We start from the raw sequence: 57,671 nt of genomic DNA, 5'->3' as shown, positions 1-57,671 counted from the left end.
CCCGAATTATAATCAACAATTGTGATGTTCATTAAACTTATAGCGAGCCTTTAGTGGATGGAATACTTTTCTTATTTCTTGGGTCCATCTCTAATGCTTCTCTTAATGATCTTGCTAAAGCCTTATAACAAGACTCGATAATGTGGTGGCTATTGTCTCCATAAATATTTTCAACATGCATTGTAATACCTGCTGACTGAGAAAATGCTTGGAACCACTCCTTGAATAATTCAGTATCCATCTCGCCAAGTTTCTCAACTTTTAATTTTACTTTCCAAATTAAATAAGGTCTGTTTGAAACATCTATTGCAACCCTAGTTAAAGTTTCATCCATCGGAATTACTCTATGCGCATAACGTTTAATCCCAACAAATTTTTTAGCAGCTTTTTTCAAGGCCTCTCCTATTGCAATTCCTGTGTCTTCTGTTGTGTGATGGAGATCAATATGAGTATCTCCTTTTGCTTTTACTTTTAAATCAATAAGTGAATGCTTTGATAATTGCTCAAGCATATGATCTAAAAAACCAATTCCGGTATCAATTTTATATTGACCTTTCCCATCAATATTAACTTCTACATTAATACTGGTTTCTTTAGTTTTTCTGGATACTTTTCCTTTTCTAGCCATATATTCAAGAGGTATACATACATAATCCCTCTATATCAATATCAGTATAAACACTTGAAGTATCAAAAATAATTACCATTTATTAAGAATGACAACAATTGTACTAGTTAGAAAAAATAATGAAGTAGTAGTAGCTGGAGATGGACAGGTAAGTATGGGAAATACTGTAGTTAAAAGCACTGCTTCAAAAATTAGAAAAATTGAAAAAAGAGATGTAGTAGCAGGGTTTGCTGGATCAACAGCAGATGCATTGACTTTATTTGAAAGATTAGAGGCTAAAATTGAAAAACACGCCGGCAATTTATCTAGAGCTGCAGTTGAGCTGGCTAAAGATTGGCGCACAGATAAATATTTAAGAAGACTAGAGGCATTAATGGCTATTGGTGACAAAGATAATAGTTATATAATTTCAGGAACTGGGGATGTTTTAGAGCCAGAAGGTGATGTTATTGGAATTGGTTCTGGCGGTAATTATGCATTAGCAGCTGGAAAAGTTTTAATGGAAACAGATAAAAGCGCAGAGGAAATTGCAAAAAAAGCTATTAAAGTTGCCTCAGAAATTTGCGTATTTACAAATGATAATATCAAGGTTTTAAAAATATAATGGAAAACTCAAACGTAACTCCTTTGGTTCCTAAAGATAAAAACACTAAAGAAGAAAGTTCTTTAGTGAGTTCCCTCTCTCCAAGAGAAATAGTTTCTGAATTGGATAGATTCGTAGTCGGCCAAAACAAAGCCAAAAAAGCAGTTGCTGTTGCATTAAGAAATAGATGGAGAAGACAGGCACTTAAGGGTGAGATGAAAAACGAAGTTTTGCCTAAAAATATTTTGATGATTGGTCCAACTGGTGTTGGTAAAACTGAAATTTCTAGAAGACTATCAAAATTAGCGGAAGCACCATTTGTAAAAGTTGAAGCCACAAGATTTACTGAAGTTGGATACGTTGGAAGAGATGTTGAACAAATAGTAAGGGATTTGATTGAAATAGCTATTGGTATGGAAAAAATAAAAATGAGAAAAGAGGTTCATGCTCAAGCGCAAAAATCTGCTGAGGAAAAAGTTTTAGATGCCTTGGTTGGTAAAAAAGCGAGTTTAGCAACAAGGGAAAGTTTTAGAAAAAGACTGAGAAATGGTGATTTAGATGACAATGAAATTGAGATTTCTGTAAGTGATATAGGATCAAACAATACATCTTTTGAAATTCCTGGAATGCCAGGAGCAAATGTTGGCATGATCAATATTGGGGAGATGATTGGTAAATCAATGGGCAACAAAGAAAAAAAGAAAAAAATGACTGTCAAAGAGTCCCATGAAATTTTAATTAATGATGAGTCTGATAAACTCATCGAACAGGATAAAATTGTTAAGGCTGCAAAATTATCTACTGAAAATAATGGAATAGTATTTTTAGATGAAATTGATAAAATATCCGCACGAACTGATAGAGTTGGTGGAGATGTATCCCGTGAAGGTGTCCAAAGAGATTTATTGCCGTTGATAGAAGGTACAACTGTAAATACTAAACATGGTCCAATTAAAACTGATCATATATTGTTCATTGCTTCAGGAGCTTTTCAACTTGCCAAACCATCTGATTTACTTCCTGAACTTCAGGGTAGATTGCCCATAAGAGTAGAGTTAGAAGCGTTAAGTAGCGATGATTTTAAAAGAATTTTAAGAGAACCAGATTTTAGCTTAATTAAACAATACGTTGCTCTTCTAAAAACAGAAAATGTAGACCTTGAATTTTCAGATGATGGAATTGATGCAATAGCAAATATTGCTTCTGAGGTAAATACAACAGTAGAAAATATTGGCGCAAGAAGATTGCACACGATTATTGAAAAAATTTTAGATGATATTAGTTTTACTGCTACTGATCGTTCGGGTGAAAAAATTATTATAAATAAAGAATATATTAATAATAACTTAGATAATTTAGTTAAAGATACCGATCTATCAAAATTTATTCTCTAAAAATTATTTACAAATAACCAAGCTCTTCCATTTCTTTTTTAAAAGCTTTTTCTAATCTATATCTAATTTTTGAGTCTAGAGATTTTTTCCAGTTATTTTTAGGACCTAAGTTAAAGAAAGGTATTCTTTCTCCAGTTTTATCATCAATGGTAGCCTCGCCAAAACCTATTTTTTTTTCTAATTTTTGCATAACATCAAAACTTGTTGTTTTGATTACATTGTCAAATTTTTTTTTATCTAATTCAAACTTTGTATTATTTAATTTATAAATAAATTTTAATACATTTAAAAATATTAGTTTAGGATTTTCTATTAAATCTTCATATTTTATTAGCATATATCTTTTATATTCTCTAAATATTTTCCAGCTATTAAAATTATCAGACCAAGTATTTGTCCAGGTAAAACCATCGCCTGATGATTTAATCATAAATTCAGCAGCATTTTCAATCGTAGTATTACGAAACTTAGAAAATGAGCTGACAACATTTCTAGGATCTCTAACAATATAAATCACTCCCAAAGAATTATTAAAATTTGTAAAAGGATGTTGTTTATTAAAATTAAAAAGATAGCTATGTGTTTTTAAAAATTGTACTGCATTTTTCTTATTAAAAGTTTCTTGGACCTTTATATAATTCTTAATTGTTTCATTATGATTTTTTATGTCAATTCCTAATTTCATAAATAAACCACCGTGTGGAAATTGTTTTATATTTTTTATTAAACCAAAAAAGTAATTTCCATCATTTGAGAATAAATATGCTGCTAACATTGATCTCAATAATGTATTTCCACTTTTAGGATATGACGCGAGCCAAACAATCATTTTTTTTTTAGATAAATATAAAATGCTCCACTACCACCATCTTCTATTTTTGCATCTTGTATATCATTAATAATATTCATTAAATTTTTATTTTTTGAAATAAATTCTGGTACTGAATATTTTAAAATACTTAAATCTTTTGAAACATAAGGATCTTTCTCATTTTGAGAATGGATTCCTTTTCCAGTAACTATAATTAATTTGTTAGTTTTATCTTCATAAGATTTAATAATGAAATCCTCAATAGCTATATTTGCTTGCTCAAGAGTATATCCATGTAAATCTAGAGACTTTATCTTTAAAGGTATTTTTTTTTTAATTTTTAAATCTTTGTTGGGTAATGGTTCTTTATTAGAGAGAAAATTTTCCCAATCTTTCTTATCTTTATCTGAAATATTATTATTCAATTAAGTTAGAATATTAACTAGTTTCCAATTCGGGTTAATTGAGGTAACATCTCTTGAAAAAACCCAGGTATCATAAATTTTTTTTATTTTTTCAGGGTCACCAGATATAATTTTTTTATCCTTATCCTTGATACAAGTGATTACTTCAGCAATAAAATCTACTGTAACATTTAAAATTTTATCTATTTTTTTGTGTTCTTTAATAACTGCAGAATTTATACCTATAAAAGTAATTTCAGCATAATGACCTCTATCACTTCTTTTTTTTAGAGCCTCACTAAACTGATCATAGATTTCTTTGTTAAGAAGCGGCTTACTTGTTGTTATTTTGTTATCATTGTCGCTAAAATCTGTAATTATCGTTTCATACGCAATCTTAGCACCGTTTAAAAATTCTTTTTGGGATTCGTCATCAAATTTCTCATTTACTTTTGGTGTTTGATTTAAATTGATATCTTTTAAAACTTCTTTGAATTGTGGCGGAGCTTTTCCCTCAAAACCTGTTCTTTTACCAAGTATCCCTCTCAATCGTAAGAAGATAAACCCAGCGATCATTGCAAGTAGGATTATATCAATGTACTCAAAACTATAGTTCATACTTATATACTAATTACTATGTTGATTAATTTCAACCAGCAATTTAGATTAAGGACAAATGAACTCAATTTTATTATCAATAATTTTAATTCCAATTATTGAAATTTATCTGTTGATTAAAATAGGATCACAAATTGGAGCAATTACAACAATTTTACTTATATTTACAACAGCAATAGTTGGAATTTACTACGCTAAATACGAGGGTCTCAATACTCTGAGATCAGGTTTTATACAGCTAAGTAAAAATGAAGCCCCAACTTACGAAATGTTATCTGGAGCTGCAATTGCATTCGCTGCATTACTTTTAATAATTCCCGGATTTGCTACTGATATATTTGGTTTTTTAATAATTTTTCCAATAACCAGAAAATTAATTTTTACAAGTTTTGCTAAAAAATATAGTAAAAAACAAACTAGAAAAAATAATTTCATAGATGGAGATTTTGAAGATATAGAGGATGATGATGAGCGAAAATTATAAGATTTTAGGCAGATATATAAAAGATATGTCAAGTGAAACCCCTGACATCGAAACTTATGTCTTTGTTAGAGACCATATCTCTAAATATCAACTAGGTATAGATATTAGCTCCAAGGCATTGAAAGATAAGATGATAGAAATTAATACGATGATGAAATTTGAAGATAAAGAAGAAAATAAAAAGAAATCTTACTTTGAAATAAATTTCTCAACAATAATTAAAGTAGGCGAAGAAATTAAGGAAAAGAAAGATCTAGAAAAAATTATATTGTGCGATGTACAAATTAAAATTTATCCTGATTTAGAAAAATCTCTGTTAGATCTTCTTCATAATTCTGGTTATCCAGGAATAAAATTCGAAAAAAGGGTTGATTTTGAAAAGCTTTATAATCAAAGATTTAATTAAAATAATTTTTTTTTAAATTATTTTTTAAATAATCTTTGTGTTTTTTAAGTTCTTCTGGGCTAGGTTTAATAACTTTTTTAAAATAAGAGACATTAAGATTAGTTTTTTCTTCGTTTTCTTGATCATAATTTTGAAAATTTAAACTAGGTTCTTTTTGATCAATTAAATTAATATAAACTTTTGCTAATAAATCGCAGTCAATTAATGCAGTATGTTGTGTTCTTTTTGAGTTGTCGACTCTATATCTTTTACACAGCGCATCTAAGCTAACCGGAGATCCAGGAAATTTATCCCTAGCTAAAGTTAAAGTATCAATTATCTCATTAGATATTTTTTTTTTACCGAATAAAGATAATTCATTGTTTAAATGAGCCAAATCAAATTCTGCATTATGAATTACAAGTCTTTTATGTTTAATAAAATTTAAAAATTCATTTCCAATTTCACTAAATTTTTTTTGGTTAGATAAAAATTCATCTGTATAACCATGTACTTTTAGAGCTTTTTCTGACACTTTTCTCTCTGGATTTAGATAACAATGAAATCTATTTTTAGTTGGAATTAAATTCTCTAATTCGATACAACCAATTTCAACAATTCTATGTCCATCCTTGACTGAGATACCAGTTGTTTCCGTGTCTAATACTATTTCTTTCATTTATCTAATCTGTCTTAATATAGTTTTTATACCATTTTTAACTGATTTTTTTGTAAAATTATTCTTGATTATAAAATGTGATTTTTCCTTTTTATAACTAATTGGTAACTGTACAGCTTTAAATTTTTTCATTAATTCTTTATTGAAGTTTTTTCTTTTTTTTAATCTTTTTAAAATATTAAACTTAGAAGCCTGTACATACACTAATATATCGTTTTTGTTATTAATTTTATTTTCTAATAATAATGGAATATCTAAAATAACAATTTTTGAATTTTTATTTTTTTTTAAAAATAAATTCATTTTTTTTCTTATTTCGGTATGAACAATTTTAATAATCTTGTTTAAATTATTTTTATTAGCTAAAATTGCATTAGTAATTTCTATTTTATTTATAGGAAATGAATGGATATATCTTGGTAATTTTATTTTTAAATTATTAAAAACATTCTTATTTTGTTGATATAATTTTGAGACCTCGTAATCAGCATTGAAAACTGGATAACCAAAATTTTCAGACACGTAACTCTTGCCAGAACCTATATCGCCTAAAATTCCAATTTTAATCATTGGTCTAAAAGTTTAATTATATTTTCATCAACATCGGGTTTTAGTCCGTGCCAAATGTTGAAAGCTGAAAGTGCTTGATAAATGAACATTGATTTACCGTTCAAAGTTATGTTGCCTAAGCTTTTTCCAATTTTTAAAAAATTTGTCTCTATAGGATTATAAATAACATCGTAAAAAAATTTATTTTTAGAAGTTGATGATAAATCAAGATCTATTTTATCCTCTTTTTTTAAACCTAAACTTGTTGCATTAATAATCATATCAAAATTTGGAGCTTCACCCCATTCTATTATTTCTATATTCTTAAAGATTGTTTTTAAATTCTCTGCTTTATCTTTTGTTCTATTGCTTATTTTAATTTTAGAAATTTTCATTTTATTTAATGCAAAAATAATTGATGGAACAACCCCCCCAGCCCCCAATATTAAAACTTCTTTATCTTTAAGATTATATTTTGATTTTTGAATACTCATTTCGAAACCAAATATATCTGTATTGTGTCCCATTACTTTGTTGTTTCTTAAATAGATAGTGTTAACTGATTGTGTGCTCTCGGCTTCAATGCTTAATTCGTCTAGAAATGGAATAATAGCTTTTTTAAATGGTACAGTAACATTAATACCGCTTATTTTTTTTTCTTTAATTTGTAAAATATATTGCTCCAATTCATCTTCATTTAATTTCTGCTTATCATAAATTGCATCAATATTATTTTTCTTAATCCAGTAATTGTGTAATAGCGGAGATAATGAATGTTCTATGGGATTTCCTATGACTATAAATTTTTTCATTGTTGAGTTTTTAAATATTCTTTAATTTTTAATACGGGCAATCCCATTATAGTGTTTTCGTCTCCGGAAATATTTGAAAATAAATTTCTTCCTTCTCCTTCAATTTGATAAACATTATAAGCATATAACGCTTCGTCTGTTATTTTTGACAAATAATCTTTTAAATCTTCGTTTGAGAAATTTTTCATTGTAAGCTGAGCTTTATCAGTATAATTCCAAATCATTGAGCCGTTTTTTGAAATACAAACAGAGCTTATTAAGTGGTGTTTTTTCCCGTTAAGTTTTTTTAAGATTATAAAAGCGTCTTCTCTATTTTCGGGTTTTGATATCAATTCGTTGTCTAAATCTATTACACTGTCAGCACCCAAAACTAGTTGATCTTTCTGGGTTAAACTAACCTTATTAGCTTTAAGTTCAGCTAAATTTTTTGAAATAAGTTCTGGTGAAGCTAATTCTTTGATGAGGCTTTCTTTTACAACATCTTCATCAACATTTGATGGTTTAACTTCACAAGGTAAATTGTGTTTATCTAATATTTCTTTCCTGACCTTGCTTTTAGAAGCAAGAATAAGCTTATCTGACATTATTTAAATATATTTCGTGTATTTTTATTATTGAAGCAGCAGTTTCCTCTACTGATTTTCTAGTAACATCAATTGATGGCCATTTATATTTTTGAAAAGTCCTTTTTGCATCAATAATTTCTTTCTTGATATTTTCTATATTTGTATACTTTATGTTTTCAGTTTCTTTCAAAGAGGTCATTCTATTTTTTCTTAAATCAACTAAGCGTTCTGGTTCTGTGTTTAGACCTACAACACAAGTTAACTGTGGATTATCTCTAAGTTTTTTGGGTAAAGAATTTTCATTTACAAGTGGTATATTTGAAGTTTTAAATCCTTTGTTTGCAAGATAAATTGATGTGGGTGTTTTGCTCGTTCTGCTTACACCAACTAATACGATGTCTGATTTTTCTATATCACCCACTAGGTTTCCATCATCATGATTCATTGTAAATTGTATTGCTTCTATTCTCTCATAGTATTCGTCATTAAGTGCATGTTGGCCACTAGGTTCATGAGATGCCTTTTGATTAAGAATTTTTGAAAAATTTAAGATTAAATTTCCAAGGACACCAAAACAAGGGATTTTTTTTTCATCACTTACATTCGCTAAATATTTGGCTAAATTATTGTCTACGATTGTGTAAAGAATTACAGAATTTTCATTCTTTTTTGCATCTTCTAGAATTTTGAGGATTTGGTTTTGGGTTCTAGTGAAAGAATAAGAATGCACTTTATAATCAATATTTTTAAATTGAGCTTTTAAAGCTAAGAAAATTCTATCAAGCGTCTCACCAGTTGAATCAGATATAAGATAAATTTGATATGTATTACTCATGAATAAATTATTAATAAATTTGTATTATTTTAATAAAATTACTCAATTTAAATAATGGTTAATAATCATTGTAAAATAAGGGTTTTATTCACATTAACAAACATATGAATAAAATTATACAATTTATTGAATAAATATTTAAAAAGCTTCAATTTAAACAATTTAAACAATTAATAATTGTTATTAAATTGTTAATAAAATGTTAAAAAATACTTATCATCAATATTCACAATACATAATACTAATACAATAATTATATATATTATTTTAATATGACGCCACTTCACGAAGTAATAGTAAATAAAAACACTAAAATTAATCCTATATGGATTATGAGGCAAGCCGGAAGATATCTTCCTGAATTCCGAGAAATAAGAAAATTAAATCCAAATTTCATAAATTTATGCTTAAATGAAAATTTATCATCAGAAATTACACTACAACCTTTAAAAAGATTTAATTTGGATGCTGCAATAATTTTTTCAGATATTTTAATGCTTCCATATGGTTTAAATCAGAAAGTTGAATTTGAAAAAGGTTTTGGCCCTAAACTTGGCGAAGTAAATATTGATGAAATGTCTAGATTAGATGAAGTTGATTTTATTCAAAAGGTTTATCCAGTATACAAAGCAATTAAAAAAGTAAGTACCGATGATATAGTAAAAGGTAAAAATACAATAGGCTTTGTGGGTGCACCATGGACTTTACTTGTTTATATAATTAATCAACAATCTCCTAAAAAAAAATTAAAAGAAGATTTTTTCAAAAATGATTTTTTAATTAATAGAATTCTATTGATTCTAGAAAAATTTTTAAAAATACATATTAAAAATCAGATTGATAATGGAGCAAATGTAATACAAATATTTGATAGTTGGGCAGGTTTATTAGAAGAAAAAGATTTACCTAATTATATATATTCGCCCACTCTTAACTTGGTTAACTATGTAAAATCCTTAAACACTCCTGTTATTTGTTTTCCTAGAGAAATTAAAAATTATAAAGAATTTTGTGAAATTGTTAAACCAGATGCTGTTGGTATTGACTATAATATTAATCCAAAAAAAATTTTAAATGATATAAAAATTCCTATTCAAGGTGGGCTTGATCCTAAAATATTACTTACAGATAAAGAAAAATTAAAAAAAGAAACAACTAAATATCTAGATGTATTTAAAGATCATCCATATATCTTTAATTTAGGACATGGAGTTTTGCCTGAAACTGACCCTAATATGTTCGAATATTTAGTTAATACTGTAAAAGATTATCAATGAAAAAAGCAGTAATCCTTTTTAATTTAGGAGGTCCAGATAAATTAGAAAATGTGGAACCATTTTTATTTAATTTATTTAATGATCCAGCAATATTAAATTTGCCCACTATTTTAAGGTATCCTTTAGCCAAGTTAATTTCAAACAGAAGAGCCCCTACTGCAAAAAAAATATACCAAGAACTTGGTGGATCATCTCCTATTTTAAAATTAACAGAGGAACAATCGAAAGCTCTTGAATTAAAGTTGAATATTGATGATGAAAACTCAGAGTATAAGTGTTTCGTTGTTATGAGATGTTGGCATCCAAGAGCAGAGGAAGTTTTAAAAAATGTAAAAAATTTTAATCCAGACGAAATTATATTAATGCCACTATATCCTCAATACTCGGCAGCAACATCAGGTTCATCAATAAAAGAATGGAATTATATATGTAAAAAAAATAATTTTAAAATTAAAACAAGTACAATTTGTTGTTACCCCACAGATGAGAATTTCATTTTAGCTCATAAAGAAGAGATAATAAAAAAAATTGATAAACTAAAAAATTTTAAATTAATTTTTTCTGCGCATGGCTTGCCAGAAAAAAATATAAAAAAAGGTGATCCCTATCAATGGCAAGTAGAACAATCTGTGAATAAAATTGTCAAATCTCTTAATATTAAAAATCTAGATTGGATTTTAAGTTATCAAAGTCGTGTTGGACCTTTAAAATGGATTGGTCCATCCACAGAAGATATTATTATTAAAAATTCAAAATTAGGGAAACATATTATTTTAGTCCCTATAGCATTTGTATCTGAACATTCAGAAACTCTAGTTGAATTAGACATAGAATATAAAGAGTTAGCTGATAAAAATGGATGTAAAAATTATACAAGAGTTCCAGCACTGGGTACTAATGAAAATTATATAAAAGCAATGTCTGATCTAATTATTAAGAAACAAGATTATAATTTTAATGAAGAGCTTTTTCCTCCAAAAATACAATGTCCAAACAAATTTATTAAATGCCCATGTTTAAATTATGAATAGTTATCTGTTATTTAAAAGTTTACACCTGATAGCTGTTGTTTCGTGGATGGCTGGTCTTTTATATCTTCCAAGAATTTTTGTTTATCATGTTGAGAACAAAGAAAAAAAAGAAGCTACTGATATTTTTGAAGTAATGGAAAAGAAACTTTTTAATTACATAATGCGCCCTGCAATGATTTTCACCTGGATCTTTGGTTTGGTTCTTATCTATTTAAATGGGATAGAAATATTTTCTCAACTCTGGATGCAAATAAAAATTGTTCTAGTCATTCTGTTGTCAGCTTATAATGATTACCTTGGAAAATGCCTTGTATCTTTAAAAAATAATTCTAATACCAGATCATCAAAATTCTTTAGAATAATTAATGAAGTTCCTACAATAATGCTCATTTTTATAGTTTTTTTAGTTATTTTTAAGCCAATCTAGGGTTGAAATAACAATTGTAGCATATATATTAGTATCATCTTTAAAGTCCTTAAAAATTCAAATCATGAACATCCAAGAGTTAAAATTAAAATCGTCTGAACAACTTATAACTCAAGCGGAAGAGCTAGGTATTGAAAATGCTAGTACACTAAGAAAACAGGAAATTCTTTTTGCTATTTTGAAAAAAGTTGCAGAAAAAGAGGAAATTACTGGTGCTGGTGTTTTGCAACTATTGCAAGACGGATTTGGTTTTTTAAGAGCAATGGAGTCAAACTATTTACCTGGACCAGATGATATTTATGTTAGCCCAAGTCAAATTAGAAAATTTGGTTTAAGAACAGGAGATACTGTTGAAGGACCAGTTAGAGCTCCTAAAGAAGGTGAGAGATATTTTGCGCTACTCCAAGTTAGTAAAATAAATTTTGAAGAACCAGAAAAAGCAAGACATAAAATTGCGTTTGATAACTTAACACCTCTTTATCCAGATCAACAAATGGTCATGGAGGTAGAGACAACAAAAATTGAAAAAAAACCAGATTTAACGCCTAGATTAATTGATTTAGTAAGCCCAATTGGAAAAGGGCAAAGATCTATTATTATCTCACCACCAAAGGCTGGTAAAACAATGATCTTACAAAGTATTGCAAACTCAATTGCTAAGAATTATCCAAAAAGTTATTTGATGGTTTTATTAATCGATGAACGTCCTGAGGAAGTTACAGATATGCAAAGAACTGTTAAGGGTGAAGTTATTAGCTCTACTTTTGATGAGCCAGCACAACGCCATGTTGCTGTTGCCGAGATGGTTATTGAAAAAGCAAAAAGATTAACAGAACATAAAAAGGATGTTGTTATATTATTGGATTCGATAACAAGATTGGGAAGAGCTTATAATGCAGTGATACCTAGCTCAGGAAAAGTTTTAACTGGTGGTGTAGATGCGAATGCTCTTCAAAGACCAAAAAGGTTTTTTGGTGCAGCAAGAAATATTGAAGAAGGTGGATCTTTAACAATTATCTCAACCGCTTTAATTGATACTGGTAGTAGAATGGATGAGGTAATTTTTGAAGAATTTAAAGGAACAGGAAATAGCGAGACTGTTTTAGATAGAAAAATTGCTGACAAGAGAATTTATCCTGCAATCGATATCACTAAATCTGGAACCAGAAGAGAAGAATTATTATTTGATAAAAATGATCTTCAAAAAATGAATGTTTTAAGAAGAATAATTGCCCCAATGGGAACAATGGATGCTATCGAGTTTATTAGTTCTAAACTCAAAGATACAAAAAATAATGCTGAGTTTTTCAATTCAATGAACAAACCTGCCTAAAAGAACTATATTTTTTTACTCTTACTTCTTTTATAATAAATAAACTAATTAGTTATGGATGAAAAACTTTTAAAGTTATCAAGTTTATTTAAAGAAAAAAAATATGATGAGTTAATTTTTTTTATACAATCTTCATTTCAAAATAAATCATCACAAATATTAAACCTTTTAGGAGTTGCTAGGTTATTTAATAATAAAGATAAAAGCTCTTTAATTTTAGCACTTTCTGATTTTAAACAGGCTTATTTAAAGGAAAAAACAACAAATTTTGCTCTAGAAGCATTAATTAATTTTATTAATACATCAGTTGATTTGTATACTTTACAAAGCCCCCTGGAAGATACATTTAATGATTCATCAATTTTTTTAAATCAAACCAATGATTTATTTGAAGAAGCAGAAATTACTTTTGGATATAATGAAAAATTAGTTTCATCAATTTTAAGAGTTTATCAATACCAAGGAAATTTAAATAAAACATTGTTTTATTTAAAAAAACAATTTGAAAAAGGTGATTTAGATTTAAGTAGATTTGCTTTGTGGATCTTTTTTAACAATTATAAGAAGAGTTGGACACAAGTAGAATTTTTAAAATATTCAAAATTATTTTCAGATAAAATTGAAAATTTTAACCCAAGTAACTTGATAGAATTAAACAAAAAAAAAAATAGTAAAATTAGGATAGGCTTTTTATCTTCTGAAATTTTAAAGAAACATTCAATTACTTATTTTTTAGAAACAATATTCAATAATTATAATAAAGATAAATTTGAAATTTATTTATATTTAGATAATTCAATAGAAGATGCGAATACCAATGAATTTAAAAGTCTAGCAAAAAAATCTATAAATATTTCTAATTTAGAAGATATTGAAGCTTTCAATTTAATTAGAAGGGATAGTATTGATATAATGTTTGATATTACTGGTGTGACTTCATTTAATAGAGTTTCTTTATTTAAAAATAGATTGGCACCAAAACAAATCTCTTGGCTGGGATATTGCAATACATCGGGTTTAGATAATATGGATTATTTAATTGCTGATAAAAATTTAATTTATGAAGAAGAGAGAAAATGTTATTCTGAGAAAATAATATATCTGCCAAATATTTGGAATTGTCATTCTGGGCTTAATTCAGTTAGATCTCAGTCAGATACCCCATGTATAAAAGAAAAAAATATAACCTTTGGTTCATTCAATAATTTTAACAAAATAAATGATAGAGTTATTTACGTATGGTCTCAAATTTTATTGAAAGTTAAAAATTCTAAATTAATTTTAAAATCTTCATTAAAAATCGATAAGAGTTTTTTAAAAAAAGAATTTAAAAAATATGGGGTAATTGACTCCATTATATTTCTAGAAAAAAGAAAATTAGAAAGTCACTATAATTTATATAAAAAGATAGATATTGCCTTAGATACATTTCCATATAATGGTGTAACAACAACATTTGAAGCACTTTCTATGGGTGTTCCCGTTATAACCATGAAAGGATATAATTTTAATTCACGATGCGGAGAATCAATTATTAAAAATTTAGGTATAGAAAATCTAATAGGTAACAATGAAGAGGATTATATCTTAAAGGCGCAAAATATTGCAGATGATCAGGAAGAATTATCAAAATTGAGAAAAAAAATATTTAGCACATCATATGAGACACCTTTATTTAATACTAAAAAATTTTCTCAAGATTTTTTTAGTATTTTAGAAAAAATTTAATTTTATAAATATTAAAAAAATTACTTAATTTGTTAAGTAAGTTATTTTAATTATTAAATTTAAAGATATAATTTAGAAATGAGTATCTACGCTTTATCAACTGGACCAGGAATTTCAGGAATAGCTGTTGTAAGAGTTTCAGGAAAAGAAACCTCAAGAGTTATAGAATTATTAACTGGTAAAAACGTTCCAAAACCAAGAGTGGCAACGTTAAGAAAAATAAGTAAAATCAATACTTCTGAGCTAATTGATGAAGGTATAATACTATGGTTTCCTGGGCCAGAGAGCTACACAGGTGAAGATATGGCTGAAATACAAGTACATGGAAGTAAGGCTGTAATTGATGCTTTACACCACTCTATCTCAAATATTGAAAATTGCCGTTTAGCTGAACCAGGTGAATTTACGAAACTAGCATTTCAAAATGGAAAAATAAATTTACTTAAAGCCGAGAGCGTTGCAGATTTAATTTCTTCTGAAACTGAAATTCAAAGACAGCAAGCGATTAAAATTATGAATGGAAAATCTGCTGATCAATTTAATTTATTAAGAGAAAAACTTTTAAAAATTTTATCTCATGTTGAAGCAAAAATAGATTTTCCAGATGAAGATTTACCAGATGATATTTTGAAAAAAATTAAAAAAAGTTCAAATGAAGTTTTAATAAATATTGAAAAAATTTTAGATGATCAAAAAGTTGGAGAAAGAATAAGAGAAGGTTTTAAGATTGCAATACTTGGACCAACCAATGCAGGTAAGTCTAGTCTCTTAAATCATTTATCAAATAGAGATGTTGCCATAGTTTCAGAGATTGCGGGAACAACAAGAGATGTAATTGAAACTCATCTTAATATAGATGGTTATCCAGTAATTGTTTCTGATACTGCCGGGATAAGAGAATCTAAAAATGAAATTGAAAAGAAAGGTATTAAATTATCTTTAAATAGAGCAGAAGAAGCTGATTTAAAGTTGGTAGTTATTGATGCCAAAAACCTTGATTTTACTGATGTTTTGAAGGGTTTGTTAGATCAAAATGCTATTTTAGTAATAAATAAATCAGATCTTTTGGAGGGTGATATTGATCCTGAAGTTAAAAAATTTAATCATGTATTAATTTCAATTAAAGAAAATCTAAACATCGATGAATTAATTTCAAAAATAAAATATAATTTAAAAAATACATTTATAACAACTGATGATATTTTAATTACCAGAGAACGACACAGACAACATCTTGAACAATGTTTAGAGCATCTTAAAAATTTTCATAAAAAAAATGAAGTTGAAGATTTTGATAAAGCCGCAGAAGATTTAAGGTTAGCTACTAGACATCTTGGTATGATTGTTGGAAAAGTTGATGTTGAAGAGATATTGGGCAGTATTTTCAACGATTTTTGTATAGGTAAATAATGCTTTGTTTTCGTGGTTTTTAAGTACTTTTTAACTCAAAAACATTAATAATTAAAGCTTATTTAAGCAAAACTATACGCACCTTGTAAATATAATAATCAGTTATAAATTTAGCTTATGAAAAATGATTTATCATTTGATGTTGTGGTAATAGGTGGTGGCCATGCAGGTTGTGAAGCCGCTGCAGCATCTGCACGACTGGGTGTAAATACTGCTCTTTTTACTCATAAGATAGAAACAATTGGAGAGATGTCTTGTAACCCAGCAATTGGTGGTTTGGGCAAAGGACATTTAGTAAGAGAGATAGATGCTCTTGATGGTGTCATGGCTGAAGTTGCAGATAAATCAGGCATTCAATTTAGATTATTAAATAGAAGTAGAGGCCCAGCTGTAAGAGGACCGAGAACTCAATCAGACAGATCATTATATCGTAAATATATGCAAGAAAAACTTGCAAACTACTGTAATTTAAGCATTTTTTCAGATCCATTAATAAAGTTTATTTTTAATAAAAATACAATAACCGGCTTTATAACTAAAAAAGGTAAAAAAGTTTTATGTTCTAAGCTAATACTAACAACGGGCACTTTTTTAAATGGTCTGATACATATAGGTGATGAAAGAACACCAGCTGGAAGGTATGATGAGAAACCTTCAACAGGATTAAGTGAACAATTAGAAAAATACAATTTTAAAATAGGAAGATTAAAAACAGGAACCCCTCCCCGACTTGACTCAAGAACAATTAATTATGAAAATTTAGAAGAACAGTTTGCAGATGATGATCCTTATTTTTTTTCTTTCTTAACAAAAAAAAATATTAACAAACAAGTTTCATGTCGTATGACTTATACTAACAATAAGGTTCATAAAATTATTGAAAAAAATTTATCTAAGAGTGCCATGTACTCTGGCAGTATTCAAGGTGTTGGACCAAGATACTGTCCATCTATTGAAGACAAGATAGTAAAATTTGCTGATAAGGGCCGGCACCAAATATTTTTAGAGCCTGAAGGGCTAAATGACCATACAATTTACCCAAATGGCATTTCTACATCACTACCAGCTCATGTTCAGCAAGAAATATGTAATAATATCAATGGTTTAGAAAATGTTTCTATTATTAGACCAGGATATGCTATAGAATATGACTATATAGACCCTAGAGAGTTATTTTTAACACTCGAAACAAAGAAGATTAGCAATTTATACCTTGCTGGACAAATTAATGGAACAACAGGATATGAAGAAGCGGCAGCACAAGGTCTCATAGCTGGAATAAATGCTGCTCTATCTTTTAAAAAATTAGAACCTTTCATTCTTGATAGATCTGATGCTTATATAGGAGTAATGATAGATGATTTAGTAACTAAAGGTGTAGCTGAACCATATAGAATGTTTACATCAAGAGCTGAATATAGATTAAGTCTTAGATCTGATAATGCGGATCAAAGATTAACCTCTATGGGAATTGAAATAGGATTAATCGGCGATGTAAGAAAAGCTCTTTATTTAGATAAATTTGACAAAATTAAGCAAATTAACGTAAAAATGACTAAATCTACTATATCACCTAATAAAGCCCACAAATTTGGTATTAAAATAGCAATGGATGGAGTTCTAAGATATTCTGATGAAATATTAACTCAAAAAGGAGTTGATATGAGTAAAATTAGAGAAATATGGTCTGATATACCTTATTTTAGTAAAGAAATAGATGAACAAGTTGAAATTAATGCTCACTATAGAGGTTATCTAAAAAAGCAAAAAGCTGATATTCTTGCTTTTAAAAGAGATGAAAACCTCATAATACCAGATAAAATCAATTATGATGGCCTTTCAGGGCTATCAAATGAGGTAAAAGCTAAATTTAAAGAGATAAAACCAAAAACAATGGGTCAAGCGCTAAGAATTGATGGAATTACCCCAGCTGCTGTATATATTTTGTTGTCACATGTTAAAAGAAAGTCTATTAAGCATATAGCTTAATGGATCAAGAAATTTTAAATTCATATTCTAAACTTAATGACTTAAATGTTTCACGTGAAACATTTTTAGACTTTGAAAACTATATATCGATGATAATTGAAAAAAATGAAAAAATTAACATAATCAGCCAAAATACATCATCAAAAAAGTCTATAATTGAGCGCCATATTATTGATTCTGCACAAATTATTGATTTTGTTGACTTTAATTGTAATACAACCATAGATTTAGGATCAGGAGCGGGTTTACCGGGGATTGTAGTAGCAATTATATTGAAGAATATGAAAAATAATATGGAAGTTCATCTTTATGAAAAAAGCTACCATAAAAGCTGTTTTTTAAAAGAAGTTTCAGAAAAACTAAATTTAAATACAAAAATTTTTCAAAAAAATATTTTTGAAATAAAAAATTTAGAAACAGGTACAATTATGTCAAGAGCATTCAAGCCAATGCCAGTGGTTCTAGATTTAGTTTATGAAAATTTTTCCAAATATAAAAATTTAATTCTATTTATGGGTAAGAGTGGAAAAAAAATATTTGAAAAATCTAAAAATGATTGGGACTTAGAGTTCATAGAAAAAAAAAGTTTAACTAATGAGGATTCATTTTTATTAGACATAAAAAAAATTAAAAAGAAAGATAAAAACAGATATAAGAAAAATTAAATGCAAATTATTTCAGTTATAAATCAAAAGGGTGGGGTAGGAAAAACAACAACCGTTATAAATTTGGCAGCAGGATTAACTCATCTAAATAAAAAAATTTTAGTAATTGATTTAGATCCTCAAGGTAATGCAACAACAGGTCTTGGATTATCTAATGTAAATAACTCAAGTGACACAATTTATGGTCTACTCAATGGAACCAGAGAGATTAATGAGATAATCAAAAGGACACAGTTTGAAAATTTAGATATTATCACTTCTAATGTAGACTTGTCTGGACTTGAAGTTGAAACAGCTGATGACAGTAATAGAGCCTTCATATTAAAGGTTAAATTAAGCGCTTATTTAAACAATTCTAGAAGATCGTACGATTACGTGCTAATTGATTGTCCACCTTCCTTAAGTCTTCTTACAGTTATGGCGCTTGTCTGTTCCAACTCACTTTTAGTGCCTTTGCAAACAGAATTCTTTGCTCTTGAGGGACTTACTCAATTAATGAAAACTATTGAGAGAATAAAAGTAAGTCTAAATCCTGATTTAAAAATCCGAGGGATCCTTTTAACCATGTATGACAAAAGAAATAAGCTTTCTTCGCAAGTTGAAAAAGAAGCTAGAGACTATTTTAATGAAAAAGTTTACTCAACAGTAATTCCAAGGAATGTGAGATTATCAGAAGCACCCTCTCATGGAATGCCAGTTTTGATTTATGACAAATCCTGTCCTGGCAGTAAATCTTATTTTAGTTTTACTGATGAATTTATAAATCAAGAGTCAACAATAGGGAGTGCTGCTTAATGGATAAAATTAAAAAGGGTTTAGGAAGGGGTTTATCATCACTAATTGGCGAAACTAAAGTAGAGGTCCAAAAAAATCAACTACCAATAAGTGACTTAATACCAAATAAATATCAACCAAGAAAAAATTTCAATGAGGTAAACTTAGAAGATTTAACAAATTCAATAAAAGAAAGAGGAATGATACAGCCAATCATTGTTAGAAAATCAAAAAATGAAAATTCAAAATTTGAAATAATTGCAGGTGAGAGAAGGTGGCTAGCTGCACAGAGAGCAGGCATTCACAATGTTCCAGTGGTAATCACAGAGGCAGATGATTTAAAATCTTTAGAATTTGCAATAGTTGAAAATGTTCAAAGACATGATTTAAATCCGTTGGAAGAAGCCCAAGGTTATAAAAGATTGATAGATGAATTTTCTTATGATCAAGAGAAAGTATCAAAATTTATAGGTAAAAGCAGAAGCTACATAACTAATTCATTAAGAATATTAACTCTACCGGACGAAGTTATAGAACTAATAGAGACGCAAAAATTAACCACTGGTCATGCAAAAATTTTAGTTGGATTAGAGAATGCTTCTTTTGTTGCAAATAAGATTATTGAAAAAAAATTATCGGTAAGACAAGCAGAAAATTTTGTTCAATTGTTTAAAAAAAAAAGACAAAAGTCAAAGATCACAAAAGATACTAATATTATAGCTCTTGAACTTTCAGTATCAAATAAAATAGGATTAAATGTGGAAATACAAAATAATAAAAGGAATAAAGGAAAAATTTCGTTTGAGTATAAAGACCTAGACCAGTTAAATAAAATTATAGATATAATTAAATCTAATTATTAGTTTTAGCTGATGAATGACTTAAAATAAAATCCGTAATTAAATTAATTGAATTAATAATATTCTTCTTTATTTGCAATTCAATTTCATTTAGTGCGTAGATAAGTTGTTTAATATTTTTTGATTTCCACTTTTGAATTTGTTGTTTTGTTATGTCTTTTTCTTTCCAAAAAATTGGTGGTTTTGCTGATGAGATGGTCAAATCTATATTTTTGTTAGTTTCAAATGTTTTTGATAATGCCAGTAATTTTTTTGCTTTTACTAAAAAAGATCTAGTAATCATAATACAGTCTTCATTGCTAAAATTATTTTCATTTAAGATAGTTATTATTTTTTTTTTATTCTGAGCAAGGCAATTATCAATAAGTTCAGATATGCTGTGATTTTCACTTAAATTGATCAACTTAGATATAATTTCATTGTTAATTTTTTTTCCACTTTTACTAAAATATTCAATTTTTCGAAGTTCATTTATAAGAGCTTCTCTGTCACCACTGCATTTGCCAACTATTAAGTTTATATTTGAAGGTGAAATTGAAATTTTTTTATCACTCAAAAAATTATATGCAAATTTAGACAATGTTTGATTATTATCAGGATAAAAGGGAACACAAACTAATTTTTTGTCTTTTTCAAAAACTGATCTTAATTTAGATTTTTTTTCTAATATACCTGTATTAATTATTACATATAGTTCAGGTATATTTTTTTCTATAATCTCTTCTGTGATTTTTATGATTTTTTCCGAAGCTCTATTAATTAAAATAATTTTTTTATTTTCAAATAATGATCCAGAATAAATACTATTATAAAAAATTTCGATATTTTCTAAAATTTCTTTTTCATCATAAGAAAATAAAGATTTATCATTATTAAGTTTCAGTATTTTAGATATTTCTTCTTTTTTACCACCTTCGTTTTGACCATAAAATAAAATAATATTGTTCTTGTTTATATCTATTTTTTTTGTTTCATATGATTTTATAATCATTATTTACTTACAAGATCTAAATTTAATTTTTTTACGAAAGAAGTTGCAAAATTTTTCTTTATTGTATTTTCATAGTTTCTTTGTTCAACAAAATCAGAATTATTTTTTACATTTTGTTTTTCCTGAAACACTATCGTTTCTTTTTTTTCATTATTAGAAATTATAAATGTTGCTGTAGCAATTAGTAAATAATCAGTTATTGATCCTTTTGAATTCTTTGCAGCAATAATCTTTTCATACTCTGTATAAATCTGAATATTAAATATTTCTTGTACATTTTTATCTGAAATTCTTTCAATTTCAGATTTAATTTTATTATTTATTATTTTATCACCCTCTATATTGTTTATGTTTATTTGGTAATTAATTTGATTGGACTGATATATTGGTGAGAAACCACAATGTGGAATTATTATAATCATACATAATATAAAAAATTTTTTCATTTTTTAGATTATTATATTCATTAATTTATTTTTAATAAATATTTTCCTTTTAAAAGTTTGTTTATCTAAATATTTTTTCAATATTTCGTTATTATTGATTATATTTGTCAATTCTTGTTCAGAAATGTTTCTATTTGTTTCAATTAATCCTCTTTTTTTTCCATTTATTTGGATAACAATTTTTATCTTGTCATCTATTAATTGATTTTTGTCATATTTTGGCCAACTCATTTTTTCTGATTTGAGCAAACGCATACATTCACTTGAAAAATGAGGAATTATAGGGTTTATTGCAATTAAGATTTTTTCAAAATTGTTAATAAGAGTCTTTTTTGTGTATTTTTTGTCTATCTGCTTAAATAATGAGGAGTACATTTCATGTAAATTAGCTACTATCTTGTTGTAACTAAAATTATCTAAATTTTCGGTAACTTTCTTTAAAAAAATATTAGTATATTTATCTAATTCCCGGTCATCATCATCATTATGATTTTGTTGTATTTGTTGCGTAAATTTTAAATTTAAATTCCAAAGTTTTTGAATAAATTTAAAAGATGAAATAATTCCTTCTTCTGACCACTGAACATCCTTTTCAGGAGGGCTATCTGATAAAATAAATAATCTTACAGAATCTGCACCATAATTTGATATAATTTTTTCAGGATCTATAGTATTTTTTTTTGATTTAGACATTGACTCTGATGGTCCAACTTTAATTTCCCTAGATTGGTCATTTATTAAATATTTTTTACCATTAATTGTTTCAATTTCTTCTGGACTGACCCAATTATTCTCATGATCTTTATAAGTTTCATGACAAACCATCCCCTGGGTAAATAAACCCTCAAATGGTTCCACTATGTTAAATTTTTCGTTTTTAAAAGAAAGAGCCTGCATAAAAAATCTTGAATATAATAAATGCAATATTGCATGTTCTACACCACCTATATACTGATCAACAGGCATCCAATAATTAACGTCATCTATATCAAATCCATATTCATTATTTTCCGGAGAACAAAATCTTAAAAAATACCATGAAGAGTCTACAAAGGTATCAAGCGTATCTGTTTCTCTTATATATTTTTTATTATTAATAGTGATATTTTTCCAATTATTGGCCTTATCAAGTGGATTACCTGATGGATCCAACTTTTCTATTGCTGGAAGCTCAACTGGAAGCATTTCATCTGGTATTTTTATTGGGTTATTTTTCTCATCATAAATAATTGGAATTGGGCATCCCCAGTATCTTTGACGAGAAATTCCCCAGTCTTTTAATCTAAAATTAATTTTTTTCTCGCCTAACTTATTTTCTTCTAAATATTTTATTGTTTTTTCAATAGAGTCCTCAGGACATTTTAGACCATTCAAAAAAGAGGAATTAAAAATGTAGCCAGGTCCTGTGTAAGCCTCATCTTTTACTTGAAAATTTAAATCATCTAAATTTGGAGTTACCACTGTATTTATCTCTAGAGAATATTTTTTAGCAAAATCTAAATCTCTCTGATCGTGTGCTGGACAACCAAAAACCGCACCTAATCCATAATCCATAAGAACAAAATTTGCAAAATAAACAGGAACTTTAATATTTTCATTTAATGGATTAATTGCAGTTAAGTCAGTTTTAAATCCAATCTTTTCAGCATTTGCAATTGACTCTTCCGTTGTTCCAGTTGTTGAACATTTTTTTTTGAAATTTATAAATTCTTTATCTTCTTCATAATATTTGGCTAACGGATGATCTACAGACAAAGCTAAAAAAGATAATCCAAATAATGTGTCTGGTCTTGTGGTGAAACATTTTATTTCAGAAATATTTTTTTCAGACTCTATCTTAAAGCCTACTTCGCAACCAAAGGATTTGCCAATCCAATTTTTCTGCATAATTTTTACTTTATTTGGCCACTTATCAAGTGTGTTAAGATTTTCTAATAGATTTTCTGAAAATTTTTTAATATTAAAAAACCATTGGCTCAATTTTTTTCTCTCAACTATTGCTCCAGATCGCCATCCTTTGCCATCGATTACTTGTTCATTAGCTAGTACTGTTTGATCAACAGGATCCCAATTGACATATTCTTCTTTACGATAGACCAGGCCTTTGTCATATAGCTCTAAAAAGAACTGCTGTTGATGCTTAAAATACTGAGGGGAGCATGTTGAAATTTCTCTGCTCCAATCAATTGAAAGCCCAAGCCTTTTTAATTGTGATTTCATTTTAGCAATATTGGATTCAGTCCACGTTTTTGGATCTAAATTATTTTGTCTTGCCGCATTCTCTGCTGGCATACCAAAGGAGTCCCATCCCATAGGGTGAAGAACATTATAACCTTGTAAAGACTTATATCTTGCTAACACATCCCCAATTGTATAGTTCCTTACATGGCCCATATGAATTTTTCCAGATGGATAAGGAAACATTTCTAAACAATAGAATTTTTTCTTATCTCTATCAACTTTGGCTGAAAAAGTTTTTTCTTTCTCCCAAAATTTTTGCCACTTAACTTCAATTTCTTTAAAATTATATCTCTCCATAATCTTAACTATTATGAATTAAAGAATTCACAGAAACTTATTGTTTCTTATTTTTCTTTTGAGATTCATAAAGTGCAGCTTTTTTAAGAATCTCTTTTTTTAATTCTGTAATTAATACTTTGTTGGTTTCTATTACATTGCAATTCATTAAATTATTTTTACATTTTCGGGTAAAAATTTTAATGTCTAATGCATCAGATCTTATTTCATTTGTAAGAAATCTTATGGAAATTTTTATACTTTCATTTTGATTGTTTTCATCTGAGTACCAATCTGTAATAATTATTCCTCCACTGTAATTAACTGATGAGAGCGGCATAAAATCTATTACATCTAGAGAAGCTCTCCATAATTCATTTGAACTTGCAAAATCAAAAGTTCCACCTTTAGGATTTCCTATAGTGTCAAATAATCTAAATGATTTTCCCTCTTTAATGTTCTGCTCAATTCTTTTCTTTGGATCTGCAGGATTTTTTCTAGCGTCACCCCCTGGAAGTTTTCCATTACAAGAATTAAGAGTTGTTAAAGCAATGATAAATATGACTATTAATTTTATAAATTTTGATGAAAACATAAAGTTTTTTGTGAATTATGATGTTTATACAATATTTTTTAAAAATAGCTAAAATTTAAGCAAAAATAGCCTTTATATGATGTAAAAATGCAACACATTGCTGTTTTTTTTATTATAATTGAAGTATTTTTCAATTAATTCATAATTAATGATAAATACAACCTGTTTATTATTAATAACAAACAAAAAAATATAAAGGAGAATTTAATATGAACAAATTTAGAAAAATAGGCTTAACTGCTTTAGCAGGTTCGCTTGTTGCTTCTGTAGCTGTTGCTGGTGACTTAGCTGTTACTGGTGTTGCTGAGATGTCTGTAACTAATCACGACCATAAAGCTACAGGTAAAACAGTAGCTATGGTTAACAGTGTTAACTTTGCTGGTTCAGGTGAAACTGATGGTGGATTAACTGTTAATTTATCTTTTGAATTAGACCAAGGTGCTGGTGATGGAACTGGTCCTTTTGATAACCACAAAGTATCAGTTGGTTCTGACACTCTAGGTACATTAACTGTACATGGACATGGTGGATCAAACGCTGCTGCAGCAGTTGACGCTACTGCTTCTGGTGACCTATGGGATAACACTTTTGGTTTTTCAACAGGTGCTGGTGGTAATTCAGTTAAAGCAGGTCCTAGTGGAGCTGGTTTAGTGCAATATACTTTACCTTCATTCGCTGATGGTGTTGCAATTAACGCAACATACTCATCTGCAGGTGAAAACAATGAAGGTTCAAGTGCTTTAGGTCTAGTTTATACTGGTATCGAGGGTTTAACAGTAAGTTTAGGAACTGGTAATGATAATAGCACAGTTGCAGTTGATGCTGACTACACAACTATGAAAGCATCATATGTTTATGGTTCAATCACAGCAGCAATTTCTGCTTCTGAATACGACCATACTACTGCTGCTAATGACCAAGAAGTAACATCTTTTGGATTAACATACACAGTAACGGATGATATTTCTGTAACATACGGTCAGGACAAAATAGAAAACAATACTGACACTGCTGATATTGAAGTTGATGGTATAACTGCATCATACACTTCAGGTGGTATGACTGTATCTGCTAAGAGAGTTAGTGCTGACAATGTTGATGGTTCATCAACAGGTGTTAACAATGACAGAAGTATGTTTAAATTAGCTGCATCATTTGCATTTTAATTTAAAACTATAATATTTAAAAAGGCCCCGTTTGGGGCCTTTTTTTTTATTCAAAATGAGAAATTCCTGCAAAACCAAAACAATTTAATAGATTAAGTTTTTTAAAATTTAAATTTGATATTCCACCGAGTGCTATAATCTTTTTATTCGTCAATTTTGAAAATAATTTAAACTTATTTATACCTAAATAGTTCTTATTTTTTTTAAAAATTGAAGATAAAAAAATTATATTTACTCCTTGTTTTTCTTTAATTTTTATCTCTTTATAATTATGAGCAGAACCAATAATTATAAATTTCTTTTTAAAAGAAAATGAAAGGTGATTAGTTTGATTATTAAAAGATGGAATATAGGCCCCATCCAGGTTCAAATGAAGAGCCAATTTAATATCATTTGATAGAAAAAACTTATAACCTTTTTTTTTACAGTATTGTTTAAGTTTAATAATAGTGCTTAAATTATTTTTAGTGTCATAGTTTCTATAAATTATACCAGTATTTATTTTCTGTTTGTCTATATTGTTTGAATCAAATTTATTAATAAAGTAATATTTTCTAATTTTATGCATAATACTGTTAAAAACTTATTAGAAATTGAAAATAATATCAAAATAAATCTAGATGAATTAAATATTCATAATTATCCAAAAATTATTGCAGTCTCAAAGACTTTTAAAATTGATAAAATTCTTCCTCTCATAGAACACGGGCAAATTGATTTTGGTGAAAATAAAGTTCAAGAAGCAATAGAAAAATGGACAGAAATTAAAAAAAAAAATTTAAAAATCAAATTACATATGATTGGAAAATTACAAACAAATAAAGTGAAATTTGCAGTAAAATTGTTTGATTATATTCATTCAGTTGATAGTGAAAAAATGGCAAAAAAAATTGCAGATGAACAATTAAAGATAAATAAAAGAATTAAAATTTTTTTACAGGTAAATATTGGAGATGAAGATCAAAAATCGGGTATAAAAAAAAATGATATAGATAAATTAGTTTCTTATTGTGAGGAAATTAATTTAGATTTAATTGGATTGATGTGCATTCCTCCCGCAAACATTGACCCTGAACAATATTTTAGAGAAATGAAACAATTAAATAAAAATTTTGATTTTAAAGAGCTAAGTATGGGGATGTCTTTAGACTATATCAAAGCAGCTAAAAATTTATCTACATATGTTAGAATTGGATCTAGTATCTTTGGTCAGAGATTTTAGAGAATTTTAATTTTTGTTTTTTTTTTGATTAATTTTAATAAAATTAAAAAATCTTTTTCTTTTAAAGCGATACATCCAGCTGTTGGATTATAATTTTTTGTTAAGTGAATAAAAATACAACTTCCTTTACCAACTACTGGTTTTTTAAAATTATACTTAACAGGAATTAGTAAATTATATTTATAATCTTTTCTTTTTAATTTTTCATGTTTTAACTTTTTGTCTATTTTAAAAAGTTTATTATATTTTTTTGTATCATCAATGTCATCACACCAACCCATAGTTTCTTTAATTTCAATACATTTTAATAATGTTTGAGGTTTTTTTATTCTATCTTTCCTAAAATAAAGATTTTCTATTTCAAATGTTCCTTTTGGAGTTTTTTGATCTCCTTCTATTTTATTAATTGATGTACCTTTTTTACCAATACAACATCTAAACTTAAATTCATCTATTAGAAGAGAGTGTTTATTTTTAACTAAAATTGTCATATGGTCCATTTATGAGTAGTCAACGCTTAATAATATACAAGTTTAGCTCATTATATCATATTCTTGAAGAACTTAGTTTAGATATAAACTTTAAAATTATTTATTTAGACAGTGAAAATTTATTATATGAGAAAATAAAAAACTCTAATAATTATCTCATAATATCGAATAAAAAAAATCTAAATTTTAGTAATCATATTTATTTAGATAATAAACCAATGAATATTTCTAAATTAGTTGAAAAAATAAATATTGAATTTTTAAAACTTCATTTCAATAATCAATCACATGTAAAAATTAATGATTATACAATTGATCTAAATTCAAGAGAAATGATGATCAATAATAATAAACTTAAATTAACTGAGAAAGAAATTAATACAGTTATTTATTTAATAAAAAAAAATGAGTCTGTTAGCATTAACGAACTTCAAAAAAATGTTTGGAGTTATCAGTCTGATATTGAAACTCATACAGTTGAAACACATATTTATAGATTAAGAAAAAAAATATCTATTACTTTTAACGATAATGATTTTATAGTTAGTAAAAAAAATGGTTATCAAATCGAATAAAAAAAACCCTATTGCTAAAGATTTATATACAAGAAAATATAAACCGAAAATAGTTAACCCCAAAAAAGGCAAAGGAAGTTTTAAAAGAAAAAAAAGATAAGTTTAAAGTCTAGCACCAATCTGCTGTATTACCCTTGATGACATTTCTGTTCCTTTTTCCAGACTATTTTTAGTCGATAATTTATTAACATATCCATGTAGAAACCCAGCAGCAAAAAGATCGCCAGCACCAGTTAGATCTAAAATTTTAAGATTTTGAAGTACTCCTGACTCAACCACTTCTTCCCCTTTAATAGCCACTGCTCCTTTATCGCCTCTTGTAACAACTACTAACTTATTAATTTTTTTTGAAAAGTTAATTACATCGTTAAAATTTTTTGCATCAATTAAAGATGTAATTTCTTGTTCATTAGCAAAAGTTATATCTAGTTTGTTTTTCACTAAGTTTAAGAAATGAGGTTTGTGTCTATCTACACAAAATTGATCAGAAAGGGACATAGCTACTTTGCTTGCATTTTTAATTGCTTTATCAAATGCTTTTTTAGGTTCTCCTTCATCCCACAGGTAACCTTCTAAAAATATTATCTCACTTTTTTTAATCACATCAGAACTTACATCGTTTTCATTAATTTTTCCTGCCGTTCCTAAAAATGTACACATTGTTCTCTCTGAGTCTGGAGTAACCAATATTAAACATGTACCTGTTGGCAATTCTTCCCTCTTCTTTGAGTAAAAATATTCTACTTTTTCTTTTCTTAGACCTTCTTCGTATTTACTACCAAAGTCGTCATCAGAAACTTTTCCTATAAAACCTACTTTGTCACCAAGTTGAGATAATCCAACTATAGAATTTGCAACAGATCCTCCAGAGACAGTTTTTTCTATTTTAAGATTTCTTAATAAATTTTTGAATTCATTTTCATCAAAAAATAGTTTCATTGCGCTCTTTGTAAGATTATTTTTTTCAATGAAACTGTCATTTACTTTACAAACGACATCAACTATTGCATTTCCTATTCCTAAAATTTTCATATTATGCTTTTTGGGTAATAACAGGTTTTTTTCTATTTGGGTAGCACGTAGTGCATATTTCGCATGATAAACCATAACAATCTCTTGCCTTACAATATTCTCTTCCATAAAAAATTATTTGTAAATGAAGCTTAGACCAAGTTTTCTTTGGAAATATTCGTTTTAAATCTTTTTCAGTTTGAACTACATTTTTTCCATTTGTTAAACCCCATCTTTGAGCAAGTCTATGAATATGAGTATCAACTGCAAAAGCTGGATATCCAAAACCCTGGGACATCACTACACTCGCCGTTTTATGGCCAACACCAGGGAGTTTTTCAAGCTCTTCAAAAGTTTTAGGCACTTTTCCGTTGTGTTTTTCTAAAACTTGTTTTGACATCAAGTAAATACTTTTTGCTTTAATTCTAAAAATACCAATTTTTTTTATTAATTTTTCAATTTTCTTTTTTCCTAATTTTACAAAGTGTTCTGGTTTGAAATACTTTGGGTATATATTTTTTGTTACATTATTAACATTTACATCTGTACATTGAGCTGACAGAAGTACAGAAATTAAAAGTGTAAAAGTATTTTTACTTTTTAAAGGAACTAGTGTCTTAGGATAAATTTTATTTAAAGTTTTAATTATAATTTTTGCTTTTTGCTCCTCATCCATTATGAAAAGTTAAGCAAATCTCTCATAGAATATAAGCCAGGTCTTTTTTTCATTAACCATTTAGAAGCAGTTAAAGCTCCATCAGAGTATAGTGTTCTATCAAAAGCCTCATGATTTAATGTAATTATTTCTTTACCACTCGAGAATTTTACTTCATGTTCTCCAATGATCTCACCTTTTCTAATTGAATTAAAATTAATTTTATTTCCATAAGGAAAAGATTTTTTATTTAGAAATTTCTTCCCAATTAAATTATATAAATTTTTATCCTTTCCATCTGCAATACCTTTACCAAGCATTAAAGCTGTACCTGATGGATAGTCTTTTTTATGTTTATGGTGCACTTCAAATATTTTACTTAAGTATTCATCATTTAATGATTTTGAAGCAATCTCAGTTAAATACATCAATAGATTCACACCTAAGCTCATATTTCCTGCCTTTAAAATAGGTATTTTTTTTGAAAACTTCTTAATTTGATTTTCTTGCTTTCTATTAAATCCAGTTGTTCCAATAACAACTTTTTTTTTAAGTTTAGATGCTACTTTTAATATCTCTAGGGTGCAATCAGGAACAGTAAAATCAATAATTACATCTGTTTTTTTAAATGCCTTTTCAGAATTTAACTCTGGTTTAATACCATTAAATTTTTTATTTATTGGTATATTTTCTGTAAGTGTAACTAATTTAAAATTCTTATTTTTTTTGGAGGACTTTATTAGTTGCTGACCCATTCTGCCCATGCATCCTGAAATCGCTAAATTAATATTTTTCATTTATAAATATTAACTCTTTTTAGGAGATTAGTCTTTTAGTTTTTCCAGAAATCTTTTGCTTTTTGAAAAAACTTTTTTATGCTTGGATTTGACTTGTCGTTTTCAATTTCTCTAAATTGCTCAAGTAATTCTTTTTGTTTTTTATTTAAATATACTGGCACTTCTGTTTTTACTTGAACGTACAAATCTCCAAAATCACCTCTTCTCATAAAAGGCATCCCTTTGCCCTTTAATCTAAATTGTTTACCATTTTGTGTTCCATCAGGAATTTTTATTTTTGCTTTTCCACCGTCAATAGTTGGAATTTCTATAATAGTTCCCAATGCGGCATCTGCGAGAGATAGTGGAAATTCAAAAAATAAATTTTCATCTGATCTTTTAAACAACTCATGAGAGTGAACATTAATAAACAAATATAGATCCCCAGTTGTTCCACCTCTACTACCAGCCTCACCTTTACCTGCTAATCTAATTCTTGTCCCATCATCAACACCTTTAGGAATTGTAACTGATATTTTCTTAGAGGCTTGTTTCTTTCCCTGTCCATTACAGTCATTACATGGATTTGTAATTTCTTCACCATTACCATTACACTGAGGGCATGTTTGTTGTACTGTGAAGAAACCTTGGTTAGATCTTATTTTTCCATTCCCTCCGCAATAAGTACATCTATCTGGAGAATGACCAGGTTTTGAGCCATTTCCTTTACAGGTGTTACATTTTTCTGTGGTTGAAAACTTTATGTCTTGTTTTTTACCTTGGTAGGCTTCTTCAAGAGAAATTGATAAATCATATCTTAGATCTGAACCTCTGTTATTAGAACTTCTACTTCTTGATCTTCCACCACCACCAAAATCCCCAAAAAAATCCTCAAAAATATCTGAAAAATCTGCTCCACCAAAACCACTAAAGCCACCACCTTGTCTTCCACCACCATTTTCAAATGCCGCATGACCGAAGTTATCATAGTTTTGTTTTTTTTCTTTATCTGAGAGAATTCCATAAGCTTCACTGGCTTCTTTGAATTTATCTTCTGCAACTTTATCACCAGGATTTTTATCAGGATGGTATTTTACAGCAAGTTTTCTATAAGCTGACTTTAATTCATCAGAAGATGCATTTTTACTTACACCTAAAACATCATAGAAATCTCTTTTAGCCATAAGTTACCCTGAGATAATGATCGTTGATATTCTTAAGCGCTTTTTTCTTTATCTTCTTCTTTATTTTCTTCTTTTACTTCTTCAAAATCTGCATCAACTACGTTATCGTCTTTTTTTTCTTCATCACTTTTTTTATTATCATCAGGTGAATCTGGTTTTTTCTCTTGAGCTTTATATATAGCCTCACCTAATTTCATTGATACTTGAACTAACGTTTCTGTCTTTTTCTTAATATCTTCGTTGTCAGTCCCTTTTAGAGCTTCTTTTAAACTTGATGATGCATCTTCTATTGCTTTTTTTTCAGCATCAGTAATTTTTGATCCATGCTCTTTAATATTTTTTTCAGTTGAATGAATTAAAGTATCAGCCTGATTTCTCGTATCTACAGACTCTCTTTTCTTTCTATCATCTTCTTTATTAGCTTCAGCATCTTTAACCATTTTTTCAATTTCTTCTTCACTTAATCCACCAGAAGCTTGGATTTGAATTTTTTGCTCTTTTCCAGTTCCTTTATCTTTTGCTGAAACACTAACTATACCGTTCGCATCAATATCAAAAGTTACTTCAATTTGTGGAACTCCTCTTGGAGCTGGTGCGATACCGATTAGCTCAAAATTTCCTAACATCTTGTTATCAGTGGCCATTTCTCTTTCACCCTGAAGAACTCTAATAGAAACTGCAGGTTGATTATCTTCTGCTGTAGAAAATATTTGGCTTTTCTTAGTTGGTATTGTTGTGTTTTTCTCAATTAGTTTAGTTGATACACCGCCTAAAGTTTCAATTCCGAGAGATAAAGGAGTAACATCTAAAAGAAGTACATCTTTTACATCACCCTGAAGCACCCCAGCTTGTATAGCTGCGCCCATAGCAACAACTTCATCCGGATTAACACTTTTATTTGGATCTTTCCCAAAAAAGTTTTTAACTTCAGCTAGAACTTTAGGCATTCTAGTCATTCCACCAACCATTACAATTTCATCGATATCACTTGCTGATATACCAGCATCACTTAACGCTGTTTTACAAGGTGGTAATGTTTTGGTAATTAAATCTTCAACAAGAGCTTCAAGTTTTGCTCTAGTCATTTTTAAATTAATATGTTTTGGTCCTGTTTTATCTGCAGTGATAAATGGCAAATTAATATCTGTCTGTTCTGCTGAAGATAATTCGATCTTAGCTTTTTCAGCAGCCTCCTTTAATCTTTGAAGTGCAAGTTTGTCAGATGTTAAATCTATACCATTATCTTTTTTAAATTCTGCAATTAAATAATTAACAATTGCATTATCAAAGTCTTCACCACCTAAAAAAGTATCTCCATTTGTCGACTTAACTTCAAATACACCGTCTCCTAATTCAAGAATAGAAACATCAAATGTTCCTCCTCCTAAATCGTATACCGCAATTTTTTTATTTTGTTTTTTATCTAAACCATATGCAAGTGATGCTGCAGTAGGTTCATTAATAATTCTTAGAACTTCTAGACCAGCAATTTTACCAGCATCTTTTGTTGCCTGTCTTTGTGCATCGTTGAAGTATGCAGGTACTGTTATAACTGCTTTACTTACTTCTTGACCCAAATATTTCTCAGCAGTCTCTTTCATTTTTTGAAGAATAAAAGCAGAAATCTGTGAAGGTGAATATTTTTCTCCTTTTGCTTCAATCCACGCATCACCTTTTTCAGAATTAACTATTTTAAAAGGTGCTGCTGCAATATCTTTTTTTACAGTTGGATCTTCAAAATTTCTTCCAATAAGTCTTTTAACTGCAAAAATTGTATTTTCAGGGTTTGTTACAGCTTGTCTTTTAGCAGGCTGACCAACAAGTTTTTCACTATCATCAGTAAAAGCTACAACTGATGGAGTTGTTCTTGCACCTTCAGCATTTTCTAATACTTTAGGCTGGCTTCCTTCCATAATTGATACACATGAGTTTGTTGTACCAAGATCTATTCCAATAATTTTGCTCATAATTTAATTTCTACCCTTCATATATGTGTTAATATTAATTCTACAAGTTCAACAAATGTAATTATTTGTTTAAATTCTCCTTATTTTCCTCACTTTTATCATCTTTAATTTCTGTCTTTTTGGATACACCAACTAAAGATGGTCTAAGCAATCTGTCTTTTATCATAAAACCTTTTTGAACTTCTTGAACAATTGTTCCAGGTTCTTTTTGATCATCCTCTATTTCCATCATTGCTTGATGCAAATTTGGATCTAATTTTTTATTAAGACAATCAATTGGTTTAATATTATTTTTGGTAAATATTGAGATTAAATCTTTATTGATTATCTCAAAATGCTCTAAAGTTTTTTTTAATGCTTCTGTATTTTTAAGAGATTCGTCACTTTCTAAAATTAACTTTGATCTTGATAGGTTATCAATTAAATTTAAAGCTTCTTTTGCAAATGCAAAGCCCCCATAATCAAATGCATCATCTTTTTCTTTTTCAAACCTTCTTCTTTGATTTTCCATTTCAGCAAAAGTTCTTGCTAATTTGTCTTCTAATTCTTTTATTTTTTCTTCAGGAGGCAATTCTATTTTTTCTTCTACAACCTTGTTTTCTTCTTGCTCATTATCTAATCGATTATGATTTTCATCGCTCTTATTTAGAGTTTCAGCTGTAGTATTTTCTTGATTTTGGTTTTCTTCTTTTTCCATCAGAGCATATATGGTAAGAAATTTCATAATTGCTAGGTATTTATGAAAAAAATTTCAAAATTGCTAATAGGTACTAATAACAAGGGAAAATATAGGGAAATTAAAGATTTATTACCAAAATATATCAAAACATACTCAACATCTAAATTTAAACTCAAGAGTCCAACAGAAGATGGGCTGACATTCACAGAAAACTCAATCATAAAATCTAAACATTTTTCAAAAAAAACAAAATTAATCTGTCTTGCTGACGACTCTGGGCTTGAGATAGATATATTGGATAAAAGTCCAGGAATTTATTCAGCTAGATGGGGTGGAAAAAAAGGTAATTTTAAAAAAGCAATAAATAGAGTGTATAGAGAATTGTCTAAAAAAGACAAAAATTGGAAGCACAAAAAAATTAAAGCTAGATTTATTTGTGCATTATCAATTTGTTATTTAGATAAAAAAATAGCATCTGTTTTGGGTAAAGTTGAAGGACATATTTCAGAAAAACCAAAAGGAAAAAATGGTTTTGGCTATGATCCAATTTTTGTTCCTAAAAATAAAAGAAAAACTTTTGGTGAAATGAGCTCTTCGCATAAATACAAAATAGACCATCGATTTATTGCTTTTAAGAAAATTAAAAAATTTCTATAATTTTTTGATCTTCAATTTTATAAAAGTTTAATCGGTGATTAATTTTGTTATTTTTTATATCAAAAATACCAATCTTACCTTTAAAAGAATTTTTCTTTTTAAAAAGTTTATTTAAATTAGAGAGATTAGTTTTTAATGATAAATAATAGACAAGTCCTACGAGATCATAGCTTAATAAAGCTAAGTGTGAGGGATATTCATTAAATTCACTAAAAAACTTATCTTTGTAATTTTCAAAATTATTTTTATTTATTGATGGGTAATATAATGGCTGAATATCTATTTCATTTAATAAGCTTTTATCAAACCATTGGTTTAAGGTAATAAAATATTTATTTTTAGGAGAAACATCTGTGTATAAAAGTGATGTAGATACACTTTTTAAACTTTCATCAAAATCTGAAATAACGACTGCATCAAAATTTAAACCTCCTAAAGAATATCTTTGTTCAAGCTTTTTAATTTTTTTTTCTTTGTTAGATTGATTTGATTTTTTTAATCTTAAAATTTCATCTTTTAAGTTTTGTTTTCTAATCCTGTAATTGGTTATTTCTTCAATTTGTTTAGTTAGTTTTGTAGGCTCTGTACTATAGTCATAATCTTTAAATATTTTAATTCTAGAATCTTTTATTCCTTTTTTAATTTCAAATTCATAATCTTGAATAGGTGTTAAAAATATTGTTCTCCTTATATTATTTGTTTCTATAAATTTTTTTATAGTATTGAATTGAGAAGTAGAATTTATTCCTGCAGAAATTACATTTTTTGGAAGATCTAATGTTTTATTTGTTAAAGACAAAAAAGTTATATCCTTGATTTCATCTAAATAGGATATGCTTTCATAAAAAACAGGTCCAATAACAACCTTTACACCCATTTGTTTTAACTCAAATGCTGATTTGAGTGCTTTGTTTGCTTTTGATGCCGTATCTTTAGGAATTATTTCTATTAAATTATTATTGATATCTTTTACGGCTAATCTTACAGCTTTTATAATCGATTGTCCTAGTTCTTTATCAGAACCTGTTAAAGGGACCATAAGACCAATTTTAATTTTATCCGATGCTTTTGCTGAAAAGGAAAATAATAAAGAAAGATTTAATATTACCAAAAAAATAATTTTAATAAATTTACTCATTTTAATGTTAGTATAATATTTTTTAAGCTTAATTATGTTCATAAAATCACAATCTCAAATAAAAGATAATGAAAAAGGTCTTTATTTGGTATCAACACCAATTGGTAATTTAAAAGATATTACTTTAAGAGCTATAGAAATATTAAAAAAATCTACTTATATCCTTTGTGAAGACACAAGAGTTTCCAGAATTCTATTAGATAGATATGAAATAAAATCATGTTTGATCTCAAATCACAAATTTAATGAGTCAAAAAATTTAAATAAAATTATAAATCTTCTAAAATCTGGAGAAATAATTTCATTAATTTCAGACGCTGGAACACCAAGTATTTCTGATCCTGGTGCCATATTAGTGAATGAATGTGTGAGAAACAATATTAGAATTTGTCCAATTCCAGGACCTTCAGCTGTAGCAACAGCAGTATCAATTAGTGGTTTTTCAGAAAAATTTATTTTTCATGGATTTTTACCTGAAAAAAAACAGGCTGTTATAAACGTCTTAAACAAGATATCAAAATTTGATGAAACATGTGTTTTTTTTATTTCTTCAAAAAAAGTAAATAAAATTATTCCTGAATTAAAAAAAAACTTTAGTGGAAGGAAAATAATATTTTGTAGAGAAATTTCAAAGATATATGAAGAATTTATAAGAAAAAATGTGGATGATTTAGAAATATTCAATAAAGAGCTTAAAGGAGAGCTAACAATAGTAATTTCTGAAAAAAAAATTGATAAAAATCACTCACCAGAATTAAGTGAATCAGATATGAATATCATTAAAAAGATGATTAATAAATTAACTATAAAAGAAATAACAGAAGTTATTAGTCAAAATAAAGATATTTCAAAAAAAGAAATTTATAATTATTGTTTAAAGATAAAAAATGAAATTTAAATTTATAATAATTATTTTACTGGGTTTAATTTTATCTAGTTGTGTTGGTGTCTCTTCAAAAGGTATTTTTGGCACAGGAGTTAGTGTTGCTTTTGATCCACGGACAGTTGGCACTCAAATGGATGACTCAATTATGCAAAAAAATTTAGCTGCAAGAATTCTTATTAAAGATAAAAAATATCTATTATCAGTAAAATCAAAAGTATTAGATGGAAGAATTTTTTTAACAGGAAAAGTTGATAATCCTGAGGAAAAATTATTATTAACAAAATTAGCTTGGGAAACAAAAGGCGCTAGGTCTGTTCGTAATGATATAAAAATAAAAGAAGAATTTAATTTCAAAAGATCTGCAAAAGATATTTTAATAACCTCTCAACTTCGAACAGCAATTATTTTAAATAAGAATATTAAGGCAACCAATTATCAAATAGACACTTATAAGAAAAAAATCTATGTTTATGGAATTGCACTAACATCTGAAGAAAAAGATTTAGTAATTAGTGAAGCTAAAGAGATATTGGATGTAGAAGACGTTATCGCAAGTATTATTCTTGTAGAAGATTTAAGAATTCAAAAAGATTAATTATTTTTTATAATCAATTACATCGGCAGAATAAGCAGCAATAGACGCCAAATTTATAAGTTCTGATGTTGAAGATCTTAAAGGAGCGATCTCTATTGGTAATCCAAGCCCAATCAATAATGGTCCAATAACTTTAGTGTCTCCTAATGTTTTCATCATTTTATAAGATATGGCTGCACTGTGTTGACCTGGCATGATTAAAATATTTGCTTTTCCAACAATTTTTGAGAAAGGATATAAATCTTTATATTCTAGATTTAAAGCAACATCTGGCTGCATATCTCCATCAAATTCAAAATCTACTTTTTTTTCTTTTAAAATATCCACTGCATTTCTAATATGCTTTGTTCTACTTGTTAGAGGTTGACCAAATGTAGAATGAGATACGAATGCCACCTTAGGATCAAAACCAAATAACCTTACCACTCTTGCTGTAGAAATTGCTATTTCTGCCATTTGTTCTGACGTTGGATATTCATGAACACTAGTGTCGCCAACAAATATAGTTTTACCTTTATGAACAACCATATTTAGTCCAAACATGATCTCACCTTTTCTGACATCAACTACTTGTTTTATTTTATCTAAAGAGGCACCAAAACGCCTTGTATTTCCAGTGACTGCACCATCTGCATCACCACATGCAACCATACTAGTAGCCCATATAACTCTATCATTTCTAACAAGTCTATCGCAATCTCTTTCTAATAATCCTTGTTCTCTTTGCAATTTTTGAAATATATATTTTACGTATTTTTTTCTTTTTTCTTCATCTTTAGAATTAACTATTTCAATATCAAAATTATCATTATAACCAATATTTTTAATTTGTTCTTTTATCTTGCCTTCTTTCCCAACAAGAATCGGGATACCTAATTTAGAATTTTTAAACGCTATTGCAGCTTTAAGAGTATTTTCATCCTCACCATCTGCAAATACTATTCTTTTTTGATTCTTTTTAATGTAAGAATTGATCCCTTGCATAATAGTTACGGTCGGATCTAATCTTTGTCTAAGCTGATCTTTGTATATATCTAAGTCATTAATATTTTTTCTAGCAACCCCACTATCCATTGCAGCTTTTGCAACGGCAGCTGGAATAATACTTATTAATCTTGGATCAAATGTTGAAGGAATAATATATTCTTTGCCATAATGTGGTCTTTCACCTCCCATGGCAGCCACAACTTCGTCCGGAACATCTTCTCTTGCAAGTTTCGCAATTGCTTGGGCAGCTGCAACTTTCATATCTTCATTTATTATCTTTGACCTAACATCAAGGGCGCCTCGAAAAATATAGGGAAAACCAATTAAGTTATTTACTTGATTTGGATAATCCGATCTTCCAGTTGCAACTATTGCATCATTTCTAACTTCATTTATTTCTTCAGGAGTAATTTCAGGATCAGGATTTGCACAAGCAAAAATTATTGGATTTTTTGCCATCTTTTTTACAAATTCTTTTTTAAGAGCACCCTTAGCTGATAAACCAAGAAAAACATCTGCTCCATTTATTGCTTCTTCAAGAGTCCGTAAATTAGTTTCGATTGCATATCTTGATTTCCATTGATCTATTCCATCAGGTCTTCCTTTGTAAATTACACCTTTTCTGTCGAGCATAATAATATTCTCATTAGGGACACCCGAATTTTTAAATAACTCTGTACATGCTTGAGCAGACGCACCAGCTCCATTAACAACTACTTTAATTTTTTTTATTGATTTACCACTTATGTCTAATGCATTTATTAACGCTGCAGTTGTAATAATAGCTGTCCCATGCTGATCGTCGTGAAAGACTGGTATATCTAAAATTTCTTTTAATTTTTGCTCTATTATAAAGCAATCAGGGGCAGCAATATCTTCTAAATTTATTCCTCCAAAACTAGGAGCAAAGTTTTTAATTGAATTAACAATTTCATCTGCGTCAGAACAATCTATTTCAAGATCAATAGAGTCAATATCTGCAAATCTTTTAAAAAGTACTGCCTTACCTTCCATTACAGGTTTTGATGCAAGGGCTCCTAAATTACCCATTCCTAATATTGCTGAACCGTTACTAATAACAGCTACCAAATTTCCTTTACTTGTATAATCATAAACAGTCTCTGGATTTTCACTAATCATTCTTACAGGAGCTGCAACACCTGGAGAGTATGCTAAAGCAAGATCTCTCTTAGTGGTCATGTTTTTTGATGAAATGATCTCAATCTTTCCAGGTTTTTTATCTTTATGAAAATCTAGAGCCTCTTTATCTGTATAGTGACCAATGTTAGTTTTTTTCATTTTTGATAATTAGGTATACAATTAGGGTAAAATTAAGACTAATATGATTTATGAACATAGTTAAGTCAACAGGCACATTTGGTTTTTTTACGATAATAAGTAGATTGCTTGGTTACTTAAGAGATATTCTAATAGCAATTTTCCTTGGTACAGGAATGTTGGCCGATGCTTTCTTTGTAGCGTTTAGAATTCCAAATACATTTAGAAGATTGTTTGCTGAAGGTACTTTTAATGCAGCGTTCGTTCCAAGTTATTCATCAGAAATAATTAAGGGAAAAAAACAATCAAGTAAATTTGCTAATGACATTTTTAATCTTCTTTTTTTAGGGTTATTATTTTTAACAATAATAATTGAAATTTTTATGCCTATATTCGTTTCAATTATTGCCCCCGGATTTGTTAATGATTTAGAAAAAATGACAGTGGCAATAAATTTAACGAGAATTACTTTTCCTTTTTTATTTTTTATTTGTTTAGCATCATTTTTTTCTGCAATTTTAAATTCTCATAATAAGTTTGCAGCTGCTGCAGCAGCCCCAATAATTTTAAATATTGTTTTAATTTTAGTATTAATTTTTTCTAAATCTTTGGGTGATCAATTAGTTTATTTTTTGTCTTACGGTGTTTCATTAGCTGGTTTTTTACAATTAATATTTTTATATAAATATGTATCAAAACATTACTCATTAAAATTTAATTTTAAATTAAAAGCAACTAACAAAGTTAAGTTTTTTTTTAAAAAACTTTTACCAAGCATTTTTTCTTCTGGAGTTACTCAAATTAATATTTTAATTGGAACAATAATCGCATCATTTCAAGCAAGTGCAGTTTCTTATTTATATTACGCAGATAGAATTTATCAAATAAACTTAGCTATAGCTGGTATTGCGATTGGTGTTGTTGTACTTCCACAGCTCTCAAAACATATTCAATCTAGAAAAAAAAAAAAGATTTTATCCATACAAAATAAAGCTCTTGAATTAAGTTTATTTTTAAGTCTTCCAGCTACTATTGCTTTAATTATTGGATCAGAACAAATTATTTCAGCTTTATTTGGATATGGGTCTTTTAACCAAAATTCAGTGAATAACTCAAGTTTGGCTTTATATTATTTTGCACTAGGTCTGCCCGCTTTTGCTTTAATAAAAGTTTTTTCAAGTTTTTTCTTTGCTAATCATGATACCAAAACTCCATTTTTTATTTCTTTAGTTTCAGTTGTAATTAATATTTTAATTAGTGTTTATTATTTTAGTGAAATTGGTTTTATAATAATTCCAATAGCAACTTCTATTTCTTCGTGGTTTAATTCAGTATTGTTATTTATTTTTCTAAAGAATCGACAATTATTTTATTTCAATCAAATATTTTTTATCAAATTTATTAAAATTATTTTTGCATCAATTTTGATGGGGTTATTTTTTAACTTTTTATTAAATTTTTTTCAAAACGAATTAGCATTTAATCAATCAATTAAATCTCTATATTTAGTTTTATCTGTTATATTAGGATTATTGTTCTATTTAATTGTGTGTTTTTTCATCAAAGCTTTTCAAATGAACGATATTAAATTAAAGTACTAACTTATGAGTAAGAAAATATTCTCTGGTGTTCAACCTACAGGTAATCTTCATCTAGGAAATTATTTAGGAGCTATAAAAAATTTTGTAGATTTAAATAATGATAATGAAAATGAATGTATATTTTGTGTTGTAGATTTACATGCAATCACAGTTAAACAAGATCCCAAGGAGTTAAGAAGCAATATCCAAGAAACTGTAGCTACATTTATAGCAAGTGGAATAGATCCTAAAAAAAGTATCATTTTTAATCAATCAAAAGTTCCTGCTCATGCTGAGGGCGCATGGATATTAAGTTGTATTGCTAGAATGGGATGGCTAAATAGAATGACCCAGTTCAAGGAAAAAGCAGGAAAAGATAAGGAAAAGGCAAGTGTTGGCCTTTACTCTTATCCAGTCCTTATGGCAGCTGATATATTGCTTTATGACGCAACACATGTTCCAGTTGGAGATGATCAAAAACAACATTTAGAGTTATGTAGAGACATTGCTCAAAAGTTTAATAGCGATTTTGAAATCGAAAATTTTTTACAAGTTCCGGAGCCTTTAATTCAAAAAGAGTTTTCAAGAATTATGAGCCTTAAAGATGGTTCAAAAAAAATGAGCAAGTCTGAACTGTCAGATTTAAGTAGAATAAATTTAACAGATGATAGTGATTTAATTGTCAATAAAATTAAAAAAGCAAAAACAGATCCATTGCCTATGCCAAACTCCACAAAAGATCTTAATGAAAGATTAGAAGCAAAAAATCTTTTGGAAATATATTCAAGCTTAACAAATTCTTCCTTAGAAAACAGTATAGAGATTTTTGCAGGTAAAAATTTTTCAGAGTTTAAAGAAAAATTGTCCGAAGCTCTTATTGATAGAATTCAGCCTATTTCATTGGAGATAAAGAGACTTCTTAATGATAAATCATATTTGGATAACACGCTTCTAGAAGGGGTTGAAAAAGCTAATAGAATAGCTTCAAAAAAGATCAAAAGAATTAAAGAAATAGTGGGTTTTTAGACAAAATTTATTATCAAGTTTTAATTTTTTAAATATTCACTATATATAATTTATGTTCGTTCAAACAGAAGTAACGCCAAACCCTAATTCACTTAAATTTCTACCTGGAAAAAAAGTGTCTAATAGTGGTCCATACGAAATTACTAATAAAAGTGATACCCAAAATTCACTTGTGAGAAATTTACTTTCTATAAATGGAGTTGAGGGAATTTTTTTGGGAGAAGATTTTATCTCTATAAATAAAAAAGAAATAGTTAAATGGGATGAAATAAAACATATTGTAATATCATTCATTAATGATTTTTATTCAGAGGGAAAAGAATTTGTAATAGATGAGAGTTTGGATGAGCAAAATTCAAATTTAGATGAACTTGAACAGAAAATAGTAAAAATTTTAGATCAAAAAATAAGACCTGCAGTAGCGAGAGATGGTGGAGATATAAAATTTAAAGAGTTCAAAGATGGAGTGGTTAAAGTTCAATTACAAGGAAGTTGTTCGGGGTGTCCAAGCTCAACAATGACTTTAAAACAAGGTGTTCAGAATCTTTTATGTCATTATTTACCTGAGGTAAAAGAGGTTGTTGCAATATAAATCCTGATTATGAAAACAAAAGAAGTTAAAAAAAGAAAAGCTAGACTAAAAACTAAAAATATTAGTCAGCTAGAGTTAAAATTCATAGAAAACCCCAAAAAAAAAAATAAAGATTTTTCTCAAATTCAAACAATTAATTCTATATCTAGAATATTTTTGAGTAGTTTTGTACTAGTTTCATTTTTTTATATTACTCCAATTTTAATCAATTTTGCTAATAAAAATTTTAATTCCAAAGAATACACAAATAATTCCAAAAAAATATTGGCGTATACACTAAATAAAAAAAATAAAAATACAAAAGAAAGTGAAACATTAAATGAGAATGATTTACTTTTAGATATTTTTAGTTTGAATAATTTAGAGACTGATTCTGTGAGATTAAGTGCTTCGACTATAAAGCAGTTATTTGAAGATACAGGCTATGAACTAAATGATGTGCGTAAAAAAAAACTAGTTAAACCTGTTGCTTTAACTCTATTGCCTCAAGAAATAAAGATGATTGAAAATACGAAAAAAAGAAAAGAATTTTTTATTCAGATTGTCTTACCTTTGATTATTCAGGAGAATAACAATATTAAACTAGATAGAAAAACTCTCTTCAGTATTATTAATAAAAGCAATAACTCCAACTCAGAAAAAAAATGGTTAGATAGAAAATATAAGCAATATGGAGTAAAATCTAATGATCTATCAACATTAAAAATAAGAATGGATGAAATACCTGTATCATTAGCAATTGCGCAGGCAGCAAAAGAAACAGGCTGGGGAACTTCTAGATTTGCCCAAGAGGGTAACGCTCTTTTTGGTCAATGGACTTGGTCAGGAGAAGGTTTAAGACCAAAAGAGGCAAAAGAAGGACAGGAACATAAAGTTATGAAGTTTAATATCCTTCAAGCATCAGTGAGGGCTTACCAAAGAAATTTAAACACCCACTCTACTTATAAAGATTTTAGAAAAGCCAGAGCTAAATTAAGAGACTCTAACAAAAAATTAGATAGCATGGAGTTGTCCAAATATCTTAATAAATATGCAGAAACAGGAAATCAATATGTTGAAGTTTTACAAAAAATAATCAAGCAGAATAAATTGCAAGATTTTGATGATGCTCAATTATTACCATCAAGTGTTGACCTGGAAAGTCTTATTTAATTCACTTTAATTGGAAATTGAATACCAAACCATCTCCATTTTCCTTTATCATTAAGAGAACAATTTATTCTTCCTCTTCTAGGTTTAAATGGACCTCTGAACTTTATGGTTAACATATTATTATCAAAAGTAGTATTAGACTTTTCCCATTTATCTAATTCATTAGAATAACAATTAATATCTTTAATATTTTTTTGTTCTTTAAAAAACTTAACTTTAAAATTGGGCGGATTATTTTCAATTGATAATTTTTTCTCAAGAGGAAGCAATTGTTCATATTCAAGTGGAAACGAATTTATAATAGAATTAAATCTTTTTAATTCTCCATAATTTTCATTAATTGGAAATCTAGGTAGTTCAAATTTATCTTTATTTAAATCAATTACACCGGAATGTTGACCAAAAGCATAATCAAAATTTTCAGAAATATAATCTCTCATAAATTTTGAATATTCACCAAAGGGATAAGAAAATAAATTTGGTATATATCCCAAATTATTTAAAAATATTTCATTTGCTTTTTCTATATCTGAGATAAAAAAATTATTATCTTTTTCAATAAGATACCCATGTGAATGTGAGTGGTGACCTATTACTGCAAATTCTTCAGCCTCAATTTCCTTGATCTGCTCCCAGGTCATATATCCTTTTTTCCCAACTGGCTCTGTTGAAACAAACAAGATAAAAGGAATTTTATTTTTTTTTAAAAATGGCCAAGCCTCAATATAGAAAGATAAAAAGGCATCATCAATTGTTATAAGAATTTCTTTATTTCTTTTTGGTAAAGTAAAATTTTCTTTAAAATCTTTTGGATTAGAAAAAGTATAACTTGATTTTTTTATTATTTCTATTTGCTCTTTAAAGACTTCCATTTTAATGTTGGTAGAGGGGTATTTATTCTCATTAAAACGATGATACATTAATGATAAAATACCTTCATCACCAGAATAGTATTTGATATTATTTTCATCTGAAATAGAATTTGAGCTTATAAACAGAATAAAAATGAATAAACTTATTATTGATGTCGCTAATGAAAAATTTTTTTTAATGATCATTACTAGTGCTAATATTTATAATATTACACACGAGAATACTAAAATTAATTATGAAAGATTAACTCTAATTATTAATGATTTTTTATCATCAAAAAATCTTAAAATTGCAGAAATTAATACAATTTACATAAATAACAGAACAAGAAGCTTTGCAGGTATAAGAAATTTAATGTCAATTGTTAAAGCTCTTAATGTGGCAAAAAATATTGATTATTATTGCTATAATTTAGATGATTTTAAAGATGAGAAAGATTTAAATTATGAAAATATCCCTGATTTTTGTGAAAAATATAAAGTTAAAAAAAATTTGATTAATCCTATTTATATAAGTTAAAATTAAACATGCCAGAAACTATTGAAGAAAAATGTTTGTCAAAGGGTGTAAAGTTAACCGATCAACGTAAAGTGATTGCACAAGTAATGTCTCAATCGTCCGATCATCCTGATGTAGATGAATTATATAACAGAGTTTCTAAAATTGATCCAAAGATAAGTATAGCTACTGTTTACAGAACTGTAAAATTATTTGAAGAGTCAGGAATATTAGCTAAGCATGAATTTAAAGGTGGAAAAGCAAGATACGAAGAATTAAATGAAGGACATCATGATCATTTAATAGATGTGAAGTCCGGTGAAATCATTGAATTTGTAGATGAGGAAATTGAAAAACTTCAAAAAAAAGTAGCAGAAAAATATGGCTACAAACTAGTAGACCATAAGCTTGAATTATATGGGATTAAGAAAAAATCCTAATAAATGAAAAAAAAAATTTTTATTAAAACATTCGGTTGTCAAATGAATGAGTATGACTCGAATAGAATATATGATTCACTAAAAAAAATTGGCTATGAAAAAACAGAAAATTATGAGGATGCAAATTGTTATTTGTTAAATACATGTCATATACGAGATAAAGCAAAAGAAAAAGTTTATCATGAAATTGGAAGAGTTAAAAAAATTTTTAGATCAAAAAAGAAACCACTAGTTATAATAGCCGGATGTGTTGCGCAGGCAGAAAATCAGGAAATGCTTAAAAGAGAACCTTACATTGACCTTGTTATTGGACCACAAGCATATCATAAAATTAATGATACAATTTTAAATTATACAAAAAAAAACAAAAAAGCTGAAGAAACAGAATTTGATGCAATTTCAAAATTTGAATATTTTAATAAAATTAAAAATAACTCTGGAAAAATTTCCTCATTTTTAACAATCCAAGAAGGTTGTGATAAGTTCTGCCATTTTTGTGTGGTGCCATATACAAGAGGTCCAGAATATTCTAGACCATTTAAACAAATTTTGGACGAAGCTAAATATTTAACAGACTCAGGTACCCAAGAAATTATTTTGCTTGGACAAAATGTAAACGCTTATAATAATGAAAAATATAGATTGTCAGATTTAATATTAGCGATTGAAAAATTCTCGGGTATTAAAAGGATTAGATATACAACATCCCATCCAAAAGATATGTCGGATGATTTAATTGAAGTTTATAAATATTCAAAAAAACTTATGCCACTAGTTCATTTACCAGTTCAAAGTGGGTCTAATAAAATTTTAGATCTTATGAATAGAAAACATACTATTAGTGAATATTATAGAATTTATGATCGGTTAAAAAAAATTAACTCAAATATACAATTCTCTAGTGATTTTATAATTGGTTATCCTGGTGAAGAAGAAGAGGATTTTAATGCTACTTTTGAACTAATTCAAAAGATTAAGTTTATAAATTCCTATTCATTTATTTTTAGCCCAAGACCAGGTACAGTTGCGGCAGATTTAAAGTTGATTGATAAAAAAACCTCTATGGAAAGATTAGAAAAAATTCAAAGCCAGCTATATGATAATCAGATGTATATGAATAAATCATTAGAGAATAAAACAATTAACGTTTTAGTTGAGAATTTAACAGATGATAAAACCCAAGTTTTTGGTCGATCTGAATATATGACATCAGTTATTTTTAATGGTAAAAAAGATGATATTGGAAAAATTGTGCAAGTAAAAATTAATAAAAGTAATCGAAGCACTTTGTTTGGTGAAAGAGATTTTAGCTCTAATCAAAAGGTAGCATAGAAATTGAGCAGTGTAACAAAAAAAAATAGTGATACTTCACTAAAGTTTGTTTATTCTGATAACAATTCTCTTAGTGTTATTTTTCACGATAATGAACTTTTGATTGGTGTAGTAGGTGAGTTTAATAAAAATTTAAAAGAGTTAGAAAAAATTACCAAAACAAGCTTATATTCTAGAGGTAACTCTATTTTAATTAAGTCTAATCCTGAAAAAAATGAAATAGTTAAAAATGCTATTAAATTTTTGGCAAATCAATTTATTAATAATGGCAGTATTGAAAATAAGGACATACTTTCTTCAGTAGATAATTTTATGATTAATGAAAAAGTTAAAAATAATAATGTTACAGATATAATTAAGACACCAAAAAAATCAATTATTCCAAGATCAGAAAAACAAAAAGATTATGTAAGAGCTTTAAGACAAAGCGACATAATAATTTCAGCAGGTCCAGCAGGGACTGGTAAAACATTTTTAGCAGTTGCTGTAGGCCTTACCATGTTGTTGGAAAAAAAAATTGAAAGAATAATTTTATCCAGACCTGCTGTTGAAGCAGGAGAAAGGTTGGGATTTTTACCTGGTGACATGAAAGAAAAAGTTGATCCTTATTTAAGACCTTTATACGATTCTTTGTATGACCTTTTTGATTTTGAAAAAATTCAAAGAATGATCGAAATAGGTGATATTGAAATAGCACCACTTGCTTTTATGAGAGGAAGAACTTTAAAAAATTCTTTTGCAATCTTAGATGAGTCTCAAAATGCTACTGATACTCAAATTAAGATGTTTTTAACTAGAATAGGAGAAAATTCTAAAATAGTTGTTAATGGAGATCCAACACAAATTGATTTACCAAATAAAAATATGTCAGGATTAGTTAGATCAAAAGAATTATTAGGCCATTTAAATGAAATATCAGTTGTTGATTTTGATCATTCAGATGTGGTTAGACACCCACTTGTCTCTAAAATAGTTAAAGCCTACTCAAAAAATGATTAGTATTGAAGTTTTCTCAGAAGAGAAAGCTTGGTCAAAAAAACTTAGAGAAAAAGAACTTTTTTTCAAAGAAATTTGTAATTTTTTCCCTAAAAAATACCGATTTCCTAACAAGAAAATAACCTTTTCTTTACTTCTCTCTAATAATAAATGTATCAAAAAATTAAATAAGAATTTTAGAAATAAAAATAAGTCTACAGATATTCTTTCGTTTCCTCTAGAAAAAAAAACACCAATAACTAAAAGTACTTATATTGGAGATATTATAATTAGTTATAATTTTATGAACAAACCTAAATCACAAAATATTAAAAAATTTAAAGAAAAAGTAGTTAAAACTTTTATTCATGGATATCTTCACTTGTTAGGTTTTGACCATATAAAAGATAAAGATTATAGAAGAATGGTTAGTGAGGAAGAAAAAATATATAAATCTGTAATTTCAAAGATTAACTAGATTGATAAAAAAAAAATACATTGAGATAGTTTTTTTAATAATTTTAGGTTCAGTCACATCTTTAAGTTTACCTCCCTATAATTACTTAATAATAAATTTTTTTTCATTTAGTGTATTTTTTATATTTCTTTTTAAAAAATCTAAAATTTCTCAAAGTAAAAGAGATTTCTTTTTTTACGGATGGTTATTTGGATTTGGTTATTTTTTAGCAAGCTTGTATTGGATATCAATATCGTTAACATTTGATCAAAATTTTAAATTTTTAATTCCAGTTACTCTTATTTTAATACCTTCATTTCTGGGAATTTTTTATGGATTAGCTACTTTTTGTTTTATAATTTCAAATTCTAAAAAAATAGTAAGCTCTTTTTTAGTTTTTGCATTATTTTTTGGAGTTTTTGAATTTATTAGAGGTTCAATTTTAACTGGTTTTCCTTGGAATTTAATAGCCTACAGTTTTGCTAATCATTTAGAAATATTAAGTATTACCTCATTAATAGGAACCTATGGATTTAATTTATTTTGTATTTCATTGTTCTCTAGTCCTGCAATATTTATTCTAAGAGAAACAAAAAAAGATATTGCCGTATGTATTATATTTCTAATTATGCCATTTCTATTTTATTTATATGGATCATCTTATAAAGAAAGATTTAACTCATCAGATACTATAAATTATGAATATAAAGTAAGAGCCATAGGTTCAAATATAAGTCTAGATAGATTTTATTCAAATATTGACTCAGTCTCTGTGATAAATGAATTGATCGATATAAGTCAGCCCAATAAAGGTGATAAAATAATATTTGTTTGGCCTGAGGGAATTCTACCTGATGTTTCTCAAAAAGAATTAATTGAATTTAAGTGGTTGTTTGAGGATGTCTTCAATAAAAATCATTTATTATTTATTGGAATTAACAGTCAAAAAACAAACAAAGAAAAAATTGACTATTTCAATTCCTTATCAATTTATGATCATAATTTAGAAATATTAAATTTTTACAACAAGATTAATCTGGTTCCATTTGGTGAATTTTTACCTTTTGAAAATATTCTAAAAAAATTTGGTTTAAGTGTAATTACAAATAATTATCAATCATTTTCAAGTGGTGAAGATAGAAAAATTATAGATATAAAAAGAGATGATTTTTCTTTAAAAATATTACCATTAATTTGTTATGAAATAATCTATTCAGGTAAAATATTTAATAACTCAAATTTTGATTTAATGCTAAATATCTCTGAAGATGGTTGGTTTGGTAGTTCGATAGGACCCAAACAACATTTTTCTCATAGTATTTTTAGAGCAGTTGAAAATGGCAAATATTTATTACGTTCAGCAAATAATGGTATTGCAGCGATTGTTAATCCCCTAGGTGTTGTTGAGCAAAAAGTTGAATATGGACAATCAGGCTATATTGATTTTAAAAAAGCTAAAAAAATACAACCAACATTATTTTCTAAATATGGAAATAAAATTTTTATATCATTAATTTTACTATATATTTTTTTGATATTTTCATTTAATAGATTTAAAAATGAGTAATTTAAAAAATTTTCTTTTTACAAGTGAGTCTGTATCCGAAGGTCATCCGGATAAAGTTTCAGATAGAATCTCAGATATGGTGGTTGATAGTTATCTATCTGGAGATCCATTCTCAAGAGTTGCATGTGAAACACTAACAACAACGAACAAAGTAGTTTTAGCGGGAGAAGTTAGAGGTCCCGAGATAAAAAAAGATGAATTAATTGAAAAAGTTAGAAACTGCATAAAAGATATTGGCTATGATCAGGAAGGTTTTACTTGGAGAGAAGCAACAAAAATAGAAAGCCATCTTCATTTGCAATCTGCTGACATTGCAATGGGTGTAGATTCATCTGGAAATAAAGATGAAGGAGCTGGAGACCAAGGTATTATGTTTGGATATGCTTGTAATGAAACTGATGTTTTAATGCCAGCACCTATTCATTACTCTCATAAAATTTTAAGATTAATGGCAGAGGATAGAAAGTCAGGAAAGTTAAAAAATATAGAACCAGACAGTAAGAGCCAAGTTACTTTTGAATACGTTGATGGAAAACCTACAAAAGTAAAATCTGTGGTGATATCTTCCCAGCATTCTGCAGATGTTAATCAAGCACAAGTTAGAGATTTATTAAGACCTTACATGCTGCAATCTATTCCATCAAATTTTCTTGAAGGTTTTAATGAAGTAGAGTTTTATGTTAATCCAACAGGTAATTTTGTCATTGGAGGTCCAGATGGAGACTGTGGGTTAACAGGAAGAAAAATTATAGTGGACACATATGGTGGTGCTGCACCTCATGGAGGAGGAGCTTTTTCTGGAAAAGATCCTACAAAAGTAGATAGATCTGCAGCTTATGCAGCAAGATATATTGCTAAAAATGTTGTTGCTTCAAAAATTGCAGATAAGTGCTTAATTCAATTAGCTTATGCAATTGGTGTTTCTAAACCATTATCAATTTATGTTGATTTATTTGATAACGATTTAGAAAAAAATAAATTTGTTGTAGATAAAATAAATGAAAATTTTGATTTAAGCCCTCGAGGTATTAGAGAGATGTTAAATTTAAATAAACCAATATACGAAAAAACGGCTGCTTATGGACACTTTGGAAGAACACCAGATGATAATGGCTCATTTTCTTGGGAAAAAACTGATAAAACAAGCCATTTTTCTAAATAGTTTCTGTTGAATTAAAAAAAAACTTTACTATATTGCCCTTACATTATTGAATTTACAAAATGGGCATTAGCCCATTTTTTTTTGGAGCAAATTAAATCATGTTAAACAAAAGAGCAGATAAATTAGAATTATTAAGAATAGCTGAAGCTGTAGCTTTGGAAAAATCTATCGACAAAGAACTAATCATTAGTTCAATGGAAACAGGAATTGCAAAAGCAGCAAAGTCTAAATTTGGTCAGGAAAATGAAATAAAAGTTTCAATTAATAGAGATAATGGTGACATTGAAATCTTTAGAAAATTGATTGTTGCTGAAAATCCAGAAAACTCTAATACAGAAATTAAACTTGAAGATGCAATTGATCTAAATGAAACTAACAAAGATAAAGCAGTTGGAGATGAGGTGTTACAACCGTTACCATCATTTGACTTTGGAAGAATTGCAGCTCAAACAGCAAAACAAGTAATTAGTTTTAACGTAAGAGAAGCCGAGAGAGAAAGACAATTCAATGACTTTATTGATAAAAAAGATACAATTTTAAGTGGTATTGTTAAAAGACTAGAGTTTGGAAATGTTATTGCGGATCTTGGACGTACAGAAGCAATTATCCAAAAAAATGAAATGATACCAAGAGAAAATATTAAAGCTGGAGATAGAATCAAAGCTTATTGCTATGATGTAAGAAGAGAGCCGAGAGGACAACAAATTTTCCTATCAAGAGCACATCCAAAGTTTATGGAAAAGCTTTTTGTTCAAGAAGTTCCTGAAATTTATGATGGATTAATTGAAATAAAATCCTCATCAAGAGATCCAGGTAGTAGAGCAAAAATTTGTGTTAAAGCAGTTGATACATCTCTTGATCCAGTTGGAGCTTGCGTCGGTATGAGAGGCTCTAGAGTTCAAGCTGTTGTAAATGAACTACAAGGTGAAAAAATTGATATTGTAAATTGGTCGGAAGATCCAGCAATCTTGGTTTCAAATGCTTTGTCACCTGCAGAGGTTCAAAGAGTAAATGTAGACTCAGAAAGAAAAAAATTAGATGTAATTTTAACGGAAGAAAATTTAAGTAAAGCTATTGGAAGAAGAGGTCAAAACGTAAGACTTGCAACTAAGTTATTAAATTATGAAATTAATATAATGACTGATGCAGAAGACTCAGAAAGAAGACAGTCTGAATTTAAAGAAAAAACTGAAAACTTTGTCAAAAATTTAGAGTTAGATGAAACATTGGGTCAATTGCTCGTAGCTGAAGGGTTTTCATCAATAGATGATATTAAAGATACTACTGCAGACAGTTTAATGAAAATTGAAGGTATCGAAGAAGATACTGCGAAAGCCTTAATAGAAAGAGCAAAAGAATTTCATCAAAAAGATCAAGAGGATATTTCAGAAAGAATAAAAGAATTGGGTCTTCAAGATGCTCTGATAAATTTAAAAGGGCTAACGCCTGGAATGTTAATGACTTTAGGTGATCAAAAAATTCTTACGTTAGAAGATTTTGCTGATTTAGCATCAGATGAGTTAACAGGCGGATTTGATATCGTTAAAGGTGAAAGAGTAAAAATCCAAGGTTATCTTGAAGATTTTGCTTTATCAAAAGAAGAAGCGGATGAATTAATTATGTCTGCGAGAAATATTGTCTACAAAGATTGAGTGATGAACTATGGAAAAGAAAACAAAATTAACAATATCTGGTACAGCCAAAAAATCGTTCAAAAATATTGAGCTTGCAAAAACTCAAGGAAAAAATTCTGTAGTAATAGAAAAACAACCAAGCAAATTTCCAAGTAGAGGTGGATCGTCTAGACCTGGGGGCTTTAAGCCGAAAACGACCTCAACATTTAATAGAGGAGCTCCTGTAAAACCATCATTTGCACCTAAATCACCCCCAATAACAAATGACTTTGATCGAAGAAAGTTGGCGGAGCAAAGAGCCACCAAAAGACTTAAAGGGGACAATGATAATAAAGATAAAAAAACTTTAAAAGCAGGAACCAAAAAAAGAGAATTAAAATTAACAGTCTCACGAGCTTTAAGTGATGAAATTGAAGCAAGAGCGAGAAGCGAAGCTTCCGTGAAAAGAGCAAGGCAAAAAGAAAATAAAAATTTAACTAAAGAAGAAGCTCAAGAAAATTTAAAACCTGTTAAACGAGATGTGAATATTCCAGAAGCAATTACAGTTAGAGAACTTGCTAACAGAATGGCTGAACAATCGAGTAATGTTATTAAGTTTTTATTTGGAATGGGCGTTACTGTAACTATCAACCAAACATTAGCAGCTGATACTGCTGAGTACTTAGTAAAAGAATTTGGACACAACCCAGTAAGAGAAGAAAAAGCTGAAGAAATAATTCAGAAGATTAAAGCTACAAGAGTAGAAAATTTAAAAAACAGACCACCAATTATAACTGTTATGGGTCACGTTGATCATGGTAAGACTTCAGTCTTAGATGTTTTAAGAAGCGCAAATGTTGTGTCAGGAGAATTTGGTGGAATTACTCAACACATAGGAGCTTATCAAATAGAAAGCCAATCTAATAAGCTAACTTTTATTGATACACCGGGTCACGCAGCCTTTACTGAAATGAGAGCAAGAGGATCAAAATTAACTGATGTGGTTGTATTAGTGGTAGCCGCTGATGATGGTGTTAAACCACAAACGGTAGAGTCTATAAAGCATGCTAAAGCTGCAAATGTTCCAATTGTTGTAGCAATTAACAAATGTGATTTACCAGATGCAGATCCACAAAAAATAAAAAACCAGTTATTAGAACATGAACTAATTGCTGAAGATTTATCTGGAGACACTTTAATGGTTGAAATCTCAGCAACTACTAAAAAGAATTTAGACAAATTAGTTGAAGCAATCGTTTTACAAGCTGAAATATTGGATTTAAAAACTGATTTTGAATCTAAGGCAACGGGAATTGTATTAGAATCCAAAATTGATGTTGGAAGAGGACCTGTTGCAACAATCATTGTAACTACTGGAACTTTAAAAAAAGGAGACTTTTTTGTAAGTGGTTTGAAATGGGGAAAAGTTAGAGCAATAATTGATGATAAGGGAACAAATATTAATGATGCACCTCCATCAGCACCAGTAGAGATTTTAGGGATTAACGGTGCAGCTAAATCTGGAGATGATTTTATAGTTGTTGATAATGAAAAAGAGGCAAAAACTTTGAGTGAAAATAGAGCGCAAGAAAGTAAAGATACTAAAAATCCACTAACATTTGCAACTCAAGACTCTGCTTTTTCAGATAGTTCAGCAGAGGAATTAAATTTAATAATTAAATCAGATGTTCATGGATCTTCTGAAGCAATCAAAAATGCAATCAACCAGATTAAACATGATGAAGTTAAACCAAAAATAATTTTAGCAGATATTGGAATGGTAACTGAAACAGACGTTACATTGGCAAAAGCTTCAAATGCAGTCTTAATAGCATTTAATGTTAAACCAAGTAAGGAAGCAAAAAAATTAGCTGAGAATGAAAAAATAAAAATTTCATCTTATAATATTATCTATGAAGTTTTAGATTATATTAAGCAAAAGATGTCAGGATTATTATCTCCTGATATTCAGGAAACTGTTACAGGTACAGCTCAAATTTTAGAAATATTTAAAGTTTCAGGTGCTGGAAAAGTAGCAGGGTCAAAAGTGATGGAAGGAGAAATTACCACTGCTTCAGATGTAAGGATAATAAGAGATGGAGCGATCATTTATACTGGTAAAGTTGGAACTCTTTTCAGAGAAAAAAATCAGGTTAAACAGGTTAGCAACGGCCAAGAATGTGGAATTACAGTGAAAGATTATATGGATTTCCAAAAAAACGACACAATAGAAGCGTATAGTGTAACATCAACTGATAGAATGATTTAATGACTGATAGAATTGGAAAACCGATATCACAAAGACAGCTAAGAGTTGGAGAAATGATTAAGCAGTCTTTAAGCATGATTTTTATAAAAAATGAGGCTAAGGTCCCAAATTTAGAAACTAATACTATAACGGTTACTGAGGTGAGAATGAGTCAAGATTTGAAAATAGCTAAAGCATATGTGCTCCCACTTGGGGGAAAAAATGCTGAGGAAGTTATTGCTATGTTAAAAAAATACTCATTTTTAATCAGAAAAATATTATCACAAAAAGTGGTTATGAAATTTTTACCAAAATTACTCTTTAGAAAAGATGAATCTTTTGAATATGCGGAAAAAATAGAAAACTTAATAAAACAAACAAATAAATAGGAAAAAAGAGGCATGAACAAAAAGGCACAAGAATTAGCAATGCATGAAAAAGATACTGGATCTTCAGAGGTTCAGATTGCTTTGTTAACAGAGAAAATTGAAACTCTCTCTACACATATTAAACAATTCAAAAAAGATAAACATTCATCTGTTGGATTGTTGAGAGCGGTAAATAGAAGAAAGAAATTGTTAGAATACTTAAAAAATACAAAAATGGATTCTTACAAAAATGTACTGTCGAAATTGGGATTAAGAAAATAAAAATTAAGATAGATAGAATGGAACGAAACGAACGAAACGAAATGGAAATGAAATGTTTAAAGTACACAAGAAAGAAATAGAAGTAGCAGGAAAGAAGATAAGTTTAGAAACAGGTAAAGTAGCAAGACAGGCAGACGGAGCAATCATCGCTTCATGTGGTGAAACAGTTATTTTAGCAACGGTGGTAGGAGCAAAGAAAGTAAATCCAGATATGGATTATTTTCCATTATCAGTGAACTACCAAGAAAAATATTATGCAGGTGGAAAAATTCCAGGTGGATTTTTTAAGAGAGAAGCAAGACCCACTGAAAGTGAACAATTAATATCAAGATTAATTGATAGACCTATCAGACCTTTGTTTCCTGGTGAATTTAAAAATGAGGTTCAGTTATTACCAACAGTAATTTCATATGATAAAGAAAATCAACCAGACATCTTAGCAATTAATGCATCTTCTGCAGCGTTAGCTATCTCAGGAATGCCATTTATGGGTCCTGTAGGAGCGTCTAGAGTAGGTTATATTGATGGTAAGTTTATTCTTAACCCATCAAAAACTGAATTAGAAAACTCTACTTTAGATTTAGTTGTAGCAGGTACTAAAGATGCTGTGCTTATGGTTGAATCTGAAACATCAGGTTTAACAGAAGAAGTAATGTTAGATGCAGTTAAATTTGGTCATGAGGGATTTGTTCCCGTAATCGAAATGATTGAGGAACTTGCAAAAGAATGTAGAAAACCTGAGTGGACTGTTGAAAAGAAAGATTTATCTGAAGTTAAGCAAAAACTTGAGAGTGAATTTACCGAAGGTCTAACCAAAGCTTTTGGAACAATAGATAAACAAGATAGATCAAATCAAATTTCAGAAATATCTGAAAAAGCCAAGCAGCTTTTTGCTGATAATGAAAATTATTCTGATTTTAATGTTAATGATGAGTTAAAAAATCTTGAAAAGAAAATTGTTAGAACTGATATTCTTAAAAACAAAAAAAGAATTGATGGTAGAGGTTTAGCTGATGTAAGAGCTATTGAATGTGAAGTTGGTGTTTTACCAAGAACTCATGGTTCAGCATTATTTACTAGAGGGGAAACACAAGCGATTGTAGTAACTACTTTAGGTACTTCTGATGATGAACAAAGAATAGAAAGTCTAGATGGACAGTCCAGAGAAAGATTTATGCTTCATTACAACTTTCCTCCTTTTTCAGTTGGTGAAACCGGAAGAATTGGAACGGGAAGACGTGAAGTTGGTCATGGAAAATTAGCATGGAGAGCAATAAATTCTTCACTACCTTCAAAAGAGGCGTTTCCATACACTTTTAGAATAGTATCAGAGATTACAGAGTCTAATGGTTCTTCTTCAATGGCTACTGTTTGTGGGGCTTCACTTGCGTTAATGGATGCTGGTGTACCGATTAAAGAACCAGTTGCAGGTATTGCAATGGGTTTAA

At 28.3% G+C, this 57,671-nt stretch carries 61 protein-coding genes (2 of these 61 running past the window's edge); 36 read left to right on the top strand and 25 right to left on the bottom strand.

Annotation, left to right across the window (positions count from 1 at the left end; translation table 11 throughout):
• Positions 1 to 32: the 5' portion of an imidazole glycerol phosphate synthase subunit HisH gene (gene hisH, locus F754_RS0107115; RefSeq protein ID WP_023649227.1), read on the bottom strand. The gene continues 595 nt to the left of window position 1, outside the view; only the first 32 of its 627 coding nucleotides appear in the window; the start codon lies at positions 30 to 32; its stop codon lies off the left edge, out of view.
• 5 nt (positions 33 to 37) lie between these two features.
• On the bottom strand, positions 38 to 628 hold the full coding sequence (gene hisB, locus F754_RS0107110) for an imidazoleglycerol-phosphate dehydratase HisB (RefSeq protein WP_023649226.1): 591 nt from the start codon (positions 626 to 628) through the stop codon (positions 38 to 40).
• A gap of 88 nt (positions 629 to 716) precedes the next feature.
• On the opposite strand from hisB, the gene hslV reads away from it, so the two are divergent.
• Both hslV and hslU read left to right on the top strand, forming a co-directional pair.
• The gene (hslV, locus tag F754_RS0107105) at positions 717 to 1,232 is read left to right on the top strand and encodes an ATP-dependent protease subunit HslV (protein ID WP_023649225.1); all 516 of its coding nucleotides are present in this window, start codon (positions 717 to 719) and stop codon (positions 1,230 to 1,232) included.
• Positions 1,233 to 1,297: 65 nt separating this feature from the next.
• Entirely contained in the window at positions 1,298 to 2,605 is a 1,308-nt protein-coding gene (gene hslU / locus F754_RS0107100; protein ID WP_023649224.1) for an ATP-dependent protease ATPase subunit HslU, read from the top strand.
• A 7-nt stretch (positions 2,606 to 2,612) separates the two neighbouring features.
• Here hslU and F754_RS0107095 read toward each other — a convergent pair whose 3' ends face one another.
• From F754_RS0107095 to F754_RS0107085, 3 genes are read right to left on the bottom strand one after another with little or no spacing between them, the layout of a single operon-like run.
• Positions 2,613 to 3,434, bottom strand: coding sequence for a sulfotransferase domain-containing protein (locus F754_RS0107095; protein WP_023649223.1), 822 nt, complete (start codon positions 3,432 to 3,434; stop codon positions 2,613 to 2,615).
• Entirely contained in the window at positions 3,431 to 3,841 is a 411-nt protein-coding gene (locus F754_RS0107090; RefSeq protein WP_023649222.1) for a Smr/MutS family protein, read from the bottom strand. Before F754_RS0107090 ends, F754_RS0107095 begins: the two co-directional genes overlap by 4 nt.
• Positions 3,842 to 4,438 carry a Tim44/TimA family putative adaptor protein gene (locus tag F754_RS0107085; protein ID WP_023649221.1) on the bottom strand — a complete coding sequence of 199 codons (597 nt, stop codon included), beginning with the start codon at positions 4,436 to 4,438 and terminating at the stop codon, positions 3,842 to 3,844.
• Positions 4,439 to 4,496: 58 nt separating this feature from the next.
• Between F754_RS0107085 and F754_RS0107080 the strand changes: the two genes are divergently transcribed.
• Positions 4,497 to 4,922: an FxsA family protein gene (locus tag F754_RS0107080; protein WP_023649220.1), complete on the top strand. Its 426-nt coding sequence runs from the start codon at positions 4,497 to 4,499 to the stop codon at positions 4,920 to 4,922.
• Entirely contained in the window at positions 4,906 to 5,328 is a 423-nt protein-coding gene (locus F754_RS0107075) for a protein-export chaperone SecB (protein ID WP_023649219.1), read from the top strand. Before F754_RS0107080 ends, F754_RS0107075 begins: the two co-directional genes overlap by 17 nt.
• Here F754_RS0107075 and dnaQ read toward each other — a convergent pair.
• From dnaQ to F754_RS0107050, 5 genes are read right to left on the bottom strand one after another with little or no spacing between them, the layout of a single operon-like run.
• A complete protein-coding gene (gene dnaQ / locus F754_RS0107070) occupies positions 5,321 to 5,986 on the bottom strand; it encodes a DNA polymerase III subunit epsilon (protein WP_023649218.1) in 666 nt (221 codons plus the stop codon). The two genes, F754_RS0107075 and dnaQ, sit on opposite strands and share 8 nt — an antisense overlap.
• Positions 5,987 to 6,556, bottom strand: coding sequence for a dephospho-CoA kinase (gene coaE, locus F754_RS0107065; RefSeq protein ID WP_023649217.1), 570 nt, complete (start codon positions 6,554 to 6,556; stop codon positions 5,987 to 5,989).
• Entirely contained in the window at positions 6,553 to 7,347 is a 795-nt protein-coding gene (gene aroE, locus F754_RS0107060) for a shikimate dehydrogenase (protein ID WP_023649216.1), read from the bottom strand. The genes coaE and aroE overlap by 4 nt, the downstream gene beginning before the upstream one ends.
• Positions 7,344 to 7,931, bottom strand: coding sequence for a Maf family protein (gene maf, locus F754_RS0107055; RefSeq protein ID WP_023649215.1), 588 nt, complete (start codon positions 7,929 to 7,931; stop codon positions 7,344 to 7,346). The genes aroE and maf overlap by 4 nt, the downstream gene beginning before the upstream one ends.
• On the bottom strand, positions 7,921 to 8,748 hold the full coding sequence (locus F754_RS0107050) for a kinase/pyrophosphorylase (protein WP_023649214.1): 828 nt from the start codon (positions 8,746 to 8,748) through the stop codon (positions 7,921 to 7,923). The genes maf and F754_RS0107050 overlap by 11 nt, the downstream gene beginning before the upstream one ends.
• 272 nt (positions 8,749 to 9,020) lie before the next feature.
• On the opposite strand from F754_RS0107050, the gene F754_RS0107045 reads away from it, so the two are divergent.
• The 10 genes from F754_RS0107045 (at position 9,021) to F754_RS0107000 (ending at position 20,245) form a co-directional block, all read left to right on the top strand.
• On the top strand, positions 9,021 to 10,025 hold the full coding sequence (locus F754_RS0107045) for a uroporphyrinogen decarboxylase (protein WP_023649213.1): 1,005 nt from the start codon (positions 9,021 to 9,023) through the stop codon (positions 10,023 to 10,025).
• Positions 10,022 to 11,056, top strand: coding sequence for a ferrochelatase (locus F754_RS0107040; RefSeq protein WP_023649212.1), 1,035 nt, complete (start codon positions 10,022 to 10,024; stop codon positions 11,054 to 11,056). Before F754_RS0107045 ends, F754_RS0107040 begins: the two co-directional genes overlap by 4 nt.
• Positions 11,049 to 11,483 carry a protoporphyrinogen oxidase HemJ gene (gene hemJ, locus F754_RS0107035; RefSeq protein ID WP_023649211.1) on the top strand — a complete coding sequence of 145 codons (435 nt, stop codon included), beginning with the start codon at positions 11,049 to 11,051 and terminating at the stop codon, positions 11,481 to 11,483. The genes F754_RS0107040 and hemJ overlap by 8 nt, the downstream gene beginning before the upstream one ends.
• Before the next feature lie 64 nt (positions 11,484 to 11,547).
• Positions 11,548 to 12,816: a transcription termination factor Rho gene (gene rho / locus F754_RS0107030; protein WP_023649210.1), complete on the top strand. Its 1,269-nt coding sequence runs from the start codon at positions 11,548 to 11,550 to the stop codon at positions 12,814 to 12,816.
• A 54-nt stretch (positions 12,817 to 12,870) separates the two neighbouring features.
• Entirely contained in the window at positions 12,871 to 14,544 is a 1,674-nt protein-coding gene (locus F754_RS07670; RefSeq protein ID WP_023649209.1) for a peptide transporter, read from the top strand.
• A gap of 78 nt (positions 14,545 to 14,622) precedes the next feature.
• Positions 14,623 to 15,954, top strand: a complete 1,332-nt coding sequence (gene mnmE / locus F754_RS0107020) for a tRNA uridine-5-carboxymethylaminomethyl(34) synthesis GTPase MnmE (protein ID WP_023649208.1) — start codon at positions 14,623 to 14,625, stop codon at positions 15,952 to 15,954.
• A 117-nt stretch (positions 15,955 to 16,071) separates the two neighbouring features.
• Positions 16,072 to 17,943, top strand: coding sequence for a tRNA uridine-5-carboxymethylaminomethyl(34) synthesis enzyme MnmG (gene mnmG, locus F754_RS0107015; protein WP_023649207.1), 1,872 nt, complete (start codon positions 16,072 to 16,074; stop codon positions 17,941 to 17,943).
• Positions 17,943 to 18,608 (top strand): class I SAM-dependent methyltransferase, encoded by a 666-nt coding sequence (locus tag F754_RS0107010; protein WP_023649206.1) that lies wholly within the window; start codon positions 17,943 to 17,945, stop codon positions 18,606 to 18,608. Before mnmG ends, F754_RS0107010 begins: the two co-directional genes overlap by 1 nt.
• Positions 18,609 to 19,403, top strand: a complete 795-nt coding sequence (locus tag F754_RS0107005) for an AAA family ATPase (protein WP_023649205.1) — start codon at positions 18,609 to 18,611, stop codon at positions 19,401 to 19,403.
• Positions 19,403 to 20,245, top strand: a complete 843-nt coding sequence (locus tag F754_RS0107000; RefSeq protein ID WP_023649204.1) for a ParB/RepB/Spo0J family partition protein — start codon at positions 19,403 to 19,405, stop codon at positions 20,243 to 20,245. Before F754_RS0107005 ends, F754_RS0107000 begins: the two co-directional genes overlap by 1 nt.
• Here the strand turns inward: F754_RS0107000 and holA are convergent.
• Genes holA through F754_RS0106980 form a run of 4 tightly spaced genes read right to left on the bottom strand, consistent with a single transcriptional unit; the run spans position 20,235 to position 24,791 of the window.
• Positions 20,235 to 21,233 carry a DNA polymerase III subunit delta gene (holA, locus tag F754_RS0106995; RefSeq protein WP_023649203.1) on the bottom strand — a complete coding sequence of 333 codons (999 nt, stop codon included), beginning with the start codon at positions 21,231 to 21,233 and terminating at the stop codon, positions 20,235 to 20,237. The genes F754_RS0107000 and holA overlap by 11 nt on opposite strands.
• On the bottom strand, positions 21,233 to 21,679 hold the full coding sequence (locus tag F754_RS0106990) for a hypothetical protein (RefSeq protein ID WP_023649202.1): 447 nt from the start codon (positions 21,677 to 21,679) through the stop codon (positions 21,233 to 21,235). Before F754_RS0106990 ends, holA begins: the two co-directional genes overlap by 1 nt.
• Before the next feature lie 3 nt (positions 21,680 to 21,682).
• Positions 21,683 to 24,217 carry a leucine--tRNA ligase gene (locus F754_RS0106985; RefSeq protein WP_023649201.1) on the bottom strand — a complete coding sequence of 845 codons (2,535 nt, stop codon included), beginning with the start codon at positions 24,215 to 24,217 and terminating at the stop codon, positions 21,683 to 21,685.
• 37 nt (positions 24,218 to 24,254) lie between these two features.
• Positions 24,255 to 24,791: a DUF3576 domain-containing protein gene (locus tag F754_RS0106980; RefSeq protein ID WP_023649200.1), complete on the bottom strand. Its 537-nt coding sequence runs from the start codon at positions 24,789 to 24,791 to the stop codon at positions 24,255 to 24,257.
• Between the two features lie 209 nt (positions 24,792 to 25,000).
• On the opposite strand from F754_RS0106980, the gene F754_RS0106975 reads away from it, so the two are divergent.
• Complete coding sequence (locus F754_RS0106975; protein ID WP_023649199.1) at positions 25,001 to 25,957, top strand: porin; 957 nt, start codon at positions 25,001 to 25,003, stop codon at positions 25,955 to 25,957.
• A gap of 46 nt (positions 25,958 to 26,003) precedes the next feature.
• On the opposite strand, the gene F754_RS0106970 is transcribed toward F754_RS0106975, so the two are convergent.
• Positions 26,004 to 26,525 (bottom strand): thiamine phosphate synthase, encoded by a 522-nt coding sequence (locus tag F754_RS0106970; protein ID WP_023649198.1) that lies wholly within the window; start codon positions 26,523 to 26,525, stop codon positions 26,004 to 26,006.
• On the opposite strand from F754_RS0106970, the gene F754_RS0106965 reads away from it, so the two are divergent.
• Positions 26,520 to 27,179, top strand: a complete 660-nt coding sequence (locus F754_RS0106965; protein ID WP_023649197.1) for a YggS family pyridoxal phosphate-dependent enzyme — start codon at positions 26,520 to 26,522, stop codon at positions 27,177 to 27,179. The genes F754_RS0106970 and F754_RS0106965 overlap by 6 nt on opposite strands.
• Here F754_RS0106965 and F754_RS0106960 read toward each other — a convergent pair.
• The gene (locus F754_RS0106960) at positions 27,176 to 27,670 is read right to left on the bottom strand and encodes a L,D-transpeptidase family protein (protein WP_023649196.1); all 495 of its coding nucleotides are present in this window, start codon (positions 27,668 to 27,670) and stop codon (positions 27,176 to 27,178) included. The genes F754_RS0106965 and F754_RS0106960 overlap by 4 nt on opposite strands.
• Before the next feature lie 11 nt (positions 27,671 to 27,681).
• Here F754_RS0106960 and F754_RS0106955 point away from each other — a divergent pair, with 11 nt between their 5' ends.
• The gene (locus F754_RS0106955; RefSeq protein ID WP_034391296.1) at positions 27,682 to 28,245 is read left to right on the top strand and encodes a winged helix-turn-helix domain-containing protein; all 564 of its coding nucleotides are present in this window, start codon (positions 27,682 to 27,684) and stop codon (positions 28,243 to 28,245) included.
• 102 nt (positions 28,246 to 28,347) lie between these two features.
• Here F754_RS0106955 and F754_RS0106945 read toward each other — a convergent pair whose 3' ends face one another.
• The 6 genes from F754_RS0106945 to F754_RS0106920 all read right to left on the bottom strand — a co-directional run bounded on the left by F754_RS0106945 (position 28,348) and on the right by F754_RS0106920 (position 34,535).
• Positions 28,348 to 29,277 (bottom strand): adenosine kinase, encoded by a 930-nt coding sequence (locus F754_RS0106945; protein WP_023649193.1) that lies wholly within the window; start codon positions 29,275 to 29,277, stop codon positions 28,348 to 28,350.
• A gap of 1 nt (position 29,278) precedes the next feature.
• Entirely contained in the window at positions 29,279 to 29,932 is a 654-nt protein-coding gene (gene nth / locus F754_RS0106940) for an endonuclease III (protein WP_023649192.1), read from the bottom strand.
• Positions 29,932 to 30,708: a 4-hydroxy-tetrahydrodipicolinate reductase gene (locus F754_RS0106935; protein ID WP_023649191.1), complete on the bottom strand. Its 777-nt coding sequence runs from the start codon at positions 30,706 to 30,708 to the stop codon at positions 29,932 to 29,934. The genes nth and F754_RS0106935 overlap by 1 nt, the downstream gene beginning before the upstream one ends.
• 35 nt (positions 30,709 to 30,743) lie before the next feature.
• Positions 30,744 to 31,871 carry a molecular chaperone DnaJ gene (dnaJ, locus tag F754_RS0106930; RefSeq protein WP_023649190.1) on the bottom strand — a complete coding sequence of 376 codons (1,128 nt, stop codon included), beginning with the start codon at positions 31,869 to 31,871 and terminating at the stop codon, positions 30,744 to 30,746.
• Positions 31,872 to 31,903: 32 nt separating this feature from the next.
• Positions 31,904 to 33,838, bottom strand: a complete 1,935-nt coding sequence (dnaK, locus tag F754_RS0106925) for a molecular chaperone DnaK (RefSeq protein WP_023649189.1) — start codon at positions 33,836 to 33,838, stop codon at positions 31,904 to 31,906.
• 61 nt (positions 33,839 to 33,899) lie between these two features.
• Positions 33,900 to 34,535, bottom strand: coding sequence for a nucleotide exchange factor GrpE (locus tag F754_RS0106920; RefSeq protein ID WP_023649188.1), 636 nt, complete (start codon positions 34,533 to 34,535; stop codon positions 33,900 to 33,902).
• A gap of 42 nt (positions 34,536 to 34,577) precedes the next feature.
• Here F754_RS0106920 and rdgB point away from each other — a divergent pair, with 42 nt between their 5' ends.
• On the top strand, positions 34,578 to 35,174 hold the full coding sequence (rdgB, locus tag F754_RS0106915) for an RdgB/HAM1 family non-canonical purine NTP pyrophosphatase (RefSeq protein WP_023649187.1): 597 nt from the start codon (positions 34,578 to 34,580) through the stop codon (positions 35,172 to 35,174).
• On the opposite strand, the gene F754_RS0106910 is transcribed toward rdgB, so the two are convergent.
• Entirely contained in the window at positions 35,158 to 36,312 is a 1,155-nt protein-coding gene (locus tag F754_RS0106910) for an ABC transporter substrate-binding protein (protein ID WP_023649186.1), read from the bottom strand. The two genes, rdgB and F754_RS0106910, sit on opposite strands and share 17 nt — an antisense overlap.
• A 34-nt stretch (positions 36,313 to 36,346) precedes the next feature.
• On the opposite strand from F754_RS0106910, the gene rsmI reads away from it, so the two are divergent.
• Together rsmI and F754_RS0106900 are read left to right on the top strand one after the other, a co-directional pair.
• Positions 36,347 to 37,210: a 16S rRNA (cytidine(1402)-2'-O)-methyltransferase gene (gene rsmI / locus F754_RS0106905; RefSeq protein WP_023649185.1), complete on the top strand. Its 864-nt coding sequence runs from the start codon at positions 36,347 to 36,349 to the stop codon at positions 37,208 to 37,210.
• Positions 37,200 to 37,793, top strand: coding sequence for a BON domain-containing protein (locus tag F754_RS0106900; protein ID WP_023649184.1), 594 nt, complete (start codon positions 37,200 to 37,202; stop codon positions 37,791 to 37,793). Before rsmI ends, F754_RS0106900 begins: the two co-directional genes overlap by 11 nt.
• Here F754_RS0106900 and F754_RS0106895 read toward each other — a convergent pair whose 3' ends face one another.
• Positions 37,794 to 40,079, bottom strand: a complete 2,286-nt coding sequence (locus tag F754_RS0106895; protein ID WP_023649183.1) for an NADP-dependent malic enzyme — start codon at positions 40,077 to 40,079, stop codon at positions 37,794 to 37,796.
• A gap of 50 nt (positions 40,080 to 40,129) precedes the next feature.
• Between F754_RS0106895 and murJ the strand changes: the two genes are divergently transcribed.
• From murJ to F754_RS0106875, 4 genes are read left to right on the top strand one after another with little or no spacing between them, the layout of a single operon-like run.
• Entirely contained in the window at positions 40,130 to 41,659 is a 1,530-nt protein-coding gene (murJ, locus tag F754_RS0106890) for a murein biosynthesis integral membrane protein MurJ (RefSeq protein ID WP_023649182.1), read from the top strand.
• A 3-nt stretch (positions 41,660 to 41,662) separates the two neighbouring features.
• Entirely contained in the window at positions 41,663 to 42,664 is a 1,002-nt protein-coding gene (gene trpS, locus F754_RS0106885) for a tryptophan--tRNA ligase (protein ID WP_023649181.1), read from the top strand.
• Between the two features lie 52 nt (positions 42,665 to 42,716).
• A complete protein-coding gene (locus tag F754_RS0106880; protein ID WP_023649180.1) occupies positions 42,717 to 43,256 on the top strand; it encodes a NifU family protein in 540 nt (179 codons plus the stop codon).
• 9 nt (positions 43,257 to 43,265) lie between these two features.
• Entirely contained in the window at positions 43,266 to 44,408 is a 1,143-nt protein-coding gene (locus F754_RS0106875; protein ID WP_082254674.1) for a glucosaminidase domain-containing protein, read from the top strand.
• Here F754_RS0106875 and F754_RS0106870 read toward each other — a convergent pair.
• Positions 44,405 to 45,328, bottom strand: coding sequence for a polysaccharide deacetylase family protein (locus tag F754_RS0106870; RefSeq protein ID WP_023649178.1), 924 nt, complete (start codon positions 45,326 to 45,328; stop codon positions 44,405 to 44,407). The genes F754_RS0106875 and F754_RS0106870 overlap by 4 nt on opposite strands.
• Positions 45,329 to 45,413: 85 nt before the next feature.
• Between F754_RS0106870 and F754_RS0106865 the strand changes: the two genes are divergently transcribed.
• From F754_RS0106865 to pnp, 12 genes are all read left to right on the top strand, one after another.
• Entirely contained in the window at positions 45,414 to 45,800 is a 387-nt protein-coding gene (locus F754_RS0106865) for a peptidase M22 (RefSeq protein ID WP_023649177.1), read from the top strand.
• 8 nt (positions 45,801 to 45,808) lie between these two features.
• Positions 45,809 to 46,219 (top strand): transcriptional repressor, encoded by a 411-nt coding sequence (locus F754_RS0106860; RefSeq protein WP_023649176.1) that lies wholly within the window; start codon positions 45,809 to 45,811, stop codon positions 46,217 to 46,219.
• 3 nt (positions 46,220 to 46,222) lie between these two features.
• Positions 46,223 to 47,551 (top strand): tRNA (N6-isopentenyl adenosine(37)-C2)-methylthiotransferase MiaB, encoded by a 1,329-nt coding sequence (miaB, locus tag F754_RS0106855; protein ID WP_023649175.1) that lies wholly within the window; start codon positions 46,223 to 46,225, stop codon positions 47,549 to 47,551.
• 3 nt (positions 47,552 to 47,554) lie between these two features.
• Positions 47,555 to 48,550 (top strand): PhoH family protein, encoded by a 996-nt coding sequence (locus F754_RS0106850; protein ID WP_023649174.1) that lies wholly within the window; start codon positions 47,555 to 47,557, stop codon positions 48,548 to 48,550.
• Positions 48,543 to 49,004 carry an rRNA maturation RNase YbeY gene (ybeY, locus tag F754_RS0106845; RefSeq protein ID WP_023649173.1) on the top strand — a complete coding sequence of 154 codons (462 nt, stop codon included), beginning with the start codon at positions 48,543 to 48,545 and terminating at the stop codon, positions 49,002 to 49,004. The genes F754_RS0106850 and ybeY overlap by 8 nt, the downstream gene beginning before the upstream one ends.
• A 1-nt stretch (position 49,005) precedes the next feature.
• Complete coding sequence (gene lnt / locus F754_RS0106840) at positions 49,006 to 50,550, top strand: apolipoprotein N-acyltransferase (RefSeq protein ID WP_023649172.1); 1,545 nt, start codon at positions 49,006 to 49,008, stop codon at positions 50,548 to 50,550.
• Positions 50,543 to 51,712 (top strand): methionine adenosyltransferase, encoded by a 1,170-nt coding sequence (locus tag F754_RS0106835; RefSeq protein WP_023649171.1) that lies wholly within the window; start codon positions 50,543 to 50,545, stop codon positions 51,710 to 51,712. Before lnt ends, F754_RS0106835 begins: the two co-directional genes overlap by 8 nt.
• Before the next feature lie 98 nt (positions 51,713 to 51,810).
• The gene (nusA, locus tag F754_RS0106830) at positions 51,811 to 53,364 is read left to right on the top strand and encodes a transcription termination factor NusA (protein WP_023649170.1); all 1,554 of its coding nucleotides are present in this window, start codon (positions 51,811 to 51,813) and stop codon (positions 53,362 to 53,364) included.
• Between the two features lie 10 nt (positions 53,365 to 53,374).
• Complete coding sequence (infB, locus tag F754_RS0106825; protein ID WP_023649169.1) at positions 53,375 to 55,594, top strand: translation initiation factor IF-2; 2,220 nt, start codon at positions 53,375 to 53,377, stop codon at positions 55,592 to 55,594.
• Complete coding sequence (rbfA, locus tag F754_RS0106820; RefSeq protein ID WP_023649168.1) at positions 55,594 to 55,962, top strand: 30S ribosome-binding factor RbfA; 369 nt, start codon at positions 55,594 to 55,596, stop codon at positions 55,960 to 55,962. Before infB ends, rbfA begins: the two co-directional genes overlap by 1 nt.
• A gap of 12 nt (positions 55,963 to 55,974) precedes the next feature.
• Entirely contained in the window at positions 55,975 to 56,223 is a 249-nt protein-coding gene (gene rpsO, locus F754_RS0106815) for a 30S ribosomal protein S15 (protein WP_023649167.1), read from the top strand.
• Positions 56,224 to 56,275: 52 nt separating this feature from the next.
• On the top strand, positions 56,276 to 57,671 hold the 5' portion of the coding sequence (gene pnp / locus F754_RS0106810) for a polyribonucleotide nucleotidyltransferase (protein ID WP_023649166.1). It continues 677 nt past the right edge of the window; only the first 1,396 of its 2,073 coding nucleotides appear in the window; it begins with the start codon at positions 56,276 to 56,278; its stop codon lies off the right edge, out of view.

The organism is Candidatus Pelagibacter ubique HTCC8051, from assembly GCF_000472605.1.
Taxonomy (GTDB): Bacteria; Pseudomonadota; Alphaproteobacteria; order Pelagibacterales; family Pelagibacteraceae; genus Pelagibacter; species Pelagibacter communis_B.
This window is presented reverse-complemented; position numbering and strand designations above follow the sequence as displayed.

Excerpts from the sequence above, each read along its gene's own strand:
- rbfA (WP_023649168.1), top strand. The coding sequence starts at position 55,594 with ATGACTGATAGAATTGGAAAACCGATATCACAAAGACAGCTAAGAGTT.
- nusA (WP_023649170.1), top strand. The coding sequence starts at position 51,811 with ATGTTAAACAAAAGAGCAGATAAATTAGAATTATTAAGAATAGCTGAA.
- F754_RS0107040 (WP_023649212.1), top strand. The coding sequence starts at position 10,022 with ATGAAAAAAGCAGTAATCCTTTTTAATTTAGGAGGTCCAGATAAATTA.
- rsmI (WP_023649185.1), top strand. The coding sequence starts at position 36,347 with ATGTTCATAAAATCACAATCTCAAATAAAAGATAATGAAAAAGGTCTT.
- F754_RS0107000 (WP_023649204.1), top strand. The coding sequence starts at position 19,403 with ATGGATAAAATTAAAAAGGGTTTAGGAAGGGGTTTATCATCACTAATT.
- F754_RS07670 (WP_023649209.1), top strand. The coding sequence starts at position 12,871 with ATGGATGAAAAACTTTTAAAGTTATCAAGTTTATTTAAAGAAAAAAAA.
- F754_RS0106920 (WP_023649188.1), bottom strand. The coding sequence starts at position 34,535 with ATGGAAAAAGAAGAAAACCAAAATCAAGAAAATACTACAGCTGAAACT.
- miaB (WP_023649175.1), top strand. The coding sequence starts at position 46,223 with ATGAAAAAAAAAATTTTTATTAAAACATTCGGTTGTCAAATGAATGAG.
- F754_RS0106900 (WP_023649184.1), top strand. The coding sequence starts at position 37,200 with ATGAAATTTAAATTTATAATAATTATTTTACTGGGTTTAATTTTATCT.
- murJ (WP_023649182.1), top strand. The coding sequence starts at position 40,130 with ATGAACATAGTTAAGTCAACAGGCACATTTGGTTTTTTTACGATAATA.
- F754_RS0107075 (WP_023649219.1), top strand. The coding sequence starts at position 4,906 with ATGAGCGAAAATTATAAGATTTTAGGCAGATATATAAAAGATATGTCA.
- F754_RS0107050 (WP_023649214.1), bottom strand. The coding sequence starts at position 8,748 with ATGAGTAATACATATCAAATTTATCTTATATCTGATTCAACTGGTGAG.
- F754_RS0107080 (WP_023649220.1), top strand. The coding sequence starts at position 4,497 with ATGAACTCAATTTTATTATCAATAATTTTAATTCCAATTATTGAAATT.
- dnaJ (WP_023649190.1), bottom strand. The coding sequence starts at position 31,871 with ATGGCTAAAAGAGATTTCTATGATGTTTTAGGTGTAAGTAAAAATGCA.
- F754_RS0106870 (WP_023649178.1), bottom strand. The coding sequence starts at position 45,328 with ATGTATCATCGTTTTAATGAGAATAAATACCCCTCTACCAACATTAAA.
- hslV (WP_023649225.1), top strand. The coding sequence starts at position 717 with ATGACAACAATTGTACTAGTTAGAAAAAATAATGAAGTAGTAGTAGCT.
- F754_RS0106990 (WP_023649202.1), bottom strand. The coding sequence starts at position 21,679 with ATGAAAAAATTTTTTATATTATGTATGATTATAATAATTCCACATTGT.
- F754_RS0106945 (WP_023649193.1), bottom strand. The coding sequence starts at position 29,277 with ATGAAAATTTTAGGAATAGGAAATGCAATAGTTGATGTCGTTTGTAAA.
- ybeY (WP_023649173.1), top strand. The coding sequence starts at position 48,543 with ATGATTAGTATTGAAGTTTTCTCAGAAGAGAAAGCTTGGTCAAAAAAA.
- mnmE (WP_023649208.1), top strand. The coding sequence starts at position 14,623 with ATGAGTATCTACGCTTTATCAACTGGACCAGGAATTTCAGGAATAGCT.
- F754_RS0106980 (WP_023649200.1), bottom strand. The coding sequence starts at position 24,791 with ATGTTTTCATCAAAATTTATAAAATTAATAGTCATATTTATCATTGCT.
- rpsO (WP_023649167.1), top strand. The coding sequence starts at position 55,975 with ATGAACAAAAAGGCACAAGAATTAGCAATGCATGAAAAAGATACTGGA.
- F754_RS0107010 (WP_023649206.1), top strand. The coding sequence starts at position 17,943 with ATGGATCAAGAAATTTTAAATTCATATTCTAAACTTAATGACTTAAAT.
- trpS (WP_023649181.1), top strand. The coding sequence starts at position 41,663 with ATGAGTAAGAAAATATTCTCTGGTGTTCAACCTACAGGTAATCTTCAT.
- F754_RS0106865 (WP_023649177.1), top strand. The coding sequence starts at position 45,414 with ATGAATAAACTTATTATTGATGTCGCTAATGAAAAATTTTTTTTAATG.
- F754_RS0106910 (WP_023649186.1), bottom strand. The coding sequence starts at position 36,312 with ATGAGTAAATTTATTAAAATTATTTTTTTGGTAATATTAAATCTTTCT.
- F754_RS0106955 (WP_034391296.1), top strand. The coding sequence starts at position 27,682 with ATGAGTAGTCAACGCTTAATAATATACAAGTTTAGCTCATTATATCAT.
- F754_RS0106965 (WP_023649197.1), top strand. The coding sequence starts at position 26,520 with ATGCATAATACTGTTAAAAACTTATTAGAAATTGAAAATAATATCAAA.
- nth (WP_023649192.1), bottom strand. The coding sequence starts at position 29,932 with ATGGATGAGGAGCAAAAAGCAAAAATTATAATTAAAACTTTAAATAAA.
- dnaK (WP_023649189.1), bottom strand. The coding sequence starts at position 33,838 with ATGAGCAAAATTATTGGAATAGATCTTGGTACAACAAACTCATGTGTA.
- F754_RS0106835 (WP_023649171.1), top strand. The coding sequence starts at position 50,543 with ATGAGTAATTTAAAAAATTTTCTTTTTACAAGTGAGTCTGTATCCGAA.
- F754_RS0106975 (WP_023649199.1), top strand. The coding sequence starts at position 25,001 with ATGAACAAATTTAGAAAAATAGGCTTAACTGCTTTAGCAGGTTCGCTT.
- F754_RS0106985 (WP_023649201.1), bottom strand. The coding sequence starts at position 24,217 with ATGGAGAGATATAATTTTAAAGAAATTGAAGTTAAGTGGCAAAAATTT.
- maf (WP_023649215.1), bottom strand. The coding sequence starts at position 7,931 with ATGTCAGATAAGCTTATTCTTGCTTCTAAAAGCAAGGTCAGGAAAGAA.
- infB (WP_023649169.1), top strand. The coding sequence starts at position 53,375 with ATGGAAAAGAAAACAAAATTAACAATATCTGGTACAGCCAAAAAATCG.
- rdgB (WP_023649187.1), top strand. The coding sequence starts at position 34,578 with ATGAAAAAAATTTCAAAATTGCTAATAGGTACTAATAACAAGGGAAAA.
- rho (WP_023649210.1), top strand. The coding sequence starts at position 11,548 with ATGAACATCCAAGAGTTAAAATTAAAATCGTCTGAACAACTTATAACT.
- F754_RS0107005 (WP_023649205.1), top strand. The coding sequence starts at position 18,609 with ATGCAAATTATTTCAGTTATAAATCAAAAGGGTGGGGTAGGAAAAACA.
- hisB (WP_023649226.1), bottom strand. The coding sequence starts at position 628 with ATGGCTAGAAAAGGAAAAGTATCCAGAAAAACTAAAGAAACCAGTATT.
- holA (WP_023649203.1), bottom strand. The coding sequence starts at position 21,233 with ATGATTATAAAATCATATGAAACAAAAAAAATAGATATAAACAAGAAC.
- F754_RS0107085 (WP_023649221.1), bottom strand. The coding sequence starts at position 4,438 with ATGAACTATAGTTTTGAGTACATTGATATAATCCTACTTGCAATGATC.
- dnaQ (WP_023649218.1), bottom strand. The coding sequence starts at position 5,986 with ATGAAAGAAATAGTATTAGACACGGAAACAACTGGTATCTCAGTCAAG.
- F754_RS0106935 (WP_023649191.1), bottom strand. The coding sequence starts at position 30,708 with ATGAAAAATATTAATTTAGCGATTTCAGGATGCATGGGCAGAATGGGT.
- hemJ (WP_023649211.1), top strand. The coding sequence starts at position 11,049 with ATGAATAGTTATCTGTTATTTAAAAGTTTACACCTGATAGCTGTTGTT.
- F754_RS0106860 (WP_023649176.1), top strand. The coding sequence starts at position 45,809 with ATGCCAGAAACTATTGAAGAAAAATGTTTGTCAAAGGGTGTAAAGTTA.
- aroE (WP_023649216.1), bottom strand. The coding sequence starts at position 7,347 with ATGAAAAAATTTATAGTCATAGGAAATCCCATAGAACATTCATTATCT.
- F754_RS0106960 (WP_023649196.1), bottom strand. The coding sequence starts at position 27,670 with ATGACAATTTTAGTTAAAAATAAACACTCTCTTCTAATAGATGAATTT.
- F754_RS0107095 (WP_023649223.1), bottom strand. The coding sequence starts at position 3,434 with ATGATTGTTTGGCTCGCGTCATATCCTAAAAGTGGAAATACATTATTG.
- F754_RS0106875 (WP_082254674.1), top strand. The coding sequence starts at position 43,266 with ATGAAAACAAAAGAAGTTAAAAAAAGAAAAGCTAGACTAAAAACTAAA.
- F754_RS0106880 (WP_023649180.1), top strand. The coding sequence starts at position 42,717 with ATGTTCGTTCAAACAGAAGTAACGCCAAACCCTAATTCACTTAAATTT.
- F754_RS0106970 (WP_023649198.1), bottom strand. The coding sequence starts at position 26,525 with ATGCATAAAATTAGAAAATATTACTTTATTAATAAATTTGATTCAAAC.
- F754_RS0106895 (WP_023649183.1), bottom strand. The coding sequence starts at position 40,079 with ATGAAAAAAACTAACATTGGTCACTATACAGATAAAGAGGCTCTAGAT.
- coaE (WP_023649217.1), bottom strand. The coding sequence starts at position 6,556 with ATGATTAAAATTGGAATTTTAGGCGATATAGGTTCTGGCAAGAGTTAC.
- F754_RS0107045 (WP_023649213.1), top strand. The coding sequence starts at position 9,021 with ATGACGCCACTTCACGAAGTAATAGTAAATAAAAACACTAAAATTAAT.
- mnmG (WP_023649207.1), top strand. The coding sequence starts at position 16,072 with ATGAAAAATGATTTATCATTTGATGTTGTGGTAATAGGTGGTGGCCAT.